Origin of the sequence: Paenibacillus polymyxa M1 (assembly GCF_000237325.1) — a bacterium.
Classification (GTDB): domain Bacteria; phylum Bacillota; class Bacilli; order Paenibacillales; family Paenibacillaceae; genus Paenibacillus; species Paenibacillus polymyxa_C.
Genome location: NC_017542.1, coordinates 3,605,930 through 3,663,600 on the forward strand (window position 1 = coordinate 3,605,930; position 57,671 = coordinate 3,663,600).

Below are 57,671 nucleotides of genomic sequence, written 5' to 3' on the forward strand. Positions count from 1 at the left end.
TCTGGCTCGTCCTTGTAGTGTCGCTGAATAATTTTCAGCCAGTCGGACCAGCACCGGGAGCTGTTCATGAGAAAAGGTCACTAAGATTAGTCGGCAGTATGGCGGGTAGTGCAGATTGCGACGATGTTTCAACTCTTCTCTCACAAACGATGCATAATCATGACGACTTGCGTGAACCACCGAATAATGCTCTGGAGTGTAGGATTGTACGAATACTTCCCCCGGCAATTGATGCCTTCCAGCACGCCCGGCTACTTGTGTTAACAGCTGAAATGTCTTTTCCGCAGCCCGAAAATCCGGTAAATTAAGAGCGGAATCCGCAGTAATGACACCTACCAGCGTTACATCGGGAAAGTCCAGCCCTTTGGCTACCATTTGAGTACCCAGCAGTACGTCTGCTTTTTTATCACGAAATTGCTTGAGCAGCTTTTCATGAGCGTTTTTTTCAGTTGTGGTATCGACATCCATTCGGACAACACGTATGCCGGGGAATAGCTTAGCCAACTCTTCTTCCACTCGCTGCGTACCTGTACCGAAGTAACGAATATGCTCACTACCGCACTCCGGGCAAGTCTGAGGTACAGGCTCGGAATAGCCGCAATAATGACAACGTAAATTGTTCGACCGCTGATGATAGGTAAGCGAAATATCACAATCCGGACATCCTGCCACATAGCCGCAGCTCCGGCACATGACGAACGTGGAGTGACCACGCCGATTCAACAGCAATACCGTCTGCTCCTTACGCTCTAATCGCTCTGCGATTCCATTATGCAACGCACGGCTGAACATGGAGCGGTTGCCGGCCCGTAGCTCCTCACGCATGTCCATGATATGGACTTCGGGTAACGTGTTCCCTAATGCGCGGGTCGGCATTTCCAGCAGCAACGGCGCGAATTCGTCGTTGCTTTGGGAGCGGGCAGCATAATAGCTTTCCAATGATGGTGTAGCTGAACCGAGAATAACGACAGCCCCGTGCTGGTGTGCTCTGCGAATGGCTACATCACGCGCATGGTATTTGGGCGTCTCTTCCTGCTTATAGGATGTTTCGTGCTCCTCATCCATAATAATGAGCCCTAGCTCACGAAAAGGGGCAAATACCGCCGAGCGAGCGCCGATTGCGACTTTCACACGGCCTTCGCGTATTTTGCGCCACTCATCGTACCGTTCTCCCCCCGACAACCTACTGTGCATCACTGCGACCTGGTCGCCAAAACGACCTTTGAAACGTTCGACCATTTGTGGGGTTAATGATATTTCAGGTACGAGCACAATGGCCTGGCGATTCTGCTCGATACAGCGCTGAATAGTCTGCAGATAGATTTCCGTCTTACCGCTCCCTGTAACTCCATGCAGCAAATAAGCTCCTTGCTCACGTATGTCCAGCTGACGAACAATCCGTTCATACACTGACTGCTGCTCTGCCGTAAGCGGAAGAGGATCTGTAGGCTTGAAGTGTCTGCCCCGATAGGGATCGCGAAAGACTTCAACGTCTTCCTGTAACACATAGCCCTTATCTTCCAATGCCTTAACCGTGGCAGCCGAAACACCTAGCGAGGTCATTACTTCCTTCAGCGGCAGAGGCAGAAACTCGCTACGTTCCAGCAAGAAAGCAAGTACCTCCCGCTGACGCTGCGCCTTGGCAGAAAATTGCTCCAGTGCCATGGATGCCTCATCTATGCTGATAGCCAAATCAACAGCTTTCATCGTCTTTTTGCCAAGCTTGTCTTTAATAACCTGACTTTCTTGAAGCACTCCGCGGCGCAACAGCGATTTAATAACCTCCGCCTCCTCGGGGAAGCGTCTACTGAGTTGCTGCAACGGGACTTGCTCCTTATTCTGAATGAAGCTGACAATCTGACGCTCCGCCGGATCACTCATACCGTCGTCAGTCAGAAGGGCCCATTCGATCTCATCCTCCTGATTAGACAGCATAGACCGCTGTGGATTCGTAGACTCATGCTGTTCGGCAATTGAGATATAACGTTCCGCCTTGCCCTTAAGCGCGGTAGGAATCATCACTTGCAGTGCCATAATCTGATTACAAGCATAACGTTCGCTCATCCATTTGCCCAATTCAACCAAATCGGGAGATAAGGGCGGTACCAGATCTAGCAACTCCTGAATCGCCCTCATCCTGTATTTCGGCGGCTCCTCAGCTGGAACTACTGAGATAACAAAAGCCTGCACCGTCCGTTTGCCAAAAGGCACAGCTACCCGACTACCTGGCTCAATCCAAGGTTTCATGGAATCCGGTATCAGATAATCGAAGGTACGATCTGTATCTTTGGCAGGTACATCGACAATAACCTTGGCAACTAAATTGCCTGTTTCCATTAATGCAACACCCCACCCATGCGTCCCGCGGCTAGAGTAAGCAATTTACGCGCAACTTCTTCCTTTGACTGTACAGGGATCTGCTCTACCATCCCGCTTCGGTCATATATTTGAACAGCATTCGTATCAACACCAAAACCAGCACCATCTGTAGTTACATCGTTTGCCGCAAGCAAATCACAATTTTTACGTTCTAATTTATCTATTGCATACGTCTCCAAATTTCCCGTTTCTGCTGCAAAGCCAATTAAAAATTGATGTTTCTTGCTGCGTCCGAGTGATTCCAAAATATCGACGTTCTTCACTAACTCTAATGTAAATACACTATCTTTTTTCTTGATCTTAGTCTGTGCTACCTCACGTGGTCGATAATCTGCCACAGCAGCAGCCATAACGACCATGTCACTCGTTTCCCATTGTTTTAGCACAGCCTGGTACATATCTTCAGCTGACTGGACTCTTTCAAGCGAAATACCTGAAGGCGGCTCCGCGCTGGTATTGGCAGCAATCAAATGTACCTCCGCCCCCATCTCCTGAGCCACTTTCGCAATGGCAAAGCCCATTTTACCAGATGAATCATTCGTAATGTAACGGACAGGATCAATTCGCTCAATCGTGCCTCCAGCCGTGACAATGACTTTTTTTCCTGAAAGCGCTAGTTCATTCTTATTTACAAGTGGCTCAGTTACTTGATTCTCTGTAGATTCTTCTCCAAACCACCGTGATTCAGATTTGATTGCGGCTTCAGGTTCCAGAGCCTGCTGATCAAAAAAGCGCTCAATCGTTTGCACAATAGTTTCTGGCTCTTCCAAACGTCCTTTGCCAACGTAACCGCAAGCCAGTAATCCTTCCCCAGGCTCAATCATCTTCACACCACGTGATACCAGTGTCTCCATATTTTGCATGACTGCCGGATGAGTGTACATATGTACGTTCATCGCAGGGGCCACCATAATAGGTGCTGTCGTAGCCAGTAACGTTGTCGATAACATATCATCAGCAAGACCATGCGCCATTTTTCCGATGATATTCGCTGTTGCAGGAGCAACTAGCACCAAATCAGCCGCATCTGCCAGATGAATATGAGATACGATGGACGGCTCTCTTTCATCAAATGTATCACTGTACACCGGATTGCGAGAGAGTGACTGCAGTGTAAGTTCGGTAATAAACTCCTTGGCAGAAGCCGTCATAATCACATGAACATCGGCTCCCTTTTGCGTCAACTTACTGCAGAGCGCAGCCCCTTTATAAGCAGCAATTCCACCGGTTATACCAAGAATAATAACTTTCCCCTTCAACATCGTTAACTCCCCCTGACCGAAAAAAATAACAACCTTGCGGTTGTCAAAGGAATTGGCATTGCGCCTGGTTATAATGATTGTCTATAATTCTTATTCTTCTTCGCCGCTTTCAAGCAAAAGATGATCTGCATAGATCTCTTCCAGAGCTACTCCAACCTGTTTGTGAGATTTAGGACTCTTCAAGCTCGTCTTCTCGCCCTCACGCAACTGTCTAGCACGGCGTGATGCCGCTACAACCAGCGAATATTTACTATCTACCTTTTTCATCATTTCATCAATGGAAGGATACAGCACGAATAGACACCTCTTCATGTAGTTTTAAGCTGTATAAGCTGAACTCCAGTGTACACCTTCAAGCTCAGCTTATACAGTATTATTTCTCTTTTGGTACGCTTGGCATATGTAAAGCCTCGATTAAGGTCGAACCTTACAATGTTCGGCGATAATAATGGATTCTATTCGTTTACAAGCGAAATCAATCTCATCATTGACAACCGCATAATCATAGTGACGTAACAAGTTCATCTCGTTCACAGCTACCGACATACGGTGATCAATGGTTGCTTGAGTTTCTGTGCCACGTCCCCGAATTCTATCCTTCAATTCATCCAGTGAAGGCGGAAGCAAGAAAATGAATATGCCTTCCGGGAATTTTTCTTTAACCTTTAGCGCGCCCTGAACTTCAATTTCCAGAAAGATATCTTTACCCTGCGCAAGCGTCTGGTCTACAAAATCACGTGGAGTGCCATAGTAGTTACCTACATACTCTGCGTACTCCAGCAATTCATCTCGTTCAATCATGCCTAAAAATTCTTCACGCGTTTTGAAAAAATAGGTCACTCCATCCTGCTCGCCCGAACGAGGTGTTCGAGTTGTAGCAGAAACGGAATACGTTATCTCAGGTAGCTTTTCGCGCAATGCATTGCCTACCGTCCCTTTGCCGACCCCCGAAGGTCCAGATATTACAAATAATAATCCCTTAGCCATAGTACACTCCATTTTTATTCGTCATTGTCATCATCTTTAGTGGATAGGCGATGAGCGACCGTCTCCGGCTGCACCGCAGACAGGATTACATGATCACTGTCTGTAATAATAACAGCCCGTGTCCGGCGGCCATAGGTAGCATCAATTAACATATGACGGTCCCTGGCTTCCTGTATAATCCGCTTGATCGGAGCAGACTCCGGACTGACGATGGAGATTATTCGGTTGGCCGACACGATATTGCCAAAGCCAATATTGATCAATTTGATTGCCATATTCAGGTCTTTCCCCCTATACATGTGACTATTGCAGCCGTGCCGCTACCAGGTAGCTACTCAATATTTGCAGCCTGCTCACGAATTTTTTCAAGCTCTGCTTTCATCTCAACGACCAAATTAACTAATGTGAGATGATTAGCCTTAGAGCCGATCGTGTTGACTTCCCTGTTCATTTCCTGGATTAAAAAATCTAATTTGCGACCGGCCGGCTCGTCCGACAGCAGCAACCTTTTGCACTGTCCAAAATGACTTTGAAGCCGGGTAAGCTCCTCATCAATATTGCTGCGATCCGCGAATAACGCAATCTCCATTCCGAACTTATGTTCATCAAGCGTAAATGAACCGTCCTGAAGCTCTTTAAGCCTGTGCTTCAGCCTGTTACGGTAGTCGCTCACAACATGAGGAGCCAACACCGTCATTTCATGATGAAAGGATTCCAGACGTAAGATACGGGATTCCACATCTTGTGCCAAATGCCCGCCTTCTCGCCTTCTCATCTCCAGCAATCCTTGCAAAGCTTCGTTCAAAGCTCGCTGTAAATGCTCTTCCCAGTCCTCTTCGTCTCCATTGCAAGCCTCTCCAGGCTCACCCAGAACATCAGGCAAAGCAAGGATATCACTTATACCTAACGTTCCTTTCACGCCATAACGATCCGCCAGCTGCTCCGCTGCACGCAGGTAAGCCTGCACGACAGTGTCATTCAACCGTGCGGCGGGTATCTGTTCTTCATCACGTTCCCTGTGGATGAAAACATCGATACGACCGCGTTTAATCTGCTGTTGAACCGTTCTTCTCAAGCCATCTTCATATTGAGTCCATTCACGTGGAATTCTCATCATCACTTCGCAATAGCGGTGATTGACCGATTTCAATTCCAAGCGCACTTTATACCCCTTATGATGAAGGATGGCTTGACCGTATCCGGTCATACTCAATGACATCGGCATCACATCCATTATACTATTGTAATTGATTATTATAGTCGAAACAAGGGGGCCTGTGCTCGGCCTGATTTTTGCCACACATATGAAGTCAGCTCAGCTGTCATTTCATAGAACATGAAAGGAGTCATGAAATAGATCCCATTAAAATGTTCCATGGCCGTATCAAGCAGCTCCTTGGCAATAGACACGCCCATAGCTCGTCCTTCCGGGCCTTCCAGCCCCGACATGCGTGCACGCACCTCATCGGATAGCTGAATGCCTGGGACTTCATTGTGCAAGTATTCTGCATTGCGGCCACTAGCCAGCGGCATAATACCGATAAAAATCGGTATCTCCAAATGCCGTGTCTGTTCTGCGATGGCTTTAATCAGCTCGGGATCGTAAACAGGCTGGGTCATAATATAATCGGCCCCGGAGGCAATTTTCTTTTCCAACCGCTGTACGGCTTTACCCAAATGCTTAACATTTGGATTAAAAGCAGCTCCCACCACAAAATTAGCTTTCTGCTTGAGTGGCTTACCGGAAAATGCGACACCATCATTTAGTTGCTTGATCATGCGTATGATTTCAAAAGATGTCATATCATACACCGAACTGGCGCCTGGTAAATCACCGAACCGCGCTGGATCTCCAGTAACCGCCAGTACATGGTCAATACCCAGTGCGTCAAAACCCATCATGTGGGATTGCGTACCAATCAGATTACGGTCACGACATGCGATATGAATTAATGGACGCAAGCCTGTTTCAATACTAACCAGATGCCCAAGCGCCATATTGCTCATACGAGTGACTGCAAGCGAATTGTCAGCAAGTGTAAGTGCATCGGCTCCGGCTTTCTTCAAGGCATGTGCACCTTGCATAAACCGGGTAATGTCGAGATCTCGCGGAGGGTCCAGCTCTACAATAACCGTATGCCGTTCCTTAACCAGATCCACAATGTTGGGTTCGCTGGTATGTCTGCCATTTCCTCGTCCCCCTTCATCTGCTGTCTGCTCCACCACATGAATGACTTCCGTCGAAAAGGTTTCTTTTGGAGCCAACGGGGGCGGTTGCAAATTGTTTAAAGCTTTGGAAATAGCAGCAATATGGTCTGGTGTCGTTCCGCAGCAACCACCAATCAGCCTCGTACCGAGATCTACAAAGGACGTAGCACATTCTCCGAAATATTCAGGTGATGCACCGTATACATAGTGACCGTCCACATAATCTGCCAATCCCGCATTCGGATATACAGACAGTGGTACAGACAAGGGACCGTCCAGTTGCTCCATTACACTCATAATTCCCTGTGGACCGGAGTGACAGTTAAACCCGAGGATATCAGCTCCTTCACTACGCAGTGTTGAAAAGGCTTGTGCCATTAAAAACCCATCTTGGGTACGACCAATTTGGTCAACCGCAAATTGACAAATTACCGGAATGTCACTGTATTTACGTACACTGTGAAGCGCAATGCGCATTTCGTCCAGTGAATAAAACGTTTCGCATAAAATGCCGTCAACCCCTTCGGACAGAAGAGCATCAATCTGCTGTTCGTAGTTTCTTGACAGCTCTAGCTTGGATATGTTGAGACGTTTGCCTCCGCATATGGAACCGACCGCACCTACTACATAATGTTCGGGTCCAGCCGCAGCCCTGGCAATCCTCACACCAGCACGATTGATTTCTTCTACCTTAGATTCCAATCCAAAGCGGGCTAATTTATAATCATTTGCAGAGAATGTATTCGTCTCCAGCAATCGTGCTCCTGCATTTAAATACTGACCATGCACGTCTGATATGACGCCAGGCGAAGTAATGTTCAGCTCTTCGTAAGACGTATTTACTGGAAATCCTAGCTGGGACAAAAAAGTCCCCATAGCGCCGTCTCCGACAATAATTTCACGATTCAGCACAGTACGCAAATCCGGTTTCATGTCCTCTGCTCCACCCCGCTCTTTATTTTCATACTAATGTAACATAAAGAGACTACAAACATAAGCCAAAAACAAAAAAAGCCGCCTCACGTCCCGATAATATGATATCAGGAGTGAAGCAACTTGATGGATCATTTTCTATTTCCCACTACATTTTCATTGCATTTCCCCATCAGAAGAATGGAGAGAAAACTCGTAAAAAGTCCCTTTTTTATTTACTTTAGCCACAATAGAATCCGTCCCCTTTTGCTGCTTGGAGAACGTATATTGATTTCCTTGAACTTTCACTTTATAGCCAGACACATTGATATTAAACAACAGCTGAACCTTAGGCTTGACCAGCTTCAATGCTTCGGCGGCAGTATATTTGGGACTTGCAAAAGATTTTTTGAAATCTGCGTCATCATTCCAGTCCATCCCAGAGGTGGACACAGCCAGTACTTTGCCGGTTACCGCACCAATTTTGACTTCATTCGTCTCGCTTGCATCCTCGAACGACCAATAAGAAAGCCCCTTTTTCTCATCCTTGTACCGTGAGACATGCTGCACTGTGATTCGCTGTCCACTCACTCGCTTAAACGTGTTCATTGCACGGTTCAGTAACACAGGATCCACCTGCTTCAGCGCATAGTCCGCATTGACGGTAATAGCATTACCTTGATCCACATCAACATACAATGAGGAAGCTTTTTCTCCTGCCCCCCAGAATACCCAGTAATTTGAAGGCTTGTTGGACTGATAAGGGGATTTGACTCGCCAGAATGCTTCAAATTGCAAGGGGCGCTTGCTGTCAAACACTTTGGCGCTGTTTAATACTTTTGTCTTGAGTGGCGCGTTCATCGCCTTTCCCAAACTACTTATTTTATATCGTATGGTTGTAGAATCTACTCTATTTTTCTCTTTATTATATTCTGTCTGTAACGTAGCTGTTCCATCTTCCAATTCACCTTCGACAATCCAGGTTTTCCCCATATCCGTTACATCGTCAAATTGAAATGCAGTTTTTGAACCGATAAGTTCTTGTACTGCTTTTTCTAAACGGCTTACGACTGTCGGAGTTAGCGAGCCAACCTGCTTGTCCGTCGTTTCTGTGGCAGCAGAAATAGTCGCCGCTTGAACCGGAAGCGCGGTGGCTATAAGAATGAGGATTGCAACTGCTGATACCCAACGAAATTTCCGCACTATGAACGGCCTCCTTATCGTTTTCTCATTTTCTATATTATACATCGTTCAGACGTCAAAAAAAGACAGAATATCGCTCTGTTCACCATAATCCTAGTAAACAGCGGCATAAAAAGGCAAAAAAAGAAGACCTGCTAAGGTCTTCTTCACCCTCACTTCTATATACGACCTTCGAACACAATCTCAGCCGGCCCTGTCATATAAATGTGATTATCATCCTCGCTCCATTCGATATCCAGATCGCCGCCCTTTAGGCTTACCATGGCGCGGCGGTCGCTGTATCCATTTAGTACAGAAGCAACAAGCGTAGCACAGGCTCCGGTTCCACAGGCTAGCGTAGGTCCAGCTCCCCTCTCCCATACCCTCATATCTATATGCTTCCGACTTCGTACCGTGGCGAACTCAACATTTGTTTTTTTAGGGAACAATGGATGACACTCCAGCTTCGGTCCCCAGGCCTCCAGATCAAAGCTAGGCGCATCCTCAACATAAATGACACAGTGCGGATTTCCCATAGATACAGCCGTAAAGCGAAAACCACTTCCTCCAGCTTCAATAGGCTCATCAATTACGTTAGTCAGATCGAGTGTAGTTGGAATTTTCAACCCTTCCAGAATTGGCTCCCCCATATCTACCTTCACCATTCGTACAGCTCCGTTTTCAACAGTCAGTTCAACCTGCTGCACACCTGCACCCAGCGTCTCGATCGTAATCTGTTCACGGTTGATATGCTTACGGTCATACACATATTTGGCAGCACAACGAATAGCGTTACCGCATTGCTCGGCCTCCGAGCCGTCCGAGTTAATGATACGCATGCGAAAATCTGCTTTGTCAGACGGCAATATATATACCAATCCATCGGCGCCAATACCAAAATGTCGATCACATAGCCGAACAGCTAATTCCGAGGCGTCAGACGGCAATTCCTGATGCCCGTACCAAACGATAAAATCATTACCCAGACCATTCATTTTAGTGAATTCCATAGCTTCCCCCCGCCGTTGCTGCTGATCTCATGCTCCTCTTGAAGCTTTGATCCCATAATATCATACAGGGCAAAAGCGGGAAAGCGATGCGATACGCATGACTCAAATTCTAGGCTGAAAACTTTGTACGTCCCGCTGAAAAGTGTGTATTTCCGCCGTGCCGACGGTTACGTCGACCGCCCCATACACTTCCCGCTCCCATCAGGAACGTTGGAATTCCAGCTGCGACAATAGATAGTGCCCATTCACGTAAACCAAGGGGTACCGTTTTGAAAATAGGCTGCAGCACAGGCACATACATTACAACCAGCATCAGTACAATGGAGGACAGTACGGCAAGCACGAGATAACTATTTTGAAACGGATTACGGTGGAAAACGGAACGGGAGCTGCGGCAATCAAATACATGAATTAACTGCGCCAGCACTAACGTAGCAAATGCAACCGACTGTGCTTTGATCAATTGCCCTGCATCATTCGGAGCAATCCGTAATGTCAGCCAAAAGGCCGCAAGTGTACATAAGCCGATCAACAGACCGCGACTAATGATTTTCCAGCCCAGTCGACGAGCAAAAATATTTTCCTTTGCACCACGAGGCTTATGCTCCATAAGATCCTTTTCCGGCTGATCCACACCCAGAGCCATCGCCGGCAAACCGTCAGTCACCAGATTTACCCATAAAATCTGAATGGGCAGCAAAGGTAGCGGCAGCCCAGCCATCATGGCAAAGAACATCGTCAAAATTTCACCAACATTAGAGGCGAGTAAATAACGGATGAATTTACGGATATTCTCGTAAATATTTCGGCCTTCCTCAATTGCCGCTACAATCGTTGAGAAATTATCGTCACTCAGTACAAGTGCAGCCGCTTCTTTAGTCACGTCTGTTCCTGTAATGCCCATGGCAATACCGATATCCGATGCCTTGATCGCTGGTGCGTCATTGACGCCATCTCCGGTCATAGCTACGACATGTCCGCGTCTTTGCAGCGACTTGACGATTCTCAGCTTGTGTTCCGGCGACACCCGCGCATACACGGAGACGGTATCCACAACGTTATCCAACGCCGCATCATCCATGAGAGACAGTTGCTGTCCCGTCAACACATGTGAGCCGCGTTGGAGAATACCCAGCTGCTGTGCAATGGCCTCCGCAGTTGTGCCATGATCACCCGTAATCATCACGGTGCGAATGCCAGCACGACGGCACTTGCCGATGGCCTCGCGAACCTCGCGGCGTGGCGGATCAATCATGCCGGTCAGGCCGATAAAAACCAGCTGTTCTTCAGCCTCCTCAGCCGTAGAGACACGTTCATGCGAGCGGATGTCACGGTAAGCGACACCAAGTACACGCAGCGCCTCTGATGCCATACCTTCGTTGGCTGCCAATACCTTTTGGCGCAGCGTACCCGTTAGCGGAACGACATTCCCTTCCCATAAAATGTAAGAGCACTGACCCAGTAGCACGTCCGGCGCTCCTTTGGCAAATACAATATGTCCTCCCTGGTGGCGTACGAGTACCGACATCCGCTTCCGATCCGAGTCAAAAGGGAATTCTCGCTCCCGTGTATACAGTTCATATAGGCCTTGTCGCGTGACTCCGCCTTTTGCAGCTAACGTGACCAGCGCTCCTTCTGTCGGATCACCTTTCAGCTCCCACACAGCGGAAGGCGTTGGCTCTTTGGTTTTCTTTTTCGAACGCAGCTCATCTATGTCAGCTTGAACAATTTCCGCATTGTTACAAAGTACACTGGCTTGCAGCAATCTACGCAAGGATTGTCCGTTTTTTAGGTCGGCCGGAAGATCCCTGTCCATAATATGACCGTGTGGATCATAACCTTCCCCGGTAACTCCCCAGAAACGACCATCCAGCCAAAGCTTGGTGACTGTCATTTTATTTTGGGTCAGTGTGCCCGTTTTGTCAGAGCAAATGACAGACGCACAGCCGAGCGTTTCAACGGAAGGCAGCTTGCGCACAATGGCCTTGCGTTTGATCATACGCTGTACACCCAAAGCGAGGGCAATGGTTACAATTGCGGGCAATCCTTCTGGTATAGCTGCCACAGCCAAGCTCACGCCGGCCAAAAACATGTTCATAGCTGGCTGACCATGCAAAATGCCCGCTACGACTACGAGCACGGTTAGCGCTAACGCCACGATAATCAAGATTTTTCCCAATTGCTCCAGTCTGTGCTGCAACGGTGTCTCTTGCGACTCCGTATTTTCGATCAAGTCTGCGATCTTCCCCATTTCGGTAGTCATGCCTGTGCGAATGACCACGCCTTGTGCGGTGCCTCTGGTCATCATGGTACCCATAAAACCAATGTTCTTTTGGTCCCCAAGAGGTACTTCGGCGGCATGAATAGGGCGGCAATGCTTACTCACCGGAACCGATTCACCTGTCAGGGCAGACTCCTCGACATCACAGCCGTTTGTACTCAACCACCTTACATCTGCAGGGATACGATCACCACTTTCCAGCAGCACGATATCTCCCACAACCAGCTCTCTGGCCTGAACATGTATTCGTTTACCGCCTCGCAGCACTTTGGCGGTTGGAGCAGAAAGCTGTCTTAAAGCTCGCAATGAACGTTCAGCTCTGAATTCCTGCACAAAGCCGAGAATTCCATTTAGCACAACGATAGCAATAATGGTAATCGCGTCCAAATACTCACCGAGTAGGCCAGATATCAGGGTCGCTCCCATCAATACAAGCATCATAAAATCCTTGAACTGGTTGAGCAGCAGCAAAACTGCCGAAACACGCTTGCCCTCGCTCAGTTCATTCCATCCCGTCCTTTCTCTTCGTTCCGCAATCTGCTCCTCCGAAAGACCCTGCTTCGGGTCGACTTCCAGACTTGTTGAAAGCTGTTCATTGCTTAATTGGTGCCAGTGTGCTTGTTCCATTCTCCCCAATTCCCTCCCGGTCAGATAGTCCGTTTCCGTCGGTTGTGCGTAGGATGGCTGCCCGTTATTATATTTTTGTGCCACGATTGCTGATATGCTGGACAGACTTTCTTGATTCAATCTATTCGGACAGGACTCGAAATATCACAAAGCCGCTTAAGTTTTGTCCCAAAGTTATGTATCATAGAAGGAAGGCGAAAATACATTTGCTTCAAAGGAGAACATACATTATGGCATTGGACGGAATCGTAACCCGCGCTATCGTACACGAACTGCAAGCCATCCGGGGCGGGCGCATTAATAAAATACATCAGCCAAACGAACGCGATATCGTGCTGAACCTGCGGGTACAAGGTGGGAGTGTAAAACTGTTGCTGTCGGCTAATCCGACATTTCCGCGTGTACATTTTACAGAACAAAGCTTTCTCAATCCGACAGAAGCTCCCATGTTTTGTATGCTTCTTCGCAAACATTGCGAAGGAGGCATTATTGAGAACATCACGCAGGTGGGCATGGAGCGCATAATTCATATGGATATACGTCAGCGTGATGAACTGGGGGATATTTCATTTAAGCGCATTATTATTGAAGTAATGGGTAGACATAGCAACATTATTTTGCTTGACCCGGAAACAGGTGTGATGCTGGATGGCATTCATCATGTCACACCCTCTATCAGCAGCTATCGGGTCGTTATGCCAGGCTTTCAATACACAGAGCCTCCTGAACAAAACAAGCTAGATCCACTAGAAGTCGAAGAAGCAGCCTTCTTTTCCTCGTATCAAGCAGCCATTGAGGCGGAAGAAGCTCCCAAACGCTGGATCGTGAACACTTTTACCGGACTTAGTCCCCTCATTGCTGAAGAGATACTAATCCGAGCATCTAATGAAGAAGCTTCTGGTGACAAGGATCGTCGACTGTGGAGGGCATTCAGTGACATCATGGATGACGTGCGGAATCATCATTTTCAGCCGGTATCTGGACTGAACGCACAAGATAAAGTAATATTTTCAGCCATCCCACTGACGTTGATCCAAGGAGAACGTAAGGAATACACTACCATCAGTGAGTGTATGGAGGACTTTTTCGGCGAAAAAGCAGAAAGGGACACGGTTAAGCAAAAGGTTAGCGACCTACTGCGGTTTCTGCAAAACGAGCGGAGCAAAAACCTAAAAAAACTCGATCATCTCCATCAAGATTTGGCCGAAGCAGAAGATGCCGATCAATTTCGGATTTACGGAGAGCTGCTGTTCGCTTCACTGCATGAGGTAAAAAAGGGTGACAAGGAAGTAACACTCACTAACTTTTATGACGAGGAACAGAGTGCGATCACCATTCCATTGGACCCGCTGCTCAACCCTTCAGATAATGCACAGCGTTATTTTAAAAAGTACAACAAATATAAAAACAGCCTGGCTGTTATTGACGAGCAACTAGAGAAGACTCACGATGAAATTCGTTATATGGACAATCTTCTTCAGCAGCTAGCCCATGCTTCTATCAACGACATTGAGGAAATACGTGAAGAACTGGTTCAGCAGGGCTATCTTAGAGATCGGGTTAAAAAAGGAAAGAAAAAGAAGAAAAATGACCGTCCGACCTTGCACGTATATACATCATCCGAAGGCATCGAGCTACTGGTTGGCAAAAATAACTTGCAGAATGAATATGTGACCAACCGACTGGCCGGACCCAATGACACGTGGTTGCATACAAAGGATATTCCAGGGTCACACGTCGTTATTCGTGCCGAGAAATTCGGAGACGCAACGTTGGAGGAAGCAGCTCAACTGGCTGCCTATTTCAGCCAAGCCAAGCAGTCCAGCAGCGTACCTGTAGACGCCACCTTGATTCGACATGTACGCAAACCCAGCGGAGCAAAGCCCGGCTTTGTCATCTACGATCATCAGCGTACGCTCTTTATCACACCTGATGAGGAACTGGTCAAAAAGCTGCCGAACCGCATCAAAAACGGCTAGAGGTTCCACTAGCATATGGAATCCACATAAAAAGCCCTTTGTCCTTTGCACGGTATACTTCTGTGTTCCATGCGGTAGGCAAGGGGCTTTTTCATTTACTTTTGTCCAACAGCAACCTTTCTCAACTCCTCGACGACCTGACCGTCCACACTACGGCTACCCAGATCGCCGTGGAAAATCACACCTTGGCGTGCACCGTGAAAATCCGAGCCGCCCGTTGCGATAAGCCCATAATGCAGCGCCATTGCAGTATATCGTCTCTCGGCCTCAGCATCATGATCCGAATGGCGCACCTCCAACCCTACAGGCTTCGCTGCCTCTATAATGGAGCACACCAGTTCGTCATTTCCATACAAGCCAGGGTGGGCCACTACAGGCACTCCTCCTGCTTCACGAATCCAGCTTATAGCCTCCGCAGGCTCTACACGGGGTACAGACACGTATCCGGGCGCACCTTCTGCCAAGTAACGATCAAACGCATCCCGCATGTCCTTCGCGTAACCTTTTTGAACCAGGGTATCTGCCATATGCGGACGTCCAATACTTTCATCCGGCGCTAGTGGTCTGCCCATTGTAGCCACCACCTCATCTAGCGTGATTTCCACGCCCAAGCTACGCAATTGACTCAAAATCAAATCATTACGGGTATCCCGCGCCTGTCTCAGCTTTTCCAACCGTTCCAAAAACATTTTATTACGGTAATCCATAAAATAACCTAATATATGAATATCTTTGCCACCAGCACGTGTACTGATTTCCACACCCGGCACCACGGTCATCCCAATGCGTCTTCCCTCCTCCAAGGCTTCCTCCAAACCGGCCACCGTATCATGATCTGTAATAGCCACACCGGCCAGCCCTTTTTCCTTCGCCCAGCGCACATTATCAGCAGGTGATTGCATACCGTCAGATGCTTGGGTGTGTGTATGTAGATCATATCGTTGCAAATTATTCTGTTCCTTCATGTAGATTCTCCTCCTCTTCATCTCTAAAGCTTGTCCTACGAGTCCTCGAATACGTCCATTCCCTGATCATGACGACGCAAGTAAGACAGAAAAGTTACTACCGGGATCGGCAACAACGCTGATTTCAAATGAATTGCATAAAATTCTCGTTTGAAGGTAATATCTGAAATATTTACAATTTTCAATAACCCGAGCGCAACCTCATGTTTGACTGAAGAAGGTGACAGCATAGTAATCCCCAGTCCTGCCTCTACCGCTGATTTGACCGCTCCAGTGCTGCCCATCTCCATTACAATATCAAGTCGAGAGGCATCCGCACCACGATTTTTCAGCCCGTCTTCTATGACTTGGCGTGTACCAGAACCTTTTTCTCTGGCTACAAAGGGATGCTTGAATACATCTTCTAAAACTACTTTTTTGGCCTTGGCCAGCACATGCCCCGAAGGAACAATCAGCTTCAGTTCGTCCTGCATCACAGATTCTACCACAATATCCGGGTGTTGAACCGGGGCCTCAATCAGCCCTAAATTCAACTGGTGCTTTAGTATATCATCCATAATTTGAGTCGTATTCATCACATTCATTGCCATACGTATGTGAGGGTACTCCTGACCAAACGGTCCCAACATTCTTGGCACAATGTATTCACCAATCGTTAGGCTGGCACCAATATGCAATCTTCCCTCCAGCATGTGAGTAAAAGCAGACATCGCCTCGTCAGCTTCCCTAATCAGTTGCATACTTCTTTTTGCAAAAGGCAGTAATGTCGCTCCTGCCTCCGAAAGCTCAATTTTTTTAGTCGATCGGCGCAACAGCTTCGTACCAAAATAATCTTCCAAAGACTGAATTTGCATCGTCACCGCAGGTTGCGTCATATGCAGCGCTTGCGCCGCCGCCGAGAAGCTTCCGCGCTCCGCTACGGTATAAAAAATGTGCAGCTGATGAAAGTTCATACTGACCAGCCCTCTCCCCTCTGATCTTCTTATTTTAACATAAGAAAAACGTCTGGCGAACAATTACCGAGTAAACTTACCGAAATGGGGAGTTATATGCTTGCAAAATAAAAAAGCATGCAGCTGATAACTGCATACTTCTACTCAAACTCGACGGTGTCAATGAGCACGCTTTCTAATGGAACCGTCCGTCAAATCACCGTCTATTTTTGCTTGCGAGTGCTTTTCATCAGTGTCATGCGCCGTGAATGGCGTAGCCATGAATAGTAGGACTTCAAGTCCCTTAATTCGATAGTCTCTGACATCCGACCCAAAAAGGTAATAATAATCATCTTATGAAGCGGATTCCCCGCAATGTCCATCTCACCTGGCAACTCACCAAATTCGGCGACAACGACCAGATCACCATCAATTAAATATACATCCTCTTCATTATGATAGTAGGACTCCATCCTGTTTTGCTTCAGGCACTCCCAAAGCCAGGCGGCGATATGATTCGTCTCGGACTGTTTCTGCTCTACCCGATCTAAATAACGTGTTTTCGCATGATTTGTAATCACGATATCGGCGACTTTCTTATCGCCCATCTCCACGTAGAACGGTTCGTATGTACTCCATCGCTGCATTGCCTTGTCACGCACGGGATCACTCTCCCCACCAGATAGGTCTTTATATCTACCAATATATTCATATGTTACCTCAACAGACCCGGGACTACAAGTTACAAAATTGAAGTTTATGGGTGTTTTTTAAAGATTTTTTAGGTCTAACAGCATTAAGATTAGTATGCAAAAGTCCTGGCTTCACAGAAAAAGCCAGCCCGTAGGCTGACCTTTTTCAAGAAATTTGAATGTATAGACAATCAAAGCTTATATTTCATATTCTTTCATCTTTTCCTTATCGTCGTTGTACTCCGTCCTAATCTCATTTCGGAAAGAGCGCTCAACCTTACGTACATAGGAAAGTCTGCGAATATTTTTAACGGTGTCCTCTGCCCGATCCGCATTCATATATATAACTACATAATGCATACGCTTTGAAATATAGTGGACATTTCCGTATTTCTCCAGATTGCGGGCAGCCTTGATATCGCTTACCCAAATGATGTACCCTGTCCGCTCGGCAAACATTCGCTTCATCTCCCCTCCGTATCATTCCTATGGCCTATCCGCAGGAGCATTTCCCTCCGCTGCCGCATCCGCCCTTTTTCACATTTGGGTCGTTGCTCGGCACCTTAATGGTCTCGGACACGGAATATGCAATCGTTTCAGACATGGCATGAAGCATATCATCCAACGCCTTTTCGGCCCGCTTGAACTCCTTAACAGCCTCAAATTGTTCCAGCTCCAGTTCAACGGCCTGCACTGCGTCCTTCGCTTCATGATAGTTGGGATGAAAATGCCCAAAACGCTCCGTTTCAGCGAAAAGCTCCTTTTTGGCATCCAGCTTGCGGACACACGCCTGAATAGACGGGTTCAATTCCACACGCTGCTTCCAATATAAATAATCCGATACCTCAAAGGACCGGTTGACCATATCGCCCAATTCATAGGCGTTAATAAGCACTTCTGCCATATTGACCGTGTTCAATTCGGCTACGCTCATGAATGTCATCTCACTTTATATAAAGTTCTACCCAATAAAAGTAGACTCATTTATCATACCACATCCTTCTTTTGAGAAGAAGGAGTTTCATGTACTTCCTGACACGACTATGTAAAAGGAACCAACAGCCTCATATCGGACCAATCACTTGGCTGCAAGGTCGCACGAGAAGGCGTTTCCTCATCCATTCCTGAGGCGTACCAGCCTGTGACACTCCAGGGATCGCCGGAAACCACCGATTCCGGTATCCATTTAACCTCTTTCCCACTGATTCGCAATCCCACCGCCGCCTGCCAACGGATTGCTTGCTCCATCAACTGCCTGGAAGTGGACGTATGGTAACTCCTCCATTCTTTTGTCCATGAAGAGGGTACTGTAGATCTTTCTGGAAAATAGTCAGACGGGTCAGGCAGGGTATGCTCTTGTTCATAAAAATGCAACGTGCGCCCTGTGTAAACCAGACCAGCCCTTCCCTCTTGTGAAAATAGGGAACGGCCTGCATCTAGGTTCTCTATCTCCGTCAAAAGTGGATAATGGTGAGCTGGCTCATCCGCATTTTTCGGCTCAAGACGCGGACTTAATCCAATTGCAGCAAGCGCTTTTCGTATTTTTTCAGCAGAGTGTACCGGGATCATAAAATCTTTGTCGCCGAGTCGCTCCAGTAATCCTTCAAGTGCAGGATGACGCGCAACCATGTCCGCATCCTCCTGAGTACCGCATCGCAAAAGTGTTACCGTCACAAAAGCCGTTCGTCCGACATTGCCTGCCCACTGCTCTACTGCCAGCCGTACATGTTCTGGCACCCCTGTCCGACTGTACTTGTCCAAAAGAGCAGGAATCTCCTTGGCCTCCATGCCCAGCTCGATTGCCTCTGTAATACTCTCTCTGGTAATCCGATACACTACCATCCGGTCTCCTGTCACACGTTCACAGCAGCATTCCAATCGCCAGCGCACATCATATGCGACATCTGGCGGCACCAGTATTTCAAAATCAGGCTGCACATAAAAGGCACCTTGTTCTTGATGTGTATCCTCGTCATTATAGGGACGAAGCAGATCTGTCACAGAGACATTCCAGCGAAAACAGATTTCGCCTGATGTAGTCTGACCCCAATCCCCCATTCCAAAAGCCGTCAGGGCCTTCAACCAACCCATTATATCTTCCATAAAAGATCCATTGAAATTAAAATCAGATACCGTCTCGTCCTCAAGCCCTTTGAGATTTGCGATTGTAGGAACAATATCTATAAAGGCACTGTTCGTAGAATCATCTCCACTTAAACTATTCTGCGGTATTAATCCTACCTGAAGCATCCATTGCAGCAGATACTGAATAGATATCCATTCATCTGTTCCTCCATACTGCGAGACGGCACACAGCATATAGCGAAAATGCTGCATAGGCGCTTCAGCCTTGCCGTACCTCTCCATGAGGGTGTCAAAAATATGCTTGCGCATTTGCCCAGCAGACAAACGAATCCATGTCGCCAGTTCCGCCTCCTGAATGCGAAAAGACACTGTTTCTTTCACTAACAGCCCCAAACTGAGTAGTAAATCGATCATTACCACCGTTTGTACTGGATATAGCTCGGCATGCGCATAATGCAACCCAAGTCCCTCCAGGTCCTCCGGACGAAAGGGGGTCAGTTCATTCAATTTTTGCAATGACCGTTTATGTATGGTTCCTTTGGCCGTCAAAGGAACTCCCTGTATCGCAATACGTGACAACACATGCAGTAACTCTGACTCCAGTCCTGTCATTGCTTCATGTACCGTTATCGGATGATCTGTATGTATCCCGTTCATTGGAGTTTGCTCTAACAACATATCGTACAGAGCGGGTAGCCGATCAACCGGAATATATAAAATCCGTTCGCCCCACGATTTGGTGACTGCCTCCAGCCACCCCCGAGAGCGAAGCCCATGCAGTGCCAGTTTTGTTTCGACTCCGCTTAAGGCACCTTGGGTAAGCTGCATAGGCTCCTCTTCCTTCATAGGCTGTGCCGCATACCGGACAAAGCATCGTCTAAGCACCAGCAGCTCATCCGCTAAAAGCTCATTCCAGTTGCCTTGCGTACTCGTTACGTCCATCCTTGGTTAGGCCTCCTTTTTCTTTCCGCCATCTTCAATCTCATCCTCCTGGCTTCTGCCAGCCATCGTCCCATCAAACCTACGAATCGCATATTCATAGCCCTGTTCAATCAGAAACAGCTGACGACGTGCTGCAAAATCCATCTCTTTACTGTTCTCCGTCACTAATGCATAAAAATAAGCTTTATTGTCGCCTGGCTTTGGTCGTAAAATGCGGCCAAGTCGCTGCGCCTCTTCCTGACGGGAGCCAAAGCTACCCGATACCTCTATCGCTACTGCTGCATCCGGCAAATCGACTGCAAAGTTTGCTACCTTGGATACTAATAAGGTTTGAATATTACCCTTGCGAAACGCATCGAACCAACGCACCCGCTCGCTCTGAGTCATGGAACCCGTAATCAGTGGGACGTCCAGCTCCTGAGCCAATTTACGTAACTGGTCTAAATATTGACCAATAATAAGTGTTGGTATCCCCTTGTGTTTCTCCACCAGACTGCGTACTGCCTCCAGCTTAGCCGGATTTTCGGCTGCAATTCGGTATTGCTGTCTGCCTTCAGCACGCATACTTTGCTCCAAAAGGTCAGCGGTCATGGGCAAACGCAGTTCTACACAATCGACCTGAGCAATCCAGCCCTGTCGCTCCAGTTCCTTCCACGGCATATCGTACCGTTTGGGTCCAATTAAAGAGAACACATCCCGCTCACACCCGTCCTCTCGAACTAACGTAGCTGTTAATCCCAAACGACGGGTAGCCTGAATATCGGCCGTGGCTCGAAATACTGGCGCAGGCAGCAAATGTACCTCATCATATATAATGAGTCCCCACTTCCGCTCACTCAGCAGTTTCATATGTTCAAACTCTCCGTCTTTGTTGCGCCGATGCGTCAAAATCTGGTAGGTTGCCACCGTTATCGGTCGCACCTCCTTTTTCTGACCACTGTATTCCCCAATAGAATCGACAGGAATATTTGTCTTTTGCTTCAGTTCCTCGATCCATTGCCGCACAGAAATCGTATTAGAAGTTAAAATAAGCACCTCGCACTGAAGTCGATTCATCACTGCCATACCGATCACTGTTTTTCCGGCTCCGCATGGGAGCACTAGTACACCACTCCCCCCTAAGCCGTCTGTGCCTTCAAATGCATCAGCAGCTTTCACCTGGTAATCACGAAGCTGCAACTCCGTTTGTCCCTTCCCCAAGGTAAAACGAAGCAGATTCCCCTCAAGATAACCTGCCGTATCCACAACGGGATATCCCAAGCGAGTTAATTCCTGCTTGAGCAAGCCACGATTTTCGGGCGGTACGGATGCGCTTGTCTCATTGGTGCGAAGCAAACCAAGCTGTTTTAGCTCTTTCTTGTTCAATAGCTCATCCAGTAAAGTTGGAGTCTCTACTGCCAAGATCAAGTGATCACCTATTGTGTATGTGTTGGCTTTCCTCGCCTTTGTATCTCTGTCTGACTCTTGCTCATCACGATGCGCGTCAATCGTATCTGTGCCGTAAGTTTGTTCTTCTTTTGCACTCGCCCGTGACAGCGTCAACGTCCCATAACGAGAAACAAGCTGTTCAATATCCTTCAACAAATCACGCGGAATATCCCAACGGGACATAGAGTGCAAACTATTTTGAATGTCCTCAGCACTCCACCCGAGAGCGGCTGCGTTCCAGAGCGACAATGGAGTGATGTGATATGTATGAAAAGCGGACGGACTTTTTACCAGCTCCGCATAAATCTGCAACTGTGAACGAGCCCATTCCGAATCAGGCAAACCCATTTCCAGCAAAACGGTAAAATCACGTTGTACAATACAAGGATGATCTGGATTCATGACTACCTCCTGGCACTCAAAAGTTCTATAATAATAGCTTATCCGTTTATTCGCAGATCAACCGGAATAGCAAGGAGTCCAACCCACACTCGGGTTGAACTCCTGATCAGAAGCTCGGGATAAAAACCGTCCCAAACTGGTGCCTACTTTATTATCCTTCTAGTGAACCTGCTCGGAAATTTGGCTAAGCGCCTCTCCAGCATTGTCTGCAAAAATATTTCGAACAGCCAAATCCCCGATCGAAACAATCCCGATCAGACGGTCTCCTTCCGTCACGGGCAAACGACGGATTTGCTGCTCTGCCATCAGTTCAGCTGCTTGGTCCACTGACATGTCAGCACTGGCTGTACGAATACCTGTTGTCATTACCGTATCCACCGAACCAGAACCAGAATTTTTAGCTGCGTAGCCGCGAATTACAAGGTCACGGTCTGTTACTACACCGATCAACTTATCACTGCCTTCGCTTTCCACAACTGGGATAAAGCCAGTATCATTGTCTTTCATTTTGACCGCTATTTCGTAAATATTGTCCTGCGGGGTAACCGTTACGCATTTTTTAGTCATAACTTCCTGAACCTTTTTCATGGGTACTCCCTCCTTTTCAAGAGTAGGGTACCCCATTTCATTCAGCTCATACTCCAGATTGGACCGTTCCCAATTTAGCTCGTATTAGCCGTTAATTGCCCCTTCTTTGCATTCAGCAGCATATCCGGTAGACATGGCAATAAACAGACGAACTGCGTTGATCATGGCATCCTCATCAAAATCAAATTTTGGATGGTGGTGCGGATAAATTGCTCCTTTGGCCGGATTACCCGCCCCTACGAACATAAAACAACCTGGCACACGTTCCAAATAATACGCAAAATCTTCTGCTGGCATCAACTTTGGCGCTTCCTGTACATTCCCCTCGCCGAACACAGGCTTGGCTTCCTTAAAAAAGCGAGCTGCTTCTCGGGCATCATTAACAACTGGCGGGTATCCCATAATGTAACGAATCTTTGCTGATGTCCCATATGTTGCTGCTGTAAGCTCAGTTACCTCATGCAGTCGCTCCTTCATGACCGTCCGGGTCTGCTCATCAAACGTACGAATGGTTCCACTCAAGCGACAGGTTTCCGCAATTATATTTTGCGCAGAGCCCCCTTCGATGGTTCCCACCGTCAACACAGCAGGCCTTAACGGGTCGACTGAACGGCTTACGATACTCTGCAGTTGCATAACAAGAGCTGAGCCTGCCACCACACTATCATTTGTAGATTGGGGCATACCACCATGCCCACCCTTACCTGCAATTTCAATATAAAAATCGTCGGCCGCCGCCATCAACGGCCCTGCACAACTCGCGGCGGTCCCGACCGAGAATGGTGTCCATAAATGGATGCCATAAATAACATCCACACCTTCCAGTACACCATCTTTGATTACATTGACCGCACCTCCAGGCAACAATTCCTCCGCAGGTTGGAACAAAAATCGGATTTCTCCTTCCAGCTCATCGCGGTTCAGACTGTAATAGTAAGCTGTCCCAAGTAATACGGACGTATGCCCGTCATGTCCGCAAGCATGCATGGCCCCATCCACGATGGAGCGATATTCACATTCCTTTTCATCCTGAATAGGAAGAGCGTCCATATCGGCGCGTAACATAACAACAGGTCCAGGTTTGGCACCACGAATGGTACCTACAACACCGTGTCCCCCTACCTGTCGACGAACATCTAATCCCCAGCTCTCTAGCTTATCTGCTACAAAAGCGGCAGTTTTACTTTCCTGAAAAGAAATTTCGGGATTCTTATGTAAATGTCTACGCCACTCTACCATGTTTTCTTGTAATTGATCGAACCAGGTTTGGTCCATCGCCTGTTGTGTCATTATGTTCCACCTCTCCTTTTAAAACATCGGGCAAATTTCCGATAAATCATGCAGCTTTTCCACGTATGCGCCGTTTCTCTCAAGCCTTTATTTTTATCCTATTGTAGCAGATATGGAATTGTTGTGATATCTGTTGCTCCAGATGGTTGCAGAAGCCTATCAAACATACTATGATAAAATGGATAAACGATAAAATGATAAACGTCTGCGAGGAATGTACCTTGCGGCGAATACCGGGGGAAGCTGATATGAGAAATACGAAGCCGGAGACTCGAAGAAGAGGGACACCGGATTTCCAATTGCTGATCCTCACTTTGTTGCTGGTTGGATTCGGTGTAATCATGGTATTTAGCTCCAGCTCCAGCGTAGCTCTGCTGAATAAAGAATACAATTTTGACTCTTTATATTTTGTGAAGCGTCAGTCCGCATTTGCTGTACTTGGACTCTTCATTATGTTGGTAGCTATGAATATTAAGATGGAAAAATATAAAAAGCTTTTTGTGCCTTTATTTTTCATAACCATATTACTGCTAATCATCGTTCTTTTTACAGGCTCTCTGAATGGTGCAAAAAGCTGGCTCAGATTTGGTAGTATTGGCTTCCAGCCAACGGAACTTGCAAAAATCTCCATCATTCTTTACTTATCCGCACTGATTGTGAAAAAAGGAGATCGATTTAGAGATTTGCGGACTGGCTACATACCTGTAACTGTCATTGTAGGCTCTGTCGCAGGACTCATCATGCTTCAACCGGATTTAGGCTCCTGCTTTATTTTGGTAGCCACCAGTGGCCTGATTATTTATGCCGGGGGAGCCAGCGTCAAACACATTACCGCATCAATCATCCTGCTCGTGCTAGGCGCTTCCATCGTATTTGGTATTGGGTCATTGTTTGGAGGAGATTCCGAAAGCGCAAATGGACAAGCTACTGCTGCCAAGCAAGATTATAAAATCGGACGCTTTCAAGCCTTTCTTGATCCTGAGAAGTATAGACAAGGAACGGGATACAATCTGGTGCAGTCTTTGCAAGCTATTGGCGAAGGCGGCTTAAACGGATCAGGATTTGGTAAAGGCATTATCAAGCTTCATTATTTGCCCAATTCATTTAATGATTTTATCTTTTCTGTCATTGGTGAAGAGTTTGGATTTATCGGAACAGCCATTTTCTTAATGTTATATTTGTATTTCATTTGGCGAGGCATGCTCATTGCTCTGCGTTGCCATGATCCGTTCGGAACGTTGGTGGGCACTGGCATCATGGGTTTGATCGCCATTCAGGCCTTCATTAATATCGGCGGAGTAACCCAAACGATTCCAATCACTGGCGTAACCCTTCCGTTTATTAGCTTTGGTGGTTCCTCCCTGCTTGTTATGATGTTCTCCATGGGCATCATGCTCAGTATTTCTCGTGAGAACACCAAACAAGCAGTGCAAGAACGCACTACAGGGGTAACTGTCCGTAATGAAGTCCCTACTCGCTTTCAAACTCGTAGAACCAACCGTTACCGCTAAAAAAAGAACTTCCATATAGCCACTAACCACGGTGGCATTGGAAGTTCTTTTTTTGTATATGTATATAACTACAGGTCCGTCTGCAAAATGTTATCCAGCAGATTCACAAAACGAAAACTGGCGTTTTATAACCACCAGTTTTCGTGTAACTTATTCGGATTATCGCAGGGAATTCCCGGCATCTATACCATTGGTGAAAAATGTCCATTTAGCATGTGATGGGTCTATTACACTGCATCGTCCTTGAAGGCGACACCTTCCACTTTTACGTTCACTTCCACGACCCGCAATCCCGTCATACTTTCGACGGCTTCTCGCACATTTTGCTGAAGAATTCGGGACACCTCATGAATAGGTGTTTCGTAGAGCACGATAATACGTAGATCAATGGCAGCTTCCAGTTGTCCAACCTCCACTGATACGCCCTTTTGTACATTTTTACCGCTCAGCCTTTTGGCCCAGCCTTCCGATAAGCCGCCTGACATTGCAGCAATGCCTGGTGTCTCTAATGCGGCCATCCCGGCAATTTTTCCTACGACATCGTTGGAAATCTTGATGTTTCCTGCTTCCAGTTGTTGAATTTGCTCTGCCATGACCTATGTCCCCCTTCATCCATCCTTTATTTGTATTGTAAAGCCTCAGCCACTCCAAATGCAAACCTTACGTATAAAAACATCGTTCGTTTACAACCTATATCATTTTGGGTATATTAATTTAGAAAATCCATACAAGTGACAGTATTCACCAAACTTGTACACAACTATTGATATCGAGGTGCTCTTCATTGAAAAAATGGTTATCTCCCGCTTTGCTTATAGCCACATTTGCTCTTAGTGCAGTCGCTCATTACACACATTGGAATGCCATAGCCCAATTTGTCATTTGTGCGATTTCTGTTGTATTCGTAGCCGGTTTTCTCGGTAGGGCGACTGAAAGTGTTGCTCATTATGCTGGTCAACGTTTAGGTGGATTCTTAAATGCCACCTTTGGTAACGCAGCCGAACTGATCATCGCCATTTTTCTCGTCAAAGAAGGTCTTTACGATATGGTAAAGGCCAGTCTTACCGGTTCGATCATCGGCAATCTGCTGCTGGTGCTCGGAGCGAGTCTGTTTGCTGGCGGTTTGAAATATAAAGTACAAAATTTCAATATATCGCTGGCTGGATTAAGTGGCTCCCTGATGATTGTGGCTGTTATTGCCTTGTTCGTTCCAGCTGTCTTTCTGAACACGCATGTGATCACGGATAGCGAGTCAGATACACTCAGTCTTATCGTTGCAGGCACGCTTATTGTCGCGTATATTGCTTGGCTTATTTTTTCTATGATTACGCATAAGGACTATTTAGCTGACGTGACCGAACAAAAAGATGAAGAATTGCCGCATGAGCATGCCCCTGTATGGTCTAGAAATAAATCCATTGCCTATTTGGTACTCGCTACCGTTATGGTCGCTTTTGTCAGCGAATGGCTGGTAGGTACACTGGAAGTATTTACGACTCAATTTGGACTAAGCGAATTGTTCGTGGGTGCATTTCTTGTCGCTATTATTGGTAATGCGGCCGAACATAGCGCTGCCATTTTACTGGCTATGAAGAACAAAATCGGTGCATCTGTTGAAATTGCTGTCGGCAGCAGTTTGCAAATTGCCCTATTCGTTGCCCCTGTGCTGATTTTTGTCAGTTACTTTATGGGAAACACGATGAATATTGTTTTCACAACCATTGAATTGGTAGCCATTGCCGTCGCTGTATTTATCGCCAAATCCATCACCCAGGACGGCTCAACCAACTGGTATGAGGGACTTATGCTGCTGGTAGTGTATGTATTGTTAGGTGTATCCTTCTTCCTTGTGTAGCTTCCAAAGTTTTAAAATGTAGATTAAATTGTAGTGACTGCTTCGCGTTTCATTTAAACATCTGATCACTATTGCCCTTGAATTTTTAAGACAATATAATCCTGTAAGCTGTTAAAATTCAAGGGCAAAGGTGAACGCTAAAAAGCGACCTCTCATCCTCTTTTTAAAAAATGGCATCAAAAAAAGCATGCTCTCAAATTTCGCATGCTCTCATCAATTCAACCGTCTTCCTAATTAGCCTTATTATTCATGGCCTCATATAGAATAGCCAGATTGCGTTCCAGCTCACTGACCAGCTGTTTACCTACCATTTCCGGAAGAAGTCCGGCGCGAACCGCAAAATCCACTTCCTTGGAAAATCCGTACATCTGAGTATCCAGCACTTCCTCATAGAGAGGGCAATAACGGGTTGCCAGATTCTCCATCTGTACTTCAATAAGCTTCTTTATTTTATCTGCATCTTCCTGAAGCAGATTAATGGCCTTGATATTCAATTGTTCCTGCAAATCAGATGAAGTCATGGATTCTTCCCCCCTATGTCTCAATGTCGCACAAGACGTCCTAACCTTAATATTAGACCAAATTGCAGGCTAATACAAGAACCTGACAAAAAAAGCATCCCTACAGTTACAGGTAGGGATGCTTTTGCTTCCTCAATAAGTTAGGTGGCTACTGAAATGTGCAGCCCGTGCTTCTGGAACACCTCAATAATCGCTTTTTTGGCTTCCTCGGCGTCAGGCCCGTGAACATGCAGCTCATAACTGTGACTGCTGACCAAGGTCGTAAACAAGCCCAGTATACTTTTCACATCAATATACTTATTTTCGGAATGAAGGACGATGGAAGAAGTGAATTTGCTTGCCGTCTGTGCAATTTCAACAACCGCCGCATTATTGTTGGACATAGTGAGATCCCTCGCTTTACTGGATTTTCATATATCAATGCTCATTCATTATGATACATTGAAATCGCTTTCTCAGCAAGAACAGATATTGTTATTTCAAGTTTTCAGGATTTAACGGCTCCAGCTCAGGCAGCACAAAAATACCGTCCTTACGGATTAAAACATCATCAAAATAAATTTCACCGCCACCATATTCCGGACGCTGAATCAATACCAAATCCCAATGAATCGAAGAACGGTTACCGTTATCCGCCGTTTCATAAGCTTGACCTGGTGTAAAGTGCAAGCTACCTGCAATCTTCTCGTCAAACAGAATATCCTTCATTGGGTGTAAAATGTGTGGGTTAAACCCGATGGCAAACTCGCCAATATAGCGTGCTCCCTCATCGGAATCGAGAATATCATTTAACCGCTTGGTATCGTTGCTTGTCGCTTCCACGATTTTACCATTTTCAAAACGGAATTTAACATTCTCAAAGGTAATTCCATTATATAGGGTTTGTGCATTATAGCTAATGGTTCCGTTAACTGAATCACGTACAGGCGCGCTATATACTTCGCCATCCGGAATATTGCATTGACCCGAACACTTAATGGCTCCAATTTGCTTGATAGAGAAGCTCAGATCAGTACCTGGACCGCTGATCCGTACTTTGTCTGTCCGGTTCATCAGGTCTGCCAATGCATCTTGAGCTTTGTCCATTTTCGCGTAATCCAGGTTACATACATCGAAATAAAAATCTTCGAATGCTTCAGTGCTAATATTGGCCAGTTGAGCCATGCTGTCATTCGGATAACGCAGCACTACCCATTTGGTGTGTTTCACTCGTTGTTCGCTATGTACCGCATGCTGATAAATGGAATTATACATTTTCATTTTATCTTCCGGTACATCTGACAGATCATTTACATTTTCGCCTGCACGAATTCCGATGTAACAGTGCATTTGTTTCATCCGGTTGAGGTCAATTTCAGCCCAAGTTTCCAGCATTTCCTTTGTCGCATTACGAAGCATAGCGCTCTGCACCTTACGATCTGTAAGCTGAACAAAAACATTTCCGCCTTTTTTACCAACTTCATGAATGATGGCGTTAAGCAAGTCACGCTCTGTACCAATCATTTCGATCAATACATTTTCTCCAGGCTGCACTTCAACAGAGTAACCTACCAGATTTTCCGCCAGCTTAAGTATTCTAGGATCTTTCATGTAGTGTCTCTCCTTCTTTATTTCGCTCTTTTTGAACAACGGTTAATTCAATTTCCATTGTATCATGCCCGCTCCGTTACTTGTAGTCCTCAAAAGCAACTCTGGTTATCAGAGCCTCTTGGTGCAGCTCTTCATTCGCAACCTGTCGGGAAATTCGGCATTCTGACGACAGCTTTAAAGGCAAACCCGTTTGGCGGTCTATAGTTAAATGGTACACAGTCCGCACATCGGAATGCTCCAGCTGGTTGTTCATATCCTCACAACTTTGCTTCCATACTTGACTCAGCTTTTGTTGCAGCTCTTGGTTCGTTTCTGTATGCTGCGTTTTTAAAATCCTGATTTGAGGATTTAACGTATTCATTTCTTCCATTAAACGTTCTTTCAACCAACGCTTTGCTGAGGCAGGTTCTGGTTCAATCCTCACCACCCAAGTTCCCCGGGCAGCTCCCTTTTCCATACGAATGCTCTTATTCAGTGTGTTTAATTCCTCAAGCTCCTGAATCGGATTGAAGCGATTTAACATGCCATTTTGAACTATAGAAGTATCCCCAGATGTCAGCGCAATCCATTTTCCATTTTGACGAAGAAACCGTTCATGTGTAACACCAGGCTCAAACTTATCTTCTTTCAGTGCTACATAGTCGCCTTGCTTACGCAAAGCCTCTGCAGATCCCCAGTGCATGATCAGTTCATCGTGATTTTTTAGCTTCCCGCGATATTCAAACTGTTTAGTCGTAGGCAGGCCGTCAGTTCTGATTCTAGTCTGTCCGATAAACGTTATCCTCTCTCTGCCAGCCATTCCTGCAACAGCTCTTCTAAAAATCTGCTCAGGAGTATATTGCCGATCCAGTGCACAACCGCTTAACACACATATAATCAGAAACATACAGCCCCGCATTACCCATTGCTTTCTCCAATGCATACCATCATCCGTCCTATCCTAAACATGACTATAAATCATGATAAAAATTCTGTTTCAGAACATCCAGGTTATAGCTATGCTTAGGATTACCTGTCTACAATCGGTTATGCAAAACAAAAAGAGAACATTCCCTAAGGAATATTCTCTACATATCGCCTACATGATCAATAACTATACGATTACGTCCTTCATTTTTCGCTTCATACAAGGCCATATCAGCCCTATAAAATAAAGATTCGATGCTGATTTGCTCGTCCAGCCAGTTCCATTCGGCAATCCCGCAAGAAACAGTCACCTGAGGATTAGTTTCATGCTGTACACAGCTACGTATTTTTTCTGCATATCCCAGTGCCTGTTGAACCCCCAACTGCGGCAAATAAATGGCAAGCTCCTCTCCGCCCCATCTGGCACATACATCCTCATCACGAGTCGCCGAGCGAACAATATTGCTAACGCTTTTCAGAATTTCGTCACCCGTCTGGTGCCCATACGTATCATTCACCTGCTTGAATTGATCAATATCAACCAAAATAAGAGAGCCACAGAAATCCTTTTCCTGATGTTCCTGAATAATTCGGTCTACATAATGACGTACATATAAACCTGTTAACATGTCCATATTAGCCAGACGCCGCACCTCGGCATGTAGCATAGCATTGGTTACGGCCAGTCCGATATGAGGAGCTAGCATTTGCAGCATCTTGTAATTATCGTAAGAAAAAAAATGTGGAAGCTTGCTCGACAATAATATAACCCCTCTAGGAGTCCCCCTGTTCTTCATAGGCACAGCCATCAAAGACTGAGAGTCCGTCGTATCCATAAACCGAGAGGATATCTTCCCATCCTTTCTATAGTCAGACACAATCACGGGTTCTCCTGTTTTGCATATCAGTCCAGCAAATCCACCTTCACGAGGGTAACTCTCCAGCTTTAAACTTTCCACATTGCTTGACATCACCCTAAAGCAACTTCCATCCTGATCCAGCTGCACAATACAACAAAAGTCGGCCATGAACATTTTTAATAATTCCTGCACGGCAAACTCAAATATTTCATTTAATTTCAGGCTCTGATTCAAACGCTGAACCAACTCATTAATGAGCCGTAATTCATGGATAAGTACATTCGATTGCTCCAGCAGCTTCGCATTTTCAAATGCGGTGCCAGCTGTATCTGCCATCATCGCAATCAGCTCTACGTCCACTTTTTCCATACTATCCGCACCTGCCGGAAGAATCATATGGAAAACACCATATACGCCCTGCTTGCCACGTAACGGGATACCGATTTCAGTTATTTCATCTTGTGGACCGGCAGGCTCATTCACAGCCATTTGCCCTTTCATAAATGCACGGACACATACATCCTCGTCCCGTTCATGTAGCAACAAAGGCTTGACCTGAGGATTTCGACTGTGCCGATCCTGACTCATATACAACGTGATATCCACATGGGGAAACAAATAGGCGATACTTCCAAATACTTCATCCAGCACGCCTTCCACATCAATCTTGTCATGCATCCGTTTTACAATCTGAAATAAAATAGAGCGGCGTCTGCCTTCACGTTCACTCCGATTCTGCATCCCTAGGATATCTTCCATAAATATATACTCAAACTTCGAGTAAAAGCAGGACCTAAAATGCAAAGAAGCCACTAACAATGCGTCCTGATTCGAGACAAAATGTTGAGCAGGCCGTGTAAAACGAAGAGCGGCGAAAGGCTCTCTCTTGTAATTGCGGCATAGTATGGGAACCATGTATACAAATGTAAGACTCCCATCCCGAAGTTTACGCTGGCTCACTTCCATCTCTCTAGATATGCAACAACGCTCGACCAACTCTAAATCCTCGTCATCATCCTCTTCCCTACCAGCAACCCGAACACCTGTAAAATTAAAGACAGCAGTATACTCTTCACTGATCCAGGATATACCATTGCTCTGCTGTAACCAATTCCGATATCCTTGGACGAGAAGCTGATTAATATAGGGGTAATCATAGGGTGTCATATCCATGTTCTGGAGCCAGGCAAAAGACGTATATCCTTTATCATCAAACAGCGGAGCACCGCTAGCCTGCACTGTTTTACTGTCAAGCGTTTGCTGATCCGTTGTTGAAAATTCCGACATATTAAGGCGCTCCTTCACAGCAAAATTAGCTGTACCAAGACAGCGGCTATACACCACTATAGCTCATAATATGATCTATTTTACTCTCAACTTTAGAAATTTGCATCCATTTTTCAGAAATTCGTCCCACCTTTTTAGTTCTTAAGCCCTATCGACAAATTTTGACGTTTTCATTCTTTTTCTCTACTTGACATTGACCCACTATAACATATAATATATATTATTGAAAAAGACTGTACGGCAGAACTATCTACTGTGCGGATCTTAAATTTTGGGCGTAACAGTTTGTGTCACCCTCATCTTATTTGTTGCTGACAGGACAGCGGCTGAACTTTTCTGTCAGTAGTGCGTCTCACCTTCTAGGTAGCGCCGAACAAATTGGAGCGCAAAGAGAGCCCCAACTCAAATTTTAATTATGAAGGAGTTAACTCTATAATGGCACGTTACACTGGTCCTAAATTTAAATTGAGCCGTCGTCTCGGTATTTCCCTGAGCGGCACAGGTAAAGAATTGAAACGCCCTTTCCCTCCGGGACAACATGGTGCAAACCAACGGAGAAAAATCAGTAACTACGGTATGCAGCTTCAAGAAAAACAAAAGCTGCGCCACATGTACGGTTTGGGTGAAAAACAATTCCGTACCCTGTTCAACAAAGCTCAACACATGCACGGTATCGCTGGTGAAAACTTTATGTTCTTGCTGGAAAGCCGCCTGGACAACCTTGTATTCCGTCTTGGCTTTGCTAATTCCCGTGCAGGCGCACGTCAATTGGTAGCTCATGGTCACGTTACTGTGAACGGCAAAAAAGTTGACATCGCTTCTTACCAAGTAAGCCCTGGCGACGTGATCGGTCTTCGTGAAAGAAGTCGTTCCCTGTCTTCCATCAAAGAAGCTTTGGAAAACCGTAACCACTTGGTAGCTTACCTGGAGTACAATGACGCAGCTCTGGAAGGTAAATACATTCGTTTGCCTGAGCGTGCTGAATTGTCCCAAGATATCGATGAAAAACAAATCGTCGAGTTCTACAACCGCTAATCCTTGCATTAGCACCGAAAAGCACCCGAATTCATTCGGGTGCTTTTTTTATATTCCCCACGCATTAAGCCTGAGAGTTTTATTCAATGGGGATGTACACTTTCATATTCAAATGATCAGGAGAGGAATTCATCACATCCGTAATTTCAAAATCAGGCCCTTCCCTCCGTTCAAAATTAGAATTAGGAAGCCATGTGCCGTAGATAAAGTCTCGTATATTCTGAACTCGTCCATTTGAACCTGAAGCGTCAAACTCAGCATACTTGCCTGCTGGAATCTCCATATTTATGAAACCCTCTGCCAGTTCTTTTGACTCTTTTTCAACTTCCTCACCCACCACAAATGAAAATGCACCGTTATCTTCAAATCGACAGGCAATCCCATATGACATTCCCGGAGCGATTTTATTCGGAATACACATAAAATATTCATGTGCGCCAAAGTGTTCATAAAATCCTGGGATTTCTTTATAGTGCTGCTCATTATTCAGATTTGTTTTATATTCATATCCTACAATTTTGGTCGTTTCGAGTTGCAATATTACAGGCTTGTTCACCTCTAATTCCTCCGTTGCGTTTTTTTGGTAATCCAAAAAATTGATTTTGCTTTGACCAGAAAGCTCAATATCACAGTTACGATATTTCCCAGGGGTGATCCCAAAACTTTTTTCAAATGCGCGAGTAAAAGCTTCTTGCGAGTTGTACTGATACTCAATAGCAATGTCCAATACCTTTTGATTGGATTGCTTTAGCCGTTTAGCCGCCTCGGACAATCTTCTCCTTCTTATATATTGTTGCACTGTAAAACCCGAAATGGCCTGAAAAACCCGCTGGAAATGAAAAGCTGAAAAGTATGCCTGTGAAGCAACCTCGGCAATTTTTAAATCCTCCCGGAGATTCAATTCAATAAACTCAATCGCACACTGAATTCGTTTAAAGTAGTCCATATAATCCTTCCCCGCACTTGTAATTTATCTAGCCTACATCCACATTGGGTAACCCACGTATTCATTATGTATAACTCTTTACCTACTTGTTTGATTATTTGTGCTAAGTTTACCACGGCTTTTCACTTGGCAGAAATAAAAAAAGCAGCACTGAGATGTAAAATTAATCTCAACGCTGCTAGTGAATGTATTTTAATTATCCAAGCTTGATTTTAGCAAATTTCCGTTTACCCACCTGTACAATGTCGCCTTCTTGCGGCTTGTATGCTTCGTTCACATCAGTCCACTTCTCTTCATTAATTTTAACTGACCCCTGCTGAATACTACGCTTGGCCTCACCGTTAGATGCTGCAAAGCCTAGATGAGTCAGCAACTGGATCACACGAATGCCGCCTTCTTCTAACTGATCAGCTGTCAAAGTGAATTCTTCAATATCGTCAGGAAGCGCACGTTGTTGGAATACGGTCACAAAATGCTGCTTGGCCGCTTCCGCCGCCTCTTCACCGTGGTACATGCGGACTAATGTTCCGGCCAGTTTCATTTTGGCATCACGTGGATGCACTGAACCCTCCTTAACACCTTTCGCCAGCTCTGCCAGCTCCTCATTGGTAATATCCGTTGCAAGCTCAAAATATTTCAGCATCAGCTCGTCAGGAACGGACATCGATTTACCGTAAATTTCGTTTGGCTCCTCATCCACACCAATGTAGTTCCCCAAACTTTTGCTCATCTTCTGAACGCCATCAAGACCCTCAAGCAGTGGTAATGTAATAGTTGCCTGCGGCTCCACTCCGTATTCTTTTTGCAGGGTTCTGCCCATCAGCAGATTAAACTTTTGATCTGTCCCTCCCAATTCTATATCGCTTTGGAGAGCCACGGAGTCCATGCCCTGCATCAGCGGGTAAAAGAACTCATGGATGCTGATTGGCAAGCCGTTTTGGTATCTTTTTGTAAAATCATCCCGCTCCAACATACGGGCAACCGTTACTTTGGCAGACAGGGTTACCACATCCGCAAAAGACATCGGTCCTAACCACTCAGAATTGTAGTATACCTTTGTCTTTTCAGGATCGAGAATCTTAAAAATTTGTTCCTTGTATGTTTGTGCATTGCGCTGTACATCTTCCTCAGTCAGTTGCTTGCGGGTCTCCGATTTACCTGTCGGATCACCAATTCTGCCTGTAAAATCTCCGATAATCAGTTGCACTTGGTGCCCTAATTCCTGGAACTGGCGCAGTTTGTGCATAACAACCGTATGTCCGATGTGAATGTCGGGCGCAGACGGATCCAGACCCAGCTTAATTTTGAGTGGCTCGCCGCTAACAACCGATTTAACAACCTTACGCTTCAGCTCATCCTCAGGTACAATTTCCGCTACTCCACGACGTATCACTTCTAGTTGTCGTTCTACCTCTGCCTGTTGCTCAGGCTTCAATTCTTCCCACTTCATCCTGAATCCCTCCTATTTTTCATCCAAAAATTACTATTTTAACAAACCAAAAAGCCCCTTTCATCCCAAGGGACGAGAAGGAGCTGCTCGCGTTACCACCCTAATTAAAGAAACGTATGCAAAAGCAAACGTTTCTTTCACTTCATTCCTATAACGGGTCTACACCCGGTACCGGATTACTATGATGAGCTTCGCAAACCTGCAAAAGCCTTCCATTCATCCAGACAGCTCCAGACGGTAATTCAAAGGAGGGACGCTACCGATTCACACCACCCATCGGCTCTCTGCACAACGTGATTCCGCCTTCTACTGAAGTCTTTCTCTGCTTTTCACGATATTTACTTTGACCTATTTATAACACACTGTTTTTATGTAGTCAACGACACCAAAAGACAGGCTTTTTAGCATATGGGTTCATTTTGTAATTTTATGCTATAATAATGGCTGTTATAAAGGAGGAAGACTTAATGGTTGAAGAAAAAAACAATGTATCAGAGCCAAAGCCTTCCCGCTTACGGAGAACCATGCGAAGGCTCGGCCGTGTCATAAAGTGGGTCGTCATCATCGGTTTTATGGGAGCACTATTCGCAGGAGGAACCGCCGCCGGCTATATTGCTTCTATTGTAAAAAACGAGCCCGTGCGTTCCAGATCTACGATTCTACAGGAAGTAGATAAAAATGCAATTACAGGCTTCGCTTATTTCAATGATGGCTCTCCCATCGGGCAGCTTCGGACCGAGGAAGATCGAAGACCTGTTACATTTAAGGAGATTCCTCAGCTCGTCATTGACGCAGTCATTGCTATTGAAGATAACCATTTTTACGAGCATAAAGGTGTCGATTTGTCGGGAACGCTGCGTGCTGTGAAGCAAAAGGCACTACATGAATCCGTACAAACTGGAGGGAGTACTCTTACCCAGCAGCTTGCACGTCGTGTCTTTTTAAATCTTGATCGTACGGATGACCGCAAGGTCAAAGAAATTTTACTATCTCTGCGCCTGGAGCGCTTCCTGAGTAAGCAGCAAATAATTACAGCCTATCTCAATAAGGTACCTTTCGGTAACGGATCAAGCGGTTACAACGTCTTTGGTATTAAAGCAGCGGCCAAAGGTATTTTTAATGAGAATGATTTGGGCAAGCTTAATGTAGCCCAAGCTGCCTATCTGGCAGGTTTGCCACAACTCCCTTCTTCTTATTCTGCTTACAACGGTAAAGGCGAATTTAATGAAGCTGGTTTTAAAAGAGCGATCAACCGCCAGCACCTGGTGCTCAGCCGAATGCTGGAGGAGAACAAAATCAATAAAGCACAATATGATGAAGCGATGGCTTTTGATATCAAAAAATCTCTCGCACCACGCACTGTTAAGGCTTATAACACCTATCCATATCTTATGATGGAAACAGAGCGGCAAGCTGCGCAGGCACTCATGTCTGTCACCAATCCGAGTCAAAAGGCTAATGCCAGTGCGGATACCAAAACCAAGGATGATAACGACTTGCTCAAAGAAGCCGAACAGCAGCTTCGCACAGGCGGCTATATGGTATATACCACCATTGATAAGAGCGTGTACAAATCTATGCGTCAAATTGCAGAAAATAAGGACAACTTCTCTGCTACTAGTAAAACCAAAGGTGACGAGCAAGCGGCAGCCATTCTGATTCAGCATAAAACCGGCGCCATTCTCGGTATGATGGAAGGTCGGGACTTCCAAAAAGAGCAAATGAACTACGCTACCCAGATGGTACGCCAGCCGGGTTCAGCCATGAAACCGATTGCTGCTTATCTGCCTGCTTTGGACAGCGGTCTCGTACAGCCTGGCACGATTGTGGATGATGCCCCTATTATTTTGAAGGATGGCAGTAATGGATATCACATCCCGAAAAATTCCAACAACCGCTACCAAGGATTAGTCACAGCGCGTTATGCACTGAATCAATCGCTAAATACGATAGCACTCAAGCTGTTTAACGAAAAGGTAGGGATCAATAAGGCGTGGGCTTTTGCTAAAAAACTGGGTATTACCACCTTGGAACCAAGCGATAACAACGCCCAAACCGGTGTACTCGGTGGCTTGGCCCACGGGGTAACCGTTGAGGAGCTCACCAATGCATATGGAGCCATCCCAAATGGCGGTGTGTTTAATGATGCCTACATGATCGAAAAGATCGTGGATTCGCAAGGCAATATTGTATACAAGCATCAGCCTAATCCCGTGCAAGCCTTCACACCACAAACTGCCTACCTGATGACGGATATGTTACGTACAGCCGTATCGGAAGGCACAGGCAAACTGGTGAGACGTAACTTTAATCAATCCGGCAAGATTCCGATTGCCGGTAAGACAGGCACTACGCAATCCTACACCGATGTGTGGTTCGAGGGCTTTACACCTGACGTCACGCTGGGAGTGTGGGTTGGATACAAGCAACCTGTCAATAAGCTTGAAACGAAAGCACAAAAAGAGCGGGCTCGTCGTCTATGGGCTCTAATCATGAATGAAGTAACGGCTAAAGATTCTCAGTTATTCCAAACGGATAGTTTCAAGAGACCTGACGGTATTGTAAGCCGGACAGCATCCGCTTATGGTTCAGACATTTATAACAGTAAATATTTACCCAAAAACAGTGAAAATGGCGTTACCCGTGCGAAATATATTACCTATCAGGGTGTAAATTACATTCCACGTGATGGTACGCCAGATGATATGTTGTATGAACGGACCGTTAGAAAACGGGAAAAGCCAATCTCAGAATTGATTAAAGAGCTTCAGCAAGCCTTTACAGTGATGAGACGGCATAATTCGTTGTCCTACTATCTGCCTCAAGATGCAGATAAAGAAGCTCCTACTCAGATTGATCCACGCAGGGACGATGGGGCAGCTCCTAACGCTCCATCTAGCGTCAGCGTAAGCTATAGCGACGGCAAGGCCATAATTAGCTTTAGCCCAAGCGGAAACAGTGATGTTGTAGGTTACCGTCTATATCGTTCTACAGATGGAGGCAGCTTCGAGCGGCTTGGCAAGGTTGTCATGGCTGATGGCTCCAAGGTATTCTCCGACAGCCCTGGTGGAAGCAGCGCAAGTTACTATGTGACCGCCGTTGATGTGGGAGGACATGAGTCTGGACCAAGCAGCAAAGCAGACACAGCACCTGTAGTACCACCTGCGGATTCTGAGTCACCAGAAGCTCCGGGCGAGGGAGATGAAACAGGTGCGCAGCCTACAGAAGTTCCTACTGCTCCTGAACAGCCCCAAGCTAAAGCGGCAGGCACGTCCGTAGTGCTCCAATGGAGTGCAGGAAAGCCTGCGGACGCTATAACAGGCTATAACGTATATTACAGTGAAAGCGGTGCGGAGCCTTTTAAAAACATAGGCTCTACCGCAAACACCAACTTTGAGTATAAACCAGGCCGCAAGCCCAAAGGCTGGTTCCGTGTTACTTCCATGAATACCATGGGGGAATCGGCTCCTTCTGGAGCCGTTCGTCCATAGTTCAAGACAAAAACAAGAAGCAATAGTTTGGGTGAGATGAATGAGTTCATCCTAATAAAAAAGGGAGTCTTCATAGCTATAATGGCTATGGAGACTCCCTTTTTAGTGCAAACATGCATCAATTCAATCCTCAATGGTAGACAGGTCACCTGTAGGAAGGTTAAGCTCCCAGGCTTTCAGCACACGTCTCATAATTTTGCCGGAACGGGTTTTGGGTAACTTTTCCTTAAATTCAATTTCACGCGGAGCAGCATGAGCAGACAGCCCTTCCTTGACGAAGCGGTAAATGTCCTGTTGTAACGCTTCCGACGCGGTATAGCCATCACGCAGGGCGACAAATGCTTTAATGATCTCTCCTCGAACAGTATCTGGTTTCCCAATGACTCCAGCTTCCGCTACAGCAGGATGCTCCAGAAGCTTGCTCTCCACCTCAAAAGGACCGATGCGCTCTCCGGAGGAGTTGATAACATCATCAATTCTTCCCTGAAACCAGAAGTATCCGTCCTCATCCATGTAAGCTGAATCACCGGATACATACCAACCGGGAAAGCGGAAATATTCCTGAAACTTATTTGGGTTGTTCCATATACGGTTCATCATGGATGGCCATGGTGTACGAATCGCCAAATGTCCCATCCTATTAGGAGGCAACACCTGGCCTCTGTCGTCCAAAATAGCAGCTTGAATACCTGGAAGTGGCTTTCCCATCGAACCTGGTTTAATCGGCAGCTCTGGGTAATTACAGATCAACTGGCCTCCTGTTTCCGTCATCCACCAAGTATCATGAATACGCTGTGTGTATACTTGCCAGCCCCATCTCACTACCTCGGGATTCAGTGGCTCCCCAACGGATAATACATGCCGCAAGCTGCTGAGATCATAGTTGGAAACTACCTGCTCCCCTGCGCTCATCAACATCCGAAACGCCGTAGGAGCACTATACCAAATCGTCACTTCGTGACGTTCAATCGTACGGTACCAGTCCTCTGGGCTGAAACGGCCTCCACGGATGACATTTGTTGCTCCATTTAGCCAAGGAGCAAAAATGCCATATGACGTTCCCGTAACCCAGCCAGGATCCGCAGTACACCAATATACATCATCTTCCCGCAGATCCAGCACCGTTTTACCCGTATAGTAATGCTGAATCATTGCATTTTGTACATGATACACGCCTTTGGGCTTGCCCGTTGAGCCTGATGTATAGTGAATAATTAATCCATCTTCACGACTCAGCCATTCGGGCTCAAGCTCTTCTGAGGATGTGAGCATTTCCGTTTCGAAATCAATAATTCCCTGCTCCCGTTCGTCCATATCACCGACCACAAAAATATGACGCAACTCAGGAAGCTCCTCACGTTTTACCCGTGAAAGAAGCGCAGGTGTGGTTACTAATGCCACCGCCCCGCTATCCTCCAAGCGATCTTTAATCGCCGTTTCCATAAACGCCTCAAACAGTGGGCCGACAACAGCGCCTACCTTTAAAACCCCAAGCATACTAATGACCAGTTCAGGTGAACGCGGCATGAATATAAACACCCGTTCCCCTTTACCAATACCGTATTTGCGCAGCACATTTCCGAACCTGTTCGAGCTGGCACGAAGCTGAGAAAAAGTGTAGGTTTCATGACGGTTTGCATCACAATACAAAAGTGCTGCTTTCTCCCCCCGTCCTTCCTCTACATGTCGATCAATCGCTTCATGTGCCATATTCACTTTGCCTGTTTCATACCACGTAAAATGACGTTCTACATCTTCCCACTGAAAGTTGTTGTAAGCTTGTTCATAAGAGCCCATGTTGGATGTGGGAACTACAGCCTGGAGTTCTTCAATCTTCATGCGTTCAGCCTCCTCACAATAGAATAATGAGAATTACACAGAACAAAATAGCGCTTACAAAATTAATAGTGCAAATGATTTCTTTTGATTTGTGGTTTGATTTAAAGCACTTAATTGTGAACAATTCGTGTCTAAATCAGTATATCATAGGTAAGGATGTGACGACCATCCTTTTCATTTATTTGTTTTTTTGTTATAAGTAGGGGATATGAAGAGCTACTGATGGCAAACAAGGAGGTCGCACCCATGCAGCATTTAAAATTGTACCACTTGGACACGCTGGATCACAACGGACAAACCATCTATGTAGAAGGACCGATATCCGCTGATCGATTGCGTTCATTTCAAATGCATACGCAATTGGACGCCTTTCGTAAACCAAAGGAGCAATTCGAGGCGCTGGTGGAAATTTCAGAACTGCCAGAAGGCAGAATTATCATTGCCCATGACGGAGAAACCCTTCTGGGATACGTTACTTTTCACTATCCTGATGAGATGGAACGCTGGTCGGAAGCTGGCATGAAGGATTTACTGGAACTCGGAGCTGTCGAGGTAGCCGATGACTATCGCGGACTGGGCCTAGGTAGCCGAATGATTCGGATTGCCTTTGAAGACGGACAGCTCGAATCCTATATTATTTTTACAACCGAATATTACTGGCACTGGGATTTAAAAGGCAGCGGTCTTTCCGTATGGGAATACCGCCGCATGATGGAACGCCTGATGAAAACCGTAAATATGGTATGGTACGCCACGGATGATCCTGAAATATGCTCACATCCTGCGAACTGTCTGATGGTACGAATGGGAGATGATGTGCCCCTCGAATCACGAGAACAGTTTGACCGCATCCGGTTTGTCCGAAGATTCATGTATTAAAAAAATTACACCCTTAATCCAAATGCTTGAGCATGAACTCCACAATACGGTGTGAACGATGTGAAGCTTCCACTGTAAACTCAGCATAATTCACGTGAGCCGATCCATCAGCCTTATCTGACATAGATCGTAGGACAACATAAGGCACAGCATTCATATGAGCTGTCTGAGCCACTGCGGCGCCTTCCATCTCGGTACAAGCACCGTCCATTTCTTGATGCAATGCTGTTACTATCTCACGGCTTGCGACAAATTGATCGCCGGAAAGTACTTTTCCGACAATATATCGATCTCCAAACGATTTGCAGGCTTGTTCAGCCAGACGGACAAGTTCGGGATCGGCCGCGAACTCTGAGGTGTCCTGATAAGGAATGACCCCTCTGGCATAACCCAAAGGCGTTACATCCATGTCATGTTGCATACATGTTGATGAAATGACAATATCCCCAATGTTTAAATCCGGGTGTACCGCCCCTGCCACTCCCGTGAATATAATTTGTTCTACGCCAAAATGATCAATCAGGATTTGTGTTGTTACCGCAGCATTGACTTTGCCCACACCGGACTTGCAGACAACCACCCTTTGCCCGTGAATCATTCCTGTAGTGTATGTGATTCCCGCCTTGGTCGTCTTACTTGCTTCCGTCATCGCCGAGAGCAGCAATTCAATTTCTTCATCCATAGCACCCATTAATCCATAAAGTCGGCTCATTACGCATCCCTCGTTTCTTAGTTTGATGATGATTTCACAAGAGAATATGTATCTACGAAAAAAGCTCCGTCAAAGGAGCTTTCATCGAAGGTATATCCTATTCAGCACTGCCGCTAGTCTAAATAATTAACTGATAACCGTAAAATAGTTTCGTGCGGCAAAATAACGCGAGAGTTCTCCACGTTTTCCTTCTTCATCAGCTTGGTTAGCAAACGCATTGCCACCGCACCCAAATCGTACATCGGTTGTGCGACGGTTGTCAGCTGAGGACGAACCATGGAGGCCATGCGAATATTGTCAACACTGATGACCGAAAAATCATCAGGTACTTTCAATCCCTCATCCTGAATGCTATGAATCGCACCAATTGCCATTTCATCTGTAGCGGCAAAAATAGCACTTGGTTTCTTCTTCAGACCGAGGAAGTATTTCATGGCTTCAACACCGGATTCATAGCGGTAATTCCCGATTCGCACGAGATCTTCCTGATAATCAATTCCGGCTGTTTCCAATGCTCTCTTGTAACCTTGGAAACGTGCATAACCATTTGCAGGGTCTTGAAGCGTACCACTGATCATTGCGATTTGACGGTGTCCATGGCGGATCAATGTGTTAACCGCATCGAAAGCAGCGGCTTCATGGTCAATATCGACCGAAGGATAGCTACCTTTTTCATCACTCGTTGCACATAGAACAATAGGGACAGCAGCTGTGTGGAACGCTTGAATATGCTCGTCCGTTACTGTGCCGCCCATGAACAGAAGCCCGTCGACTTGCTTTTCAAGTAACGTATTGATAACACGGATCTCTTTTTCTTTCCGTTTGTCGGCATTACATAAAATGATGTTATAGTGATACATATTTGCAATATCCTCAATACCGCGCGCAATTTCTGCAAAAATTGAGTTCGATATATCCGGAATAACAACGCCAACAGTCGTTGTCTTCTTGCTAGCCAGACCTCTAGCTACCGCATTTGGGCGATATCCCAATTGTTCAATCGCTTCGTACACCTTCTTGCGAGTTTGAGGTTTTACATTAGGATTATTGTTAACTACGCGGGACACTGTCGCCATTGAGACCCCAGCTTCGCGAGCTACATCATAGATCGTTACCGTCACATTCCTTCTCTCCATTGCCAATAAATTTTCAACCGAATCCTAGATCAACTAATTAGAACCATGATACGACAAAATACTACTTTATGCAACGACAGCACTCATTCTATCTATGTGAGATGATCGTGGAGCGCACGGGCTGTAATATTCGAATGGGATGTATGCCAGACAGCCTCCCCGTCCTTGACTAAAATGGCTTGCGGCGATTCATGTTTCACCTGAAGCTTGTCCGAAGCCGCATTGGACACCGGCCGATCTTCTACTACATAAATGATACCGTATTCAATATTTTCGTCGGGAGCACCTTCCAAATAAGACTCCACTTCCTGGTATGCGCCTGCACTTATCGGACAACGTGTGCTGTGCTTAAAGAGGAGTAACGGTTTGTCTGATGACGCTTCCAGAGCCGTATTTAATTGTTGAATAGTAGTCATTTTCGTCATCGTCGCCATTGGATATACATTCCTTTCTGTGTCTTGTCGTATGGCCTATTCTCATCGTAACAAAAAGAACATGTAAAATCCAATGGTGACCATGAAAATTTTCATATTTTTTAGTTTTTCGTATTCGTGAACACCGATTTACTGGTAAAACCGGATAATTGAACCAATCTTTTCTCTACATCATTCATCCAGTCTTCATCTCCTAGGCTTCTCGCATAGCGATAAAGATCCAGCAAGAGATTAATTCGAAGCTCCATTCGCTCCTCCAAAGCAGATTGCCAATCAACATTGGGATTGTCCGCTTCCTCCAGTACAAGCTTGCGAATAATTTCTGCCAGTTCATTGTTGCGAGCAAAAGATATTCGCCGGGGCGCAGGTTTGCTCCCTAGACTTTGTAGAAGTTCCTTAATGTCCTTCGTCACATGTTGCAGAACCTCACTGGAAAAGCATGACGGGCATGAAAATACAGGAACATGCAAAATTTCAACCTTACTCGCATATATTACCTTTCGCAATTCCAGTCCCATCGGTTCACCGCATTGGCATTGCTTTTGCACTATTACCACCTCATTACATAGGATCAAACTATATAAGGATCTCTTCAGCATCCAGATATATCTATCTACTAGTCTATAAAATATTTGTTAACTCTATAAAATCTATCATACCTTTTTTTATTTCGACTTTGGGGTCTCAAATCCTTCCACAGATTGCAGCAATGAACAAATTACCAAGGCATTAGAGGGTCAAAAAATGACGGCGATTGTTGTAAAAGAGCGACTCCTAACCTGAGAATCTGCGAAGGAATGGACTTCGGGCTTACTTTTTCTTAAGATGTAAAAGTACAGATTACAAAACAAAGGTGTCATATGTGACCCATGAAAGGATGGTTAGATGTCAAGACTTACCGGAAAAAAGGTCATTGCCCTCGTAGATGAGGAATTCGAGGATCTGGAATTATGGTACCCGGTGTATCGTGTTCGTGAAGAAGGCGCAGAGGTACATTTAGCCGGTGCTGAAAAGGGGAAAAAATATATTGGAAAATACGGCGTACCTGCTGAAGCAGAATATGCCTTTGAAGAACTCAATAGTAGCGATTATGACGGTATTCTTGTCCCTGGTGGTTGGGCGCCCGATAAACTGCGCCGCTACCCCAAGGTTATTCAACTTGTACAGGAGTTTCATGCCGCACATAAACCCATCGGACAAATCTGTCATGCAGGCTGGGTACTGATTTCTGCTAAAATATTGGATGGTGTTACAGTCACCTCCACGCCAGGTATCCGTGATGATATGGAAAATGCAGGAGCAATCTGGAAGGATGAAGCTGTTGTGACAGACGGACACATTGTATCCGCTCGTCGACCGCCCGATCTTCCACCTTACGGAAAAGCGTTCTGCGATGTATTAGCTAATAGCGCTCGGAAATAAGATATGTAGTCCGCACATTCAGGACTTGAGTAACCTTATCTATGGCTATATCGAAAAAGCACCTTCAAAACCACTTTATTCATGGTTTTGAAGGTGCTTTTTTGTACGAGCCAAGCTAAGCATTGCGGATATTAAAATATTACGGCCGCCCGGGTCCGGCCGGGGTACAGCTGATATTAGCTGCAGTCAGCTTGTCTTCGATCGCTGCACCAGTGGACATGCCAAAGCAAGCACGAGCGATTGCCATTGCTTCAGATGCAGTCGTATTCAGCACACGATGCTTGACCCGCAACAAAGATTGGGGGGACATACTGAGCTGATGTATTCCCAGTTCCAGCCAAAGTGGAACGGATCGTTCATCTCCAGCCATCTCACCGCAGACACTCACATCAATTCCGGCATGATGTGCCGCTTGTGCAGTCATGCGCAGCATTCGAAGTACAGCGGGGTGGTATGGATGGTACATATGCGCAATCTGCTCATTCATACGGTCTACAGCCAGCACATACTGAACTAGATCATTCGTTCCGATACTAAAAAAGTCGGTTTCAGCTGCTAATAGATCCGCGATCATCGCTGCAGCCGGAACCTCAATCATAATCCCTCGCTGAATTTTAGGATTATAGGCAAGTCCTCTTGCATCCAAATCCGCCATAGCTTCTTTCAAAAGAGCATCTGCCTGACGGACTTCCTCCACGGATGAGATCATCGGATACATGACCTTGATATTCCCCATTGCACTGGCTCGCAAAATTGCAGTCAACTGAGTTTTAAACATTTCCTTCCAATCCAGACTAATCCGTATAGCACGATAACCTAGAAAAGGATTTTCTTCCTCTGGGAGCTCAAGATAATCCAACGGCTTATCGCCGCCGATATCCAATGTACGGATGACTACGGAGTGATTGCCTGCCTTTTCCGCTATTAGTCGATATACTTGATACTGCTCCTCTTCATTAGGAGCAGATTTACGATCCATATATAAAAATTCCGTGCGGAACAGCCCCACACCTTGAGCTCCATGCTTCAAAGCGGCCTCCAGCTCTTTAACGGAGCTAATATTGGCTGCCAGCTTCAGCGTGGTTCCATCCTTGGTCACAGCTTCTACTGAAGCGAGTACCTGAAGCTGCTCTTTTCTTCGTCGCTGCTCGTCACGCAAAATGATATAGTGGTCTGTTACAGATTTTTCCGGATTCACATACACCCTACCCAGGTCTCCGTCCACAACCATCATATCTCCGGTTTGAACAGGCAAATTCATATTGCTCTCCAATCCAGAAACGAGTGGAATACCAAGCGCACGGGCCATAATCGCGGAATGTGATGTTTTACCACCATTCATAGTCACAATCCCTAACACATAGCTGGGATTCAAGTGTGCCGATTGGGATGGTGAGAGCTCTTTGGCTACCAGGATATAGGGCTGAGTGTCCTTGGGTAGAGTCACTTCCGGTGCGCCCAGCAAATGCTTGAGCAGTCGGTTCCCCACATCCTTGATGTCGATTGCCCGCTCCTTCATATATTCATCATCCAGCAAATCAAACATTGTCACAAAATGATCAATAGCTTCCTTCACAGCCACCTCGGCCGCCTTATACTGACGCTGAATAATGCCGCTAATTTCATTCATGAACTCCGGATCTTCCAATATCGCTAGATGAGCATCAAAAATGCTGGATTCCTCCGCTCCCACCATCTCTCGGAACTCATCCTTAATAAACTGGATTTCACTTTTGGATGTACGTATCCCTTCATACAAACGTTCAAATTCCTTCGCTAGATCTACCGTATCCATTTTTTGATCAGGTAAATCCCATTCCCAGCTCGGCAGGACAAATGCCTTCCCGATGGCCACACCTGCTGCGGCGCCGATGCCTTCTATCATGTTTCTACCCCTCCAACATTCCTGTCATGCAGCACAACGGACATTACCGAGGCCTGACCTTTTTTCACTGTTTTAAACGGAGCAAAGCTCCACGACTTGACGCGATCCGGATTCGTGATGACCATAGGAGTCACCAGCGATGGAGCTTGCTCTCGTAGCGCCTGCAAATCAAATTTGATCAGCAATTGCCCCGGTTCCACCGTATCGCCTGCTTCTACCATAGCAGTAAAATTCCCTTTTAGCTGTGAAGTATCAATCCCGATGTGAAGCAGAACCTCAAGTCCTTCTCGTGTGGAGATGCCTAAAGCGTGCATGGTCGGATACAAGTGCATCACAGTACCATACACCGGAGACACAAGTTCACCGCGTTCAGGAACAAAAGCAACACCGTCCCCAACCAGCTTCGTTGCAAAAATTTTGTCAGGCACTTCATGAATCGGTAGCATTTTTCCATGTACAGGAGCATTGAACAAAATTTGAGGGAGATCACGCTCCATCAGCTTTGCAATTTCCTCACGAATCAGTTCTGAATAGGTTCCAAATACGACTTGTAAATTCCCCCCGCCCAGATTAATAAGCCCGGCCGATCCCAATGCCTTCATCGCTCCGGTATCAATCAGCCTGTCATTATGGACAGTCAGCCGTAAACGGGTGATGCAGGCTTCTACCTGCACAATGTTCTCCTTCCCACCGAGTGCTTCCAAAATAAGTGGAGCACTGTATGGAATATTACCGGCCCAATCCTCCAGAACCGAGCCTTCCTCACGTCCAGGAGTTGGAATCCGGAAGCGACGGATTGCCCATCGAAACAGTACATAATACACAAGCCCGTATGCCACTCCGACTGGAATTAACAACCAGGCGTTATGTGATAGATGGAAATTAAGGACATAATCTATAAAACCCGCCGAATATGAAAAGCCATGATGAATGTCCAGCTCAAAGGTAAGCCACATGGCCAGACCGGACATAACCGCATGAACGAGGAACAAATAAGGAGCAGCAAACAAAAAGGCAAATTCAATCTGTTCTGACACACCGGTAAAAAAGCAGACCAATGCAGCTGTGAGAAACGTTTTTTGCACCTTTGGCTTCAAATCTTCACGAGCTTCCTGAATGATCGCTAAAGCAATCGCAGGGATCGCAAACATCATAATGGGAAACAACCCAGACATGAAATAGCCCGCTGTCGGATCGCCAGCAAAAAACCGGGGTAGATCCCCCTGCACAACGTTGCCAGACGGAGTTTTGTATGTACCCAGTTGAAACCAAAATATATTGTTAAGCAGATGGTGAAGACCAAAAGCGGCCAACAGCCGGTATAGAATGCCGTAAATAAGCAGTCCAAAACCGCCCAAGCTCGATTCCAGGCCTACAATAAATTCCAGTCCTCGTTGAATCAGCGGAGCAATAATCAACATGAGCCCTGCAAATACAGCAGAGAACAGACCAATAAGCAGCAGAACAAATCGGGTTCCCCCAAAAAACTGAAGCACTTCAGGCAACTTAATGCTTTTGAAGCGATTATAAGCCAACCCTGAAATGATCCCCAAAATGATACCAATGAGCGTCGCTGGCTGAATGAGTCCGTTTCCAAATCTCAATGTGACCTGATCATATATAGCCATACCAGCCAATGCAGCAAGTCCCGCCTGACCTGCTTGATTCGACATACCCAGTGCAACACCAACCGCAAACAAATACGGCAAAAAATAAAAAATCCCGTGTCCCGCCGCATTTGCCATATCGGACACCATAGGAAATCCCCACGTGGCCCAAGGAAGGCTGCCGAGACTTAGCAATATTGCAGCTGCCGGTAGCACCATCGTCGGGAGCATGACAGCACGACCAAGCTGTTGTAAGGATCCGAGCCAATTCATGGCATTCCTCTCCCTTCTATCCCTGATGGTAAGCCGAATAAATACTTTTGTCAAAGCCATGGTTCCGTCAGCCAAAAATATTTATTTACGCTTTTACAGGTCATATAACTTATTACTCAACGATAACCCTATGAATTTAACTAGACCACATCACATTCCAAGCATATATACATTATATGGATTCCTGAAAGTATAATATACTGTATCATGATTCTGATTTCACACCAAAAACCTTCAACCCTATGAAACAAGGGAAGAAGGTTTTCTTCATGTGCATATAGCATGGGTCAGAGGTGTGATTATCCTTTACGAACAGCTTGGGTCACTGAATCCTCCACCTTAATGCAACGATCCATAATAACCATCATTCCATGCTCCTGCGCAATGTCAGCGGCTTCCTGGCTTATAATTCCTTGTTGCAGCCACAATATCTTAGCTCCAATAGCAGCGGCTTCACGCGCAACCTCTGCGCAGTATTCGCTACGACGGAATACATTAACCAATTCAACGGGCTCTGGTACTTCAGCAAGACTGGCATAGCAAGTCTCTCCAAGAATTGTTTGCCCTGCGGCCGCAGGATTAACCGGAATAATCCGGTATCCCCGCTTTTGCATAGCATAAGAAACCATGTATGAGGTGCGGTCTGATTTATCAGACAAACCTACAACCGCAATATTGCCTACTTGTTCCAAAATATTCTTAATCTCTTCTCTGGATGGATTTTCAAAAGCCATTCTATCTCCTCCTGTCTGTATCTTAATTTACCTTTATTTTACCCATTCTACGGAAGCACCAAGCGTCGTCAGATGGTCGAAATACTGTGGATACGATTTGGCGACATGATGCGCATCCTTGATCACTAGCGGCTTCTGCGCGCGCAAACCTACAACCGTCAATGCCATAATGACACGGTGATCATAATGCGCGTTGATTTCCACTCCACCTTCGACACCCTCCGGTCTACCATGCACAATGATTTCCGCTTGACGTTCTTCTACCCGAGCCCCAGCCTTGCTCAACTCATTCAAATAATCCGTAATTCGGTCACATTCCTTATACCGTAAATTTTCCACGTTATAAAAACGAGATGTACCTTCGGCAAATACAGCCGCAGCTACCATGGCAAGTACAGCATCTGTCGCGGCATCACCATCAAACTCGATGGCCTTCAATCGGCCGTTCCCCTTTACAACAACGGTATCGTTCTCATGTGTCAGTGGTACTTCCATCATACGCAGTACATCTACAATAGCGCGTTCTCCCTGTTTGCTCTGCTCTTTAAGACGATGGATGGTAACATCGGAATTCGTTACTGCAGCCGCCGCCAGCACCGCAGCACTCCCTGGATAATCCCCCTGTACAGTATACGTACGTGGCTGATAGGATTGCCGACCCGGGACGCGGAAAGACATGTAGTCATCACTTGCATGAATGGTAATACCAGCCTCTTGCAATACCTCTAGAGTCTGCCCAATGACCACTTTGGATTTCAAATCATGCAGTACTTCAATTTCACTATCTTCCTCCAGTAAAGGTGTAAGGAACAACAGAGCGCTTAAATACTGTGAGCTAACCGAGCCGGACACCTCAATTTTACCGCCCTTCGCCTGACCACCCTGAATACGTATTGGCAACTTGCCTTCACGATGATCTACTTTAACACCTAGTTGGCCCAATGCATCAATTAGATCGTCATGGGGCCTTTTCCCCAATGAGTCGGGATATGTATTCACAAATGTAACATCCGGACATAGGGACGCAATTCCCATCAAAAAACGGAGCACCGCTCCTGCATTGCCTACGTTCAGTTCCTTCACAGCTTGAGGATGGCTACCAAAACCTGTAATCACTATTTTTTCATCATCCTCTTCCAGCACTGCTCCCAGATCGGTGATACAACGACGCATAGCGTCACTGTCCTCACTATGAGCTGGATAATAAATAGTACTTTGTCCATCGGCTAGTGCAGCCGTAAGCAGATAACGAGTAGTGTAGTTTTTGGAGGACAAAGCCCCAATCTCTCCTTGCAAGGAAGGGGTAGGTCTAACGATAACATCCATATTATACATGCTCCTTTTCGATTCAAACCATCCTAGTTTACGTTAATTATACAAGTTGTAACGTTCATTTCTCCACCTAAAAAATAAGGAATATTCATCTAGGTCTATCGAGGTTTAGCAACCTGGTTGACTAATCTTTATTTGATTTTTAGATTTAGGCTAATTGACAGCTTAGAGATCGCTTCGCTATCATACATAGAGAGTGTGATGTTTCTCACACGCCAACAATACAAGTAATACCCATTTACATTAGAAAAGAGGTCCAGCCATGACGCAAATCGCTCTGATTGAACCTTCTGAGCTTCGCGCACGCCTGCAAGCAGGAGAACAATTGCAATTGATTGACGTCCGTGAGGCAGAAGAAGTAGCGGAAGGTATGATTGAAGGTGCCAAGCACATTCCGCTCGGACAGATTCCGGGCCGCCTTGAGGAAATTGAACGCACCGGTGAAATTATCTTCATTTGCCGGAGCGGTTATCGCAGTGAACGTGCCTGCGAATATTTGCAGCAGCTAGGTTACGAGGGATGCACCAACATGACTGGTGGCATGCTGCAATGGTCACAGGAGCAGTAAAACAGCTAGTCTATAAAAGAGACGGAAACTTTCCGTCTCTTTTATTTAGGCTCAGGCTTAGACGCGGTAAAGCATTAAAATATTATGCTTCTATCATACCACAGCGTCAAAAGATTACACAATCCTTTACCGCATCCAAAATCGTATCTAAAATACCAAATTAAAAAACGGAAGCTTCTTCTACCCCAAGGGCAAAAAAGCTTCCGTTGTGTTACATACTGCATCCTTACATATTCGTCAGTTCATTAGAACCATTGATGATGGAATACGCCTTCTTTGTCTACACGCTTAAACGTATGTGCACCAAAGTAGTCACGTTGCGCTTGCAGCAGGTTTGCTGGCAAACGCTCAGTGCGATAGCTGTCATAGTAAGCAAGCGCGCTGGAGAAGCCAGGCACTGGAATACCTTGAGATACAGCCACGGAAATCACTTGACGCCATGCATCTTGATACGTTTCTACTACATTTTTGAAATAAGAGTCCAGCAACAGGTTTTTCAGAGCAGGATCACGGTCATACGCATCCTTGATGTTTTGCAGGAATTGCGAACGGATAATGCAACCACCGCGGAAGATCATTGCAATTTTTCCGTATTTCAAATCCCAATCATACTCATCGGAAGCTGCACGCATTTGAGCGAAACCTTGAGCATAAGACACAATTTTACTTGCGAACAGTGCTTTACGTACGCTTTCGATAAATTCTTTTTTGTCGCCGCTGAAGGATTCAGCTTTAGGACCGCTCAGCACTTTGCTTGCCGCAATACGCTCGTCTTTCATAGCAGACAAGAAACGGGAGAATACGGACTCAGTAATCATGGACAATGGCACACCCAGATCCAGCGCGCTTTGGCTTGTCCATTTACCAGTCCCTTTTTGACCTGCAGCGTCCAAGATCACATCTACCATAGGCTTGCCTGTTTCAGCATCATACTGGGAGAAGATGTCAGCTGTAATTTCGATCAGGTAACTGTCCAATTCACCTTTATTCCATTCTGTAAAGATTTCATGAAGCTCTTCTGCACTCACATTCAGAACTGATTTCAGCAAGTGATATGCTTCACCAATCAATTGCATGTCGCCGTACTCGATACCGTTATGCACCATTTTTACATAGTGACCAGCACCGTCGGGACCGATATATGTACAGCATGGGTCGCCGTCCACTTTAGCAGAGATTGCAGTCAGAATCGGCTCTACCAGTTTGTAGGCACTTTCTTGTCCACCTGGCATAATGGCAGGACCATTCAAGGCACCTTCTTCACCACCGGATACGCCTGTACCAATAAAGCGAAGTCCTTTTTCCTCCAGCTCCTTGCTGCGGCGCTGTGTATCAGGGAAGTAGGCATTGCCTCCGTCTATAATAATGTCGCCCTTGTCCAGATGAGGCACAAGCTGTTCAATCGTGGCATCTGTAGCTTTACCAGCTTGAACCATGATCAGGATTTTACGGGGTGATTCCAGTGAGTTCACAAATTCTTCAATGGAGAAAGTACCCGTCAGTTTTTTACCTTCTGCTTCTTTGATAAGATCGTGCGTTTTTTCTGGAGAGCGGTTAAAAACCGAAACGGTGAAGCCTCTGCTCTCAATATTAAGGGCCAAGTTTTTACCCATTACCGCCAGGCCGATCACACCAATTTGCTGTTTTGCCATCTGGTTCCTCATCCTTTGCAACATATTTTGTGTTCTATATCGCCGCTTTACCGCATTACACTTTATGTGAATCGGAACACGTGCACTTCTATTTTAACGTTTTTAGTGTCAGAAGTGAACCCCTGTCTAATCGCAGATCAAAACACCCCATTTTGCATGAGGTGTTCTGATGTACTACGCTTCCATCATCAGCAGTTGGTGAGATAGCGTTTGCAGGCGTTTATGGCTATTCTCGATTTTAATCGTATCTTTCTCCGTCATCGCCTTGAACAGCTTCTCCAATTCATCGTCTACTTCCATCTTAAGCAGCAGCAGCCGGGTTTCCCCTTCATTGGAAGCATACATATCCTCCATTTCCTGAGCGGACAGCACCGGTCCCTTCTGATAAATAACGCGCTGCTTAAAGCCAGTAACCTCGACCAGACGAATGACCTCGCCGAACAAAATATTTTCCACCAAAATATGATGATCCTTGACTCTTTTGACAATGGCATGACCTCGGGTGCTTCCAATCAGCTTCTCCAACCACTCAGCCAGCTTGGCATCGCGGATTACATAATCTCCAGCCAGCTTGTAGTGTCCAGTGCGCAATTGTTGAAAACGGAGCTTCACCAGCTTGCGCCCGGTTCTCACCGACAAAACCAGATACGACTCATCCTCGCTCCAGTACAGCGAATACCCTTCCGATATCAAATCCTTGATCAGATTATGGATATGCCGACGGCTAAACCGGAGCTCTAGATTGCAATATTCTACCTCACAGCCCTTGTTCACGGCATTCCCTCCTTTTTCAAGTCCGATTCAAGAAGTCCGGCTACAGCAAGCCTGCGGCTTTCCCGCTTGATCTTCCCTTGCTCTATTTTATACTTCATTTTATGTAAGGGTACTTGGTTATTTGACCTATTTTTATGAGTAACAACGCACAATCCTACTTTTGCCTTATATGCTTGTACCGAGCCCGGCCTAAAGTCGGCCAAGCCCGCTGACATTATGCTATAATCGGACATATTATGCCACACGATATGATACAACCCAGTTACAGGAGGAATAGGAATGACATTTAGTGGATTTACTGCAAAGGACTTTGATGTTTTTGAGATACCAGGCTTGGAACCTCGCATGGAGGTGCTGATTCAGCAGGTTCGGCCCAAGTTGGAGGCGATTGGCGAGGAGTTAGCCCCCTTCCTGACGGACTTATGCGGGGAACCCATGCACGTTCACGTGGCCAAGCATGCACGACGCAAGGTCAATCCCCCGATCGATACATGGGTAGCCTGGGCGGCAAATAAACGCGGGTATAAGGCGTTGCCGCATTTTGAGGTAGGTATGTTCGCTTCCCATATATTCGTCATATTCGCAGTCATTTATGAAAGTCCGAATAAAATCACGTTTGCCCAGGCGCTTGAAGCCAACCTGAGCGATGTGCGCTCTAACATACCAGGTCATTTCTACTGGTCCATGGATCATATGGATCCAAAAGGTACAGAACAGCAGCAAATGGACATGGAAGAGTTTCAAACCATCATTAACAAGCTGCAGCAGGTGAAAAAAGCCGAGGTCATGTGTGGGCTCCGTATTGATCGTAATGACCCTCTTGCCAGTGACGGAGCTGCGTTACTGCAGACGGTGCGTTCCACCTTTGAGCATTTACTGCCACTGTACCGGATGTCTTTTCCAAAGGACTAGCTTCAGATAAATGCGTCCCTGATCGCTACTAAGAGCACCGTTCAAGCCTTAACAACGGTTTTTCTCCGTGGATTGCGCGCCAAAGCCAGATGGCAGCCAAACATGAGCAGCATCACGATCCCACTGATGATAAAGGGAGCTGTGTGTCCAGCACGGTCCCATAGCACTCCTGAAACGAGCGGGCCAATAACCATACCAGAGCCTTGGAGTGTTAAAAAAAAGCCCCATACTGTTGCACGCTCGCTTTCCGGAATCAGTTGGGCAAGAAACGTGTTCCATGCAGGCAAAATGAGCGCATACCCCAAGCCAATAATGGCTACAGATACAAACACAAGTGGAATGGTCTGTACTGTTGAAAAGAAAAATAGCGTGGTCCCGGCAAGCAAAAAACCGATGTGCAAAAAGTACTTGGTTCCAAGGCGATCCACCAGCTTGCCACAAGGGATCAATGCCAGCACAGTCACCCCACCACCGGCAATCAGAAGCACGCTATACAGGTTCGGTGAAATTCCGAGATCCGTGCGCGCGTACAGCGTTAGCACAGGGCTGATCAAGCCGATGACAAAGGACTGCAAAAACAGCGCAGGATAAATTAACGGATTTACATTAAGCTTTGTTTTGAGCGTGTTGATCGTCTCCTTGATACCTCTCAACACTTGCCGCTTCTGCTTGGAGTTCCCACCAGAAGATATGAGAGCGCTCTGTTCGAGGTCGTCTTTGCCAGCAGACCTGTTCGTTCCAGGCAGCATAAGAGCAACCAGCAGTAATACAATACTGCATCCTATCAAAATCATGAACACCATACCGTAAGAGTGTCCGTAATGGGATATGGCGAAATTCATAATGAGTGGACCGAAGCCCGTTCCGCCCATGGACGCAATTTCCAGTGTCCCCATCGCTGCACCGTTATTGTTATTAGGACCAGACATTTCGGTCGTTCCAGTCATCACACAAGGCCAGAGCGGAGATGTCCCCAGTCCTAGCAGCAGACACGCGATGACGAGCCACACAGGTTCTGTCAGGGTGCTTAGCATAATGATCGCTACAAGGGTAAACAACAACGCGGTTGACATCGTTCCACGATAACCGAGCCGTTCAGCCATCCAGCCCGCCGGTGCCCGGAATGCATTGTCTCCAAAATACTGAAGCGAAAAGGCTAAACCGATAATTCCGGCCGACAGCCCTAACGTTTCTCCCATATATACCGGCAGGATGGATACCAGAAGAGATCCCTTCATGAATTCGACCAGAAACACCAGTATCCATAATTTGGCGAAAAAAGGAGTCCACAGCCGCTGCGAAGCTTTTTTTCGTCTTATTTGCTTCATTTATCCCACATCCTCCGCCTTCGTTTATTGTCTATACATTCGGGGTTCTCCGCCTACTCCGCTCTTTCGCAAATAAATGCGCCCTCAATCGCTTGCATTCCTACTTCAAACTGCTATACTCAATTTTGTTCTATTATCAATTGCACAGGATTGTCGAAATCCTGCATGAAAGGTTGTGACAACACTAATGAATCAAAGCAACACCCCGCTTTTTACTGCTTTGAAAAAGCATGCTCAGAGCAACCCGGTTCAATTTCACATCCCAGGTCATAAAAAGGGAGTGGGCGCAGATCGGGAATTTCGCGAATTTATGGGGGATAATGCTTTTTCCATAGATATGATTAACATCGCTCCATTGGACGATCTGCATCAGCCATCAGGCGTCATTGAAGAAGCTCAAAAGCTTGCAGCAGAAGCCTTCGGAGCTGATTATACTTATTACAGTGTACAGGGGACAAGCGGAGCCATTATCACCATGATTATGTCCATTTGCATGCCAGGTGATAAAATTATTGTACCCCGAAATATACACAAATCCATAATGTCTGCCATTATCTTCGCTGGTGCGAAGCCGGTATTCA

At 46.1% G+C, this 57,671-nt stretch carries 49 protein-coding genes and 1 other annotated feature (2 of these 50 running past the window's edge); of the genes, 10 read left to right on the top strand and 39 right to left on the bottom strand.

Annotated elements, in window-relative coordinates; translation table 11 throughout:
- The 10 genes from priA to PPM_RS16340 all read right to left on the bottom strand — a co-directional run.
- Positions 1-2,337, bottom strand: the 5' portion of a protein-coding gene (gene priA, locus PPM_RS16295; RefSeq protein WP_013371848.1) for a primosomal protein N'. It extends 240 nt beyond the left edge of the window; only the first 2,337 of its 2,577 coding nucleotides appear in the window; it begins with the start codon at positions 2,335-2,337; its stop codon lies beyond the left edge, outside the window.
- Positions 2,337-3,641, bottom strand: a complete 1,305-nt coding sequence (coaBC, locus tag PPM_RS16300) for a bifunctional phosphopantothenoylcysteine decarboxylase/phosphopantothenate--cysteine ligase CoaBC (RefSeq protein WP_013371849.1) — start codon at positions 3,639-3,641, stop codon at positions 2,337-2,339. Before coaBC ends, priA begins: the two co-directional genes overlap by 1 nt.
- 90 nt (positions 3,642-3,731) lie before the next feature.
- The gene (gene rpoZ / locus PPM_RS16305) at positions 3,732-3,935 is read right to left on the bottom strand and encodes a DNA-directed RNA polymerase subunit omega (RefSeq protein ID WP_013371850.1); all 204 of its coding nucleotides are present in this window, start codon (positions 3,933-3,935) and stop codon (positions 3,732-3,734) included.
- 120 nt (positions 3,936-4,055) lie between these two features.
- A complete protein-coding gene (gmk, locus tag PPM_RS16310; protein WP_014600033.1) occupies positions 4,056-4,628 on the bottom strand; it encodes a guanylate kinase in 573 nt (190 codons plus the stop codon).
- Positions 4,629-4,642: 14 nt separating this feature from the next.
- The gene (gene remA, locus PPM_RS16315; RefSeq protein ID WP_005548256.1) at positions 4,643-4,903 is read right to left on the bottom strand and encodes an extracellular matrix/biofilm regulator RemA; all 261 of its coding nucleotides are present in this window, start codon (positions 4,901-4,903) and stop codon (positions 4,643-4,645) included.
- A 56-nt stretch (positions 4,904-4,959) separates the two neighbouring features.
- Complete coding sequence (locus PPM_RS16320; protein WP_013371852.1) at positions 4,960-5,847, bottom strand: YicC/YloC family endoribonuclease; 888 nt, start codon at positions 5,845-5,847, stop codon at positions 4,960-4,962.
- Between the two features lie 35 nt (positions 5,848-5,882).
- The gene (locus PPM_RS16325; RefSeq protein ID WP_013371853.1) at positions 5,883-7,769 is read right to left on the bottom strand and encodes a bifunctional homocysteine S-methyltransferase/methylenetetrahydrofolate reductase; all 1,887 of its coding nucleotides are present in this window, start codon (positions 7,767-7,769) and stop codon (positions 5,883-5,885) included.
- A 156-nt stretch (positions 7,770-7,925) separates the two neighbouring features.
- Positions 7,926-8,951 carry a hypothetical protein gene (locus PPM_RS16330; RefSeq protein ID WP_013371854.1) on the bottom strand — a complete coding sequence of 342 codons (1,026 nt, stop codon included), beginning with the start codon at positions 8,949-8,951 and terminating at the stop codon, positions 7,926-7,928.
- A gap of 158 nt (positions 8,952-9,109) precedes the next feature.
- Entirely contained in the window at positions 9,110-9,940 is an 831-nt protein-coding gene (gene dapF / locus PPM_RS16335; RefSeq protein WP_013371855.1) for a diaminopimelate epimerase, read from the bottom strand.
- A 109-nt stretch (positions 9,941-10,049) separates the two neighbouring features.
- Positions 10,050-12,848 (bottom strand): calcium-translocating P-type ATPase, SERCA-type, encoded by a 2,799-nt coding sequence (locus tag PPM_RS16340; protein WP_014600034.1) that lies wholly within the window; start codon positions 12,846-12,848, stop codon positions 10,050-10,052.
- A gap of 230 nt (positions 12,849-13,078) precedes the next feature.
- Between PPM_RS16340 and PPM_RS16345 the strand changes: the two genes are divergently transcribed.
- Positions 13,079-14,827 carry an Rqc2 family fibronectin-binding protein gene (locus tag PPM_RS16345; protein ID WP_013371857.1) on the top strand — a complete coding sequence of 583 codons (1,749 nt, stop codon included), beginning with the start codon at positions 13,079-13,081 and terminating at the stop codon, positions 14,825-14,827.
- A 95-nt stretch (positions 14,828-14,922) separates the two neighbouring features.
- On the opposite strand, the gene PPM_RS16350 is transcribed toward PPM_RS16345, so the two are convergent.
- The 9 genes from PPM_RS16350 to PPM_RS16390 all read right to left on the bottom strand — a co-directional run bounded on the left by PPM_RS16350 (position 14,923) and on the right by PPM_RS16390 (position 24,151).
- Positions 14,923-15,792 (bottom strand): PHP domain-containing protein, encoded by an 870-nt coding sequence (locus PPM_RS16350; RefSeq protein ID WP_013371858.1) that lies wholly within the window; start codon positions 15,790-15,792, stop codon positions 14,923-14,925.
- A gap of 35 nt (positions 15,793-15,827) precedes the next feature.
- Positions 15,828-16,745, bottom strand: coding sequence for a selenium metabolism-associated LysR family transcriptional regulator (locus PPM_RS16355; RefSeq protein WP_013371859.1), 918 nt, complete (start codon positions 16,743-16,745; stop codon positions 15,828-15,830).
- A 203-nt stretch (positions 16,746-16,948) separates the two neighbouring features.
- Complete coding sequence (locus PPM_RS16360) at positions 16,949-17,386, bottom strand: hypothetical protein (protein ID WP_013371860.1); 438 nt, start codon at positions 17,384-17,386, stop codon at positions 16,949-16,951.
- Between the two features lie 228 nt (positions 17,387-17,614).
- Positions 17,615-17,875, bottom strand: a complete 261-nt coding sequence (locus PPM_RS16365; RefSeq protein WP_017427798.1) for a YlbG family protein — start codon at positions 17,873-17,875, stop codon at positions 17,615-17,617.
- Between the two features lie 34 nt (positions 17,876-17,909).
- A complete protein-coding gene (locus tag PPM_RS16370; RefSeq protein WP_013371862.1) occupies positions 17,910-18,350 on the bottom strand; it encodes a YlbF family regulator in 441 nt (146 codons plus the stop codon).
- 107 nt (positions 18,351-18,457) lie between these two features.
- Positions 18,458-20,443 carry a helicase-associated domain-containing protein gene (locus tag PPM_RS16375; RefSeq protein ID WP_013371863.1) on the bottom strand — a complete coding sequence of 662 codons (1,986 nt, stop codon included), beginning with the start codon at positions 20,441-20,443 and terminating at the stop codon, positions 18,458-18,460.
- Between the two features lie 6 nt (positions 20,444-20,449).
- A complete protein-coding gene (locus tag PPM_RS16380) occupies positions 20,450-22,273 on the bottom strand; it encodes a DNA repair helicase XPB (RefSeq protein WP_013371864.1) in 1,824 nt (607 codons plus the stop codon).
- 159 nt (positions 22,274-22,432) lie between these two features.
- Positions 22,433-22,861 carry a CBS domain-containing protein gene (locus PPM_RS16385; RefSeq protein WP_013371865.1) on the bottom strand — a complete coding sequence of 143 codons (429 nt, stop codon included), beginning with the start codon at positions 22,859-22,861 and terminating at the stop codon, positions 22,433-22,435.
- Between the two features lie 84 nt (positions 22,862-22,945).
- Positions 22,946-24,151 (bottom strand): M20 family metallopeptidase, encoded by a 1,206-nt coding sequence (locus PPM_RS16390; RefSeq protein ID WP_013371866.1) that lies wholly within the window; start codon positions 24,149-24,151, stop codon positions 22,946-22,948.
- Between the two features lie 248 nt (positions 24,152-24,399).
- Between PPM_RS16390 and ftsW the strand changes: the two genes are divergently transcribed.
- The gene (gene ftsW, locus PPM_RS16395) at positions 24,400-25,662 is read left to right on the top strand and encodes a putative lipid II flippase FtsW (protein ID WP_013371867.1); all 1,263 of its coding nucleotides are present in this window, start codon (positions 24,400-24,402) and stop codon (positions 25,660-25,662) included.
- A 227-nt stretch (positions 25,663-25,889) separates the two neighbouring features.
- On the opposite strand, the gene PPM_RS16400 is transcribed toward ftsW, so the two are convergent.
- Entirely contained in the window at positions 25,890-26,255 is a 366-nt protein-coding gene (locus PPM_RS16400; RefSeq protein WP_013310912.1) for an Asp23/Gls24 family envelope stress response protein, read from the bottom strand.
- A 191-nt stretch (positions 26,256-26,446) separates the two neighbouring features.
- Here PPM_RS16400 and cax point away from each other — a divergent pair, with 191 nt between their 5' ends.
- Positions 26,447-27,517, top strand: a complete 1,071-nt coding sequence (cax, locus tag PPM_RS16405) for a calcium/proton exchanger (RefSeq protein ID WP_013371868.1) — start codon at positions 26,447-26,449, stop codon at positions 27,515-27,517.
- Positions 27,518-27,747: 230 nt separating this feature from the next.
- Here cax and PPM_RS16410 read toward each other — a convergent pair whose 3' ends face one another.
- The 5 genes from PPM_RS16410 to PPM_RS16430 all read right to left on the bottom strand — a co-directional run bounded on the left by PPM_RS16410 (position 27,748) and on the right by PPM_RS16430 (position 32,681).
- The gene (locus PPM_RS16410) at positions 27,748-28,038 is read right to left on the bottom strand and encodes a YlaN family protein (protein ID WP_007431028.1); all 291 of its coding nucleotides are present in this window, start codon (positions 28,036-28,038) and stop codon (positions 27,748-27,750) included.
- A 140-nt stretch (positions 28,039-28,178) separates the two neighbouring features.
- Positions 28,179-28,421 (bottom strand): HPr family phosphocarrier protein, encoded by a 243-nt coding sequence (locus PPM_RS16415; protein ID WP_013371869.1) that lies wholly within the window; start codon positions 28,419-28,421, stop codon positions 28,179-28,181.
- Between the two features lie 91 nt (positions 28,422-28,512).
- Entirely contained in the window at positions 28,513-29,628 is a 1,116-nt protein-coding gene (locus tag PPM_RS16420; protein WP_013371870.1) for an aminopeptidase, read from the bottom strand.
- 76 nt (positions 29,629-29,704) lie between these two features.
- The gene (locus PPM_RS16425) at positions 29,705-30,526 is read right to left on the bottom strand and encodes a hypothetical protein (protein ID WP_013371871.1); all 822 of its coding nucleotides are present in this window, start codon (positions 30,524-30,526) and stop codon (positions 29,705-29,707) included.
- 169 nt (positions 30,527-30,695) lie between these two features.
- On the bottom strand, positions 30,696-32,681 hold the full coding sequence (locus PPM_RS16430) for a sensor domain-containing diguanylate cyclase (protein WP_013371872.1): 1,986 nt from the start codon (positions 32,679-32,681) through the stop codon (positions 30,696-30,698).
- 435 nt (positions 32,682-33,116) lie between these two features.
- Here PPM_RS16430 and rpsD point away from each other — a divergent pair, with 435 nt between their 5' ends.
- Positions 33,117-33,716, top strand: coding sequence for a 30S ribosomal protein S4 (rpsD, locus tag PPM_RS16435; RefSeq protein WP_013371873.1), 600 nt, complete (start codon positions 33,117-33,119; stop codon positions 33,714-33,716).
- Between the two features lie 79 nt (positions 33,717-33,795).
- Here rpsD and PPM_RS16440 read toward each other — a convergent pair whose 3' ends face one another.
- Both PPM_RS16440 and tyrS read right to left on the bottom strand, forming a co-directional pair.
- Complete coding sequence (locus PPM_RS16440; protein ID WP_013371874.1) at positions 33,796-34,662, bottom strand: AraC family transcriptional regulator; 867 nt, start codon at positions 34,660-34,662, stop codon at positions 33,796-33,798.
- 196 nt (positions 34,663-34,858) lie between these two features.
- Positions 34,859-36,112, bottom strand: coding sequence for a tyrosine--tRNA ligase (gene tyrS, locus PPM_RS16445; RefSeq protein ID WP_013371875.1), 1,254 nt, complete (start codon positions 36,110-36,112; stop codon positions 34,859-34,861).
- A 65-nt stretch (positions 36,113-36,177) separates the two neighbouring features.
- Positions 36,178-36,444, bottom strand: a binding site (T-box leader).
- A 135-nt stretch (positions 36,445-36,579) separates the two neighbouring features.
- On the opposite strand from tyrS, the gene PPM_RS16450 reads away from it, so the two are divergent.
- Entirely contained in the window at positions 36,580-39,603 is a 3,024-nt protein-coding gene (locus PPM_RS16450; RefSeq protein WP_013371876.1) for a transglycosylase domain-containing protein, read from the top strand.
- Between the two features lie 123 nt (positions 39,604-39,726).
- Here the strand turns inward: PPM_RS16450 and acsA are convergent, their stop codons facing one another.
- Complete coding sequence (gene acsA / locus PPM_RS16455; RefSeq protein WP_013371877.1) at positions 39,727-41,442, bottom strand: acetate--CoA ligase; 1,716 nt, start codon at positions 41,440-41,442, stop codon at positions 39,727-39,729.
- A 246-nt stretch (positions 41,443-41,688) separates the two neighbouring features.
- Here acsA and PPM_RS16460 point away from each other — a divergent pair, with 246 nt between their 5' ends.
- Positions 41,689-42,321, top strand: a complete 633-nt coding sequence (locus tag PPM_RS16460; RefSeq protein ID WP_013371879.1) for a GNAT family N-acetyltransferase — start codon at positions 41,689-41,691, stop codon at positions 42,319-42,321.
- A gap of 13 nt (positions 42,322-42,334) precedes the next feature.
- Here PPM_RS16460 and PPM_RS16465 read toward each other — a convergent pair whose 3' ends face one another.
- The 4 genes from PPM_RS16465 to PPM_RS16480 form a co-directional block, all read right to left on the bottom strand.
- Entirely contained in the window at positions 42,335-43,033 is a 699-nt protein-coding gene (locus PPM_RS16465; RefSeq protein ID WP_013371880.1) for a 5'-methylthioadenosine/adenosylhomocysteine nucleosidase, read from the bottom strand.
- Between the two features lie 113 nt (positions 43,034-43,146).
- On the bottom strand, positions 43,147-44,154 hold the full coding sequence (gene ccpA / locus PPM_RS16470) for a catabolite control protein A (RefSeq protein WP_013371881.1): 1,008 nt from the start codon (positions 44,152-44,154) through the stop codon (positions 43,147-43,149).
- A 107-nt stretch (positions 44,155-44,261) separates the two neighbouring features.
- Entirely contained in the window at positions 44,262-44,603 is a 342-nt protein-coding gene (gene ytxJ / locus PPM_RS16475; protein WP_014600036.1) for a bacillithiol system redox-active protein YtxJ, read from the bottom strand.
- Between the two features lie 101 nt (positions 44,604-44,704).
- Complete coding sequence (locus PPM_RS16480; RefSeq protein ID WP_013371883.1) at positions 44,705-45,151, bottom strand: hypothetical protein; 447 nt, start codon at positions 45,149-45,151, stop codon at positions 44,705-44,707.
- A gap of 337 nt (positions 45,152-45,488) precedes the next feature.
- On the opposite strand from PPM_RS16480, the gene PPM_RS16485 reads away from it, so the two are divergent.
- Positions 45,489-46,025, top strand: coding sequence for a type 1 glutamine amidotransferase domain-containing protein (locus PPM_RS16485; RefSeq protein WP_013371884.1), 537 nt, complete (start codon positions 45,489-45,491; stop codon positions 46,023-46,025).
- A 139-nt stretch (positions 46,026-46,164) separates the two neighbouring features.
- Here the strand turns inward: PPM_RS16485 and ptsP are convergent, their stop codons facing one another.
- The 4 genes from ptsP to aroA all read right to left on the bottom strand — a co-directional run bounded on the left by ptsP (position 46,165) and on the right by aroA (position 51,850).
- Complete coding sequence (gene ptsP, locus PPM_RS16490) at positions 46,165-47,910, bottom strand: phosphoenolpyruvate--protein phosphotransferase (protein WP_013371885.1); 1,746 nt, start codon at positions 47,908-47,910, stop codon at positions 46,165-46,167.
- Positions 47,907-49,790, bottom strand: a complete 1,884-nt coding sequence (locus PPM_RS16495) for a glucose PTS transporter subunit IIA (protein WP_013371886.1) — start codon at positions 49,788-49,790, stop codon at positions 47,907-47,909. The genes ptsP and PPM_RS16495 overlap by 4 nt, the downstream gene beginning before the upstream one ends.
- A 299-nt stretch (positions 49,791-50,089) precedes the next feature.
- Entirely contained in the window at positions 50,090-50,524 is a 435-nt protein-coding gene (locus PPM_RS16500) for a CoA-binding protein (protein WP_013371887.1), read from the bottom strand.
- A gap of 33 nt (positions 50,525-50,557) precedes the next feature.
- On the bottom strand, positions 50,558-51,850 hold the full coding sequence (gene aroA / locus PPM_RS16505) for a 3-phosphoshikimate 1-carboxyvinyltransferase (RefSeq protein ID WP_013371888.1): 1,293 nt from the start codon (positions 51,848-51,850) through the stop codon (positions 50,558-50,560).
- Between the two features lie 268 nt (positions 51,851-52,118).
- Between aroA and PPM_RS16510 the strand changes: the two genes are divergently transcribed.
- Positions 52,119-52,424 (top strand): rhodanese-like domain-containing protein, encoded by a 306-nt coding sequence (locus PPM_RS16510; protein WP_013371889.1) that lies wholly within the window; start codon positions 52,119-52,121, stop codon positions 52,422-52,424.
- A gap of 245 nt (positions 52,425-52,669) precedes the next feature.
- Here the strand turns inward: PPM_RS16510 and gndA are convergent, their stop codons facing one another.
- Together gndA and PPM_RS16520 are read right to left on the bottom strand one after the other, a co-directional pair.
- Positions 52,670-54,076 (bottom strand): NADP-dependent phosphogluconate dehydrogenase, encoded by a 1,407-nt coding sequence (gene gndA / locus PPM_RS16515; RefSeq protein ID WP_013371891.1) that lies wholly within the window; start codon positions 54,074-54,076, stop codon positions 52,670-52,672.
- Between the two features lie 174 nt (positions 54,077-54,250).
- Positions 54,251-54,850 carry a hypothetical protein gene (locus tag PPM_RS16520; protein ID WP_013371892.1) on the bottom strand — a complete coding sequence of 200 codons (600 nt, stop codon included), beginning with the start codon at positions 54,848-54,850 and terminating at the stop codon, positions 54,251-54,253.
- A gap of 279 nt (positions 54,851-55,129) precedes the next feature.
- On the opposite strand from PPM_RS16520, the gene PPM_RS16530 reads away from it, so the two are divergent.
- The gene (locus PPM_RS16530) at positions 55,130-55,762 is read left to right on the top strand and encodes a YktB family protein (RefSeq protein ID WP_013371894.1); all 633 of its coding nucleotides are present in this window, start codon (positions 55,130-55,132) and stop codon (positions 55,760-55,762) included.
- A 41-nt stretch (positions 55,763-55,803) separates the two neighbouring features.
- Here the strand turns inward: PPM_RS16530 and PPM_RS16535 are convergent, their stop codons facing one another.
- Positions 55,804-57,090, bottom strand: coding sequence for an MFS transporter (locus PPM_RS16535; RefSeq protein ID WP_013371895.1), 1,287 nt, complete (start codon positions 57,088-57,090; stop codon positions 55,804-55,806).
- Positions 57,091-57,277: 187 nt separating this feature from the next.
- On the opposite strand from PPM_RS16535, the gene PPM_RS16540 reads away from it, so the two are divergent.
- Positions 57,278-57,671, top strand: the beginning of a protein-coding gene (locus PPM_RS16540) for an aminotransferase class I/II-fold pyridoxal phosphate-dependent enzyme (RefSeq protein ID WP_013371896.1). The gene runs 1,082 nt beyond the window's last position; 394 of the gene's 1,476 nt are visible here — the first part of the coding sequence; the start codon lies at positions 57,278-57,280; its stop codon lies off the right edge, out of view.

Excerpts from the sequence above, each read along its gene's own strand:
- PPM_RS16425 (WP_013371871.1), bottom strand. The coding sequence starts at position 30,526 with ATGCGGGGCTGTATGTTTCTGATTATATGTGTGTTAAGCGGTTGTGCA.
- PPM_RS16345 (WP_013371857.1), top strand. The coding sequence starts at position 13,079 with ATGGCATTGGACGGAATCGTAACCCGCGCTATCGTACACGAACTGCAA.
- PPM_RS16380 (WP_013371864.1), bottom strand. The coding sequence starts at position 22,273 with ATGAATCCAGATCATCCTTGTATTGTACAACGTGATTTTACCGTTTTG.
- PPM_RS16450 (WP_013371876.1), top strand. The coding sequence starts at position 36,580 with ATGGTTGAAGAAAAAAACAATGTATCAGAGCCAAAGCCTTCCCGCTTA.
- rpsD (WP_013371873.1), top strand. The coding sequence starts at position 33,117 with ATGGCACGTTACACTGGTCCTAAATTTAAATTGAGCCGTCGTCTCGGT.
- PPM_RS16375 (WP_013371863.1), bottom strand. The coding sequence starts at position 20,443 with ATGGACGTAACGAGTACGCAAGGCAACTGGAATGAGCTTTTAGCGGAT.
- PPM_RS16500 (WP_013371887.1), bottom strand. The coding sequence starts at position 50,524 with ATGGCTTTTGAAAATCCATCCAGAGAAGAGATTAAGAATATTTTGGAA.
- PPM_RS16420 (WP_013371870.1), bottom strand. The coding sequence starts at position 29,628 with ATGAAAGATCCTAGAATACTTAAGCTGGCGGAAAATCTGGTAGGTTAC.
- PPM_RS16365 (WP_017427798.1), bottom strand. The coding sequence starts at position 17,875 with ATGTTTGCCGAGCGGACAGGGTACATCATTTGGGTAAGCGATATCAAG.
- PPM_RS16340 (WP_014600034.1), bottom strand. The coding sequence starts at position 12,848 with ATGGAACAAGCACACTGGCACCAATTAAGCAATGAACAGCTTTCAACA.
- PPM_RS16535 (WP_013371895.1), bottom strand. The coding sequence starts at position 57,090 with ATGAAGCAAATAAGACGAAAAAAAGCTTCGCAGCGGCTGTGGACTCCT.
- PPM_RS16390 (WP_013371866.1), bottom strand. The coding sequence starts at position 24,151 with ATGACACAACAGGCGATGGACCAAACCTGGTTCGATCAATTACAAGAA.
- PPM_RS16530 (WP_013371894.1), top strand. The coding sequence starts at position 55,130 with ATGACATTTAGTGGATTTACTGCAAAGGACTTTGATGTTTTTGAGATA.
- PPM_RS16510 (WP_013371889.1), top strand. The coding sequence starts at position 52,119 with ATGACGCAAATCGCTCTGATTGAACCTTCTGAGCTTCGCGCACGCCTG.
- ftsW (WP_013371867.1), top strand. The coding sequence starts at position 24,400 with ATGAGAAATACGAAGCCGGAGACTCGAAGAAGAGGGACACCGGATTTC.
- PPM_RS16460 (WP_013371879.1), top strand. The coding sequence starts at position 41,689 with ATGCAGCATTTAAAATTGTACCACTTGGACACGCTGGATCACAACGGA.
- PPM_RS16370 (WP_013371862.1), bottom strand. The coding sequence starts at position 18,350 with ATGAGCGTAGCCGAATTGAACACGGTCAATATGGCAGAAGTGCTTATT.
- PPM_RS16355 (WP_013371859.1), bottom strand. The coding sequence starts at position 16,745 with ATGAACTTTCATCAGCTGCACATTTTTTATACCGTAGCGGAGCGCGGA.
- PPM_RS16485 (WP_013371884.1), top strand. The coding sequence starts at position 45,489 with ATGTCAAGACTTACCGGAAAAAAGGTCATTGCCCTCGTAGATGAGGAA.
- gmk (WP_014600033.1), bottom strand. The coding sequence starts at position 4,628 with ATGGCTAAGGGATTATTATTTGTAATATCTGGACCTTCGGGGGTCGGC.
- tyrS (WP_013371875.1), bottom strand. The coding sequence starts at position 36,112 with ATGAAGTGGGAAGAATTGAAGCCTGAGCAACAGGCAGAGGTAGAACGA.
- coaBC (WP_013371849.1), bottom strand. The coding sequence starts at position 3,641 with ATGTTGAAGGGGAAAGTTATTATTCTTGGTATAACCGGTGGAATTGCT.
- PPM_RS16350 (WP_013371858.1), bottom strand. The coding sequence starts at position 15,792 with ATGAAGGAACAGAATAATTTGCAACGATATGATCTACATACACACACC.
- PPM_RS16430 (WP_013371872.1), bottom strand. The coding sequence starts at position 32,681 with ATGTCGGAATTTTCAACAACGGATCAGCAAACGCTTGACAGTAAAACA.
- PPM_RS16400 (WP_013310912.1), bottom strand. The coding sequence starts at position 26,255 with ATGGCAGAGCAAATTCAACAACTGGAAGCAGGAAACATCAAGATTTCC.
- PPM_RS16320 (WP_013371852.1), bottom strand. The coding sequence starts at position 5,847 with ATGTCATTGAGTATGACCGGATACGGTCAAGCCATCCTTCATCATAAG.
- acsA (WP_013371877.1), bottom strand. The coding sequence starts at position 41,442 with ATGAAGATTGAAGAACTCCAGGCTGTAGTTCCCACATCCAACATGGGC.
- PPM_RS16385 (WP_013371865.1), bottom strand. The coding sequence starts at position 22,861 with ATGAAAAAGGTTCAGGAAGTTATGACTAAAAAATGCGTAACGGTTACC.
- gndA (WP_013371891.1), bottom strand. The coding sequence starts at position 54,076 with ATGGCAAAACAGCAAATTGGTGTGATCGGCCTGGCGGTAATGGGTAAA.
- PPM_RS16415 (WP_013371869.1), bottom strand. The coding sequence starts at position 28,421 with ATGTCCAACAATAATGCGGCGGTTGTTGAAATTGCACAGACGGCAAGC.
- PPM_RS16495 (WP_013371886.1), bottom strand. The coding sequence starts at position 49,790 with ATGAATTGGCTCGGATCCTTACAACAGCTTGGTCGTGCTGTCATGCTC.
- ytxJ (WP_014600036.1), bottom strand. The coding sequence starts at position 44,603 with ATGGCGACGATGACGAAAATGACTACTATTCAACAATTAAATACGGCT.
- dapF (WP_013371855.1), bottom strand. The coding sequence starts at position 9,940 with ATGGAATTCACTAAAATGAATGGTCTGGGTAATGATTTTATCGTTTGG.
- aroA (WP_013371888.1), bottom strand. The coding sequence starts at position 51,850 with ATGGATGTTATCGTTAGACCTACCCCTTCCTTGCAAGGAGAGATTGGG.
- PPM_RS16465 (WP_013371880.1), bottom strand. The coding sequence starts at position 43,033 with ATGAGCCGACTTTATGGATTAATGGGTGCTATGGATGAAGAAATTGAA.
- PPM_RS16325 (WP_013371853.1), bottom strand. The coding sequence starts at position 7,769 with ATGAAACCGGATTTGCGTACTGTGCTGAATCGTGAAATTATTGTCGGA.
- ptsP (WP_013371885.1), bottom strand. The coding sequence starts at position 47,910 with ATGATAGAAGGCATCGGCGCCGCAGCAGGTGTGGCCATCGGGAAGGCA.
- PPM_RS16410 (WP_007431028.1), bottom strand. The coding sequence starts at position 28,038 with ATGACTTCATCTGATTTGCAGGAACAATTGAATATCAAGGCCATTAAT.
- PPM_RS16440 (WP_013371874.1), bottom strand. The coding sequence starts at position 34,662 with ATGGACTACTTTAAACGAATTCAGTGTGCGATTGAGTTTATTGAATTG.
- remA (WP_005548256.1), bottom strand. The coding sequence starts at position 4,903 with ATGGCAATCAAATTGATCAATATTGGCTTTGGCAATATCGTGTCGGCC.